This window comes from Bacillus sp. PS108, from assembly GCF_037963335.1.
Lineage (GTDB): Bacteria > Bacillota > Bacilli > Bacillales > Bacillaceae > Bacillus > Bacillus subtilis.
The window spans coordinates 3,028,336-3,070,000 of record NZ_CP150155.1; the positions used below are offsets into that span (position 1 = coordinate 3,028,336).

The 41,665-nt window shown below is 44.8% G+C and carries 43 protein-coding genes and 8 tRNA genes (2 of these 51 running past the window's edge); 15 read left to right on the plus strand and 36 right to left on the minus strand.

Going from position 1 to position 41,665, the window contains the following annotated elements:
• Positions 1-262: the 3' end of a phosphoenolpyruvate carboxykinase (ATP) gene (pckA, locus tag NSQ16_RS15735; RefSeq protein WP_014480627.1), read on the plus strand. Its footprint begins 1,322 nt before the window's first position; only the last 262 of its 1,584 coding nucleotides appear in the window; its start codon lies beyond the left edge, outside the window; the stop codon is at positions 260-262.
• A 38-nt stretch (positions 263-300) separates the two neighbouring features.
• Here the strand turns inward: pckA and NSQ16_RS15740 are convergent, their stop codons facing one another.
• Positions 301-543: a DUF2584 domain-containing protein gene (locus tag NSQ16_RS15740; RefSeq protein ID WP_339232291.1), complete on the minus strand. Its 243-nt coding sequence runs from the start codon at positions 541-543 to the stop codon at positions 301-303.
• Between the two features lie 51 nt (positions 544-594).
• Positions 595-1,368: a prolyl oligopeptidase family serine peptidase gene (locus NSQ16_RS15745; RefSeq protein WP_029318292.1), complete on the minus strand. Its 774-nt coding sequence runs from the start codon at positions 1,366-1,368 to the stop codon at positions 595-597.
• A gap of 152 nt (positions 1,369-1,520) precedes the next feature.
• Here NSQ16_RS15745 and NSQ16_RS15750 point away from each other — a divergent pair, with 152 nt between their 5' ends.
• From NSQ16_RS15750 to NSQ16_RS15760, 3 genes are read left to right on the plus strand one after another with little or no spacing between them, the layout of a single operon-like run.
• Entirely contained in the window at positions 1,521-2,525 is a 1,005-nt protein-coding gene (locus NSQ16_RS15750) for an ABC transporter substrate-binding protein (protein ID WP_061891030.1), read from the plus strand.
• 12 nt (positions 2,526-2,537) lie between these two features.
• Positions 2,538-3,320 carry an ABC transporter ATP-binding protein gene (locus NSQ16_RS15755; protein WP_003229092.1) on the plus strand — a complete coding sequence of 261 codons (783 nt, stop codon included), beginning with the start codon at positions 2,538-2,540 and terminating at the stop codon, positions 3,318-3,320.
• Entirely contained in the window at positions 3,295-4,107 is an 813-nt protein-coding gene (locus tag NSQ16_RS15760; protein ID WP_014477740.1) for an ABC transporter permease, read from the plus strand. Before NSQ16_RS15755 ends, NSQ16_RS15760 begins: the two co-directional genes overlap by 26 nt.
• A 27-nt stretch (positions 4,108-4,134) precedes the next feature.
• Here NSQ16_RS15760 and ytkD read toward each other — a convergent pair whose 3' ends face one another.
• The 3 genes from ytkD to NSQ16_RS15775 form a co-directional block, all read right to left on the minus strand.
• A complete protein-coding gene (gene ytkD / locus NSQ16_RS15765) occupies positions 4,135-4,611 on the minus strand; it encodes an RNA deprotection pyrophosphohydrolase (protein ID WP_003229087.1) in 477 nt (158 codons plus the stop codon).
• A 206-nt stretch (positions 4,612-4,817) separates the two neighbouring features.
• Complete coding sequence (locus tag NSQ16_RS15770; protein ID WP_076458298.1) at positions 4,818-5,222, minus strand: holin family protein; 405 nt, start codon at positions 5,220-5,222, stop codon at positions 4,818-4,820.
• Positions 5,223-5,387: 165 nt separating this feature from the next.
• The gene (locus NSQ16_RS15775) at positions 5,388-5,825 is read right to left on the minus strand and encodes a Dps family protein (RefSeq protein ID WP_003229083.1); all 438 of its coding nucleotides are present in this window, start codon (positions 5,823-5,825) and stop codon (positions 5,388-5,390) included.
• A gap of 128 nt (positions 5,826-5,953) precedes the next feature.
• On the opposite strand from NSQ16_RS15775, the gene ytzI reads away from it, so the two are divergent.
• Complete coding sequence (ytzI, locus tag NSQ16_RS15780) at positions 5,954-6,094, plus strand: YtzI protein (RefSeq protein ID WP_003229081.1); 141 nt, start codon at positions 5,954-5,956, stop codon at positions 6,092-6,094.
• On the opposite strand, the gene NSQ16_RS15785 is transcribed toward ytzI, so the two are convergent.
• Complete coding sequence (locus tag NSQ16_RS15785) at positions 6,088-6,525, minus strand: FixH family protein (RefSeq protein WP_014480629.1); 438 nt, start codon at positions 6,523-6,525, stop codon at positions 6,088-6,090. The two genes, ytzI and NSQ16_RS15785, sit on opposite strands and share 7 nt — an antisense overlap.
• A gap of 119 nt (positions 6,526-6,644) precedes the next feature.
• Positions 6,645-7,118: an S-ribosylhomocysteine lyase gene (locus tag NSQ16_RS15790; protein WP_003219361.1), complete on the minus strand. Its 474-nt coding sequence runs from the start codon at positions 7,116-7,118 to the stop codon at positions 6,645-6,647.
• 128 nt (positions 7,119-7,246) lie between these two features.
• Here NSQ16_RS15790 and yidD point away from each other — a divergent pair, with 128 nt between their 5' ends.
• Positions 7,247-7,474, plus strand: a complete 228-nt coding sequence (gene yidD, locus NSQ16_RS15795) for a membrane protein insertion efficiency factor YidD (RefSeq protein WP_003229076.1) — start codon at positions 7,247-7,249, stop codon at positions 7,472-7,474.
• Here the strand turns inward: yidD and NSQ16_RS15800 are convergent.
• Positions 7,471-8,034: a carbonic anhydrase gene (locus tag NSQ16_RS15800; RefSeq protein ID WP_014477744.1), complete on the minus strand. Its 564-nt coding sequence runs from the start codon at positions 8,032-8,034 to the stop codon at positions 7,471-7,473. The genes yidD and NSQ16_RS15800 overlap by 4 nt on opposite strands.
• A 93-nt stretch (positions 8,035-8,127) precedes the next feature.
• A complete protein-coding gene (locus NSQ16_RS15805; protein ID WP_014665094.1) occupies positions 8,128-8,376 on the minus strand; it encodes a type B 50S ribosomal protein L31 in 249 nt (82 codons plus the stop codon).
• A gap of 205 nt (positions 8,377-8,581) precedes the next feature.
• Between NSQ16_RS15805 and NSQ16_RS15810 the strand changes: the two genes are divergently transcribed.
• The 3 genes from NSQ16_RS15810 to NSQ16_RS15820 are packed head-to-tail and all read left to right on the plus strand — an operon-like array spanning position 8,582 to position 11,209.
• Positions 8,582-9,913 (plus strand): cytochrome ubiquinol oxidase subunit I, encoded by a 1,332-nt coding sequence (locus NSQ16_RS15810; protein WP_032726463.1) that lies wholly within the window; start codon positions 8,582-8,584, stop codon positions 9,911-9,913.
• Positions 9,914-9,956: 43 nt separating this feature from the next.
• Positions 9,957-10,997, plus strand: coding sequence for a cytochrome d ubiquinol oxidase subunit II (locus NSQ16_RS15815; protein WP_230488338.1), 1,041 nt, complete (start codon positions 9,957-9,959; stop codon positions 10,995-10,997).
• 53 nt (positions 10,998-11,050) lie between these two features.
• Positions 11,051-11,209: a DUF1540 domain-containing protein gene (locus NSQ16_RS15820; RefSeq protein WP_003229069.1), complete on the plus strand. Its 159-nt coding sequence runs from the start codon at positions 11,051-11,053 to the stop codon at positions 11,207-11,209.
• An 18-nt stretch (positions 11,210-11,227) separates the two neighbouring features.
• Here the strand turns inward: NSQ16_RS15820 and mntD are convergent, their stop codons facing one another.
• From mntD to NSQ16_RS15870, 10 genes are all read right to left on the minus strand, one after another.
• Positions 11,228-12,115, minus strand: a complete 888-nt coding sequence (gene mntD, locus NSQ16_RS15825) for a manganese ABC transporter permease MntD (protein ID WP_076458300.1) — start codon at positions 12,113-12,115, stop codon at positions 11,228-11,230.
• Positions 12,105-13,412, minus strand: a complete 1,308-nt coding sequence (gene mntC, locus NSQ16_RS15830; RefSeq protein WP_230488339.1) for a manganese ABC transporter permease MntC — start codon at positions 13,410-13,412, stop codon at positions 12,105-12,107. The genes mntD and mntC overlap by 11 nt, the downstream gene beginning before the upstream one ends.
• Before the next feature lie 5 nt (positions 13,413-13,417).
• Positions 13,418-14,170, minus strand: coding sequence for a manganese ABC transporter ATP-binding protein MntB (gene mntB / locus NSQ16_RS15835; protein WP_014480635.1), 753 nt, complete (start codon positions 14,168-14,170; stop codon positions 13,418-13,420).
• Positions 14,171-14,188: 18 nt separating this feature from the next.
• Complete coding sequence (gene mntA / locus NSQ16_RS15840) at positions 14,189-15,109, minus strand: manganese ABC transporter substrate-binding protein/adhesin MntA (protein ID WP_029318300.1); 921 nt, start codon at positions 15,107-15,109, stop codon at positions 14,189-14,191.
• A gap of 279 nt (positions 15,110-15,388) precedes the next feature.
• Entirely contained in the window at positions 15,389-16,504 is a 1,116-nt protein-coding gene (menC, locus tag NSQ16_RS15845; protein ID WP_106073706.1) for an o-succinylbenzoate synthase, read from the minus strand.
• Entirely contained in the window at positions 16,501-17,961 is a 1,461-nt protein-coding gene (locus tag NSQ16_RS15850; RefSeq protein WP_106073707.1) for an o-succinylbenzoate--CoA ligase, read from the minus strand. The genes menC and NSQ16_RS15850 overlap by 4 nt, the downstream gene beginning before the upstream one ends.
• 90 nt (positions 17,962-18,051) lie before the next feature.
• Positions 18,052-18,867 carry a 1,4-dihydroxy-2-naphthoyl-CoA synthase gene (gene menB, locus NSQ16_RS15855; RefSeq protein WP_003229054.1) on the minus strand — a complete coding sequence of 272 codons (816 nt, stop codon included), beginning with the start codon at positions 18,865-18,867 and terminating at the stop codon, positions 18,052-18,054.
• A gap of 34 nt (positions 18,868-18,901) precedes the next feature.
• A complete protein-coding gene (gene menH / locus NSQ16_RS15860; RefSeq protein WP_106073708.1) occupies positions 18,902-19,726 on the minus strand; it encodes a 2-succinyl-6-hydroxy-2,4-cyclohexadiene-1-carboxylate synthase in 825 nt (274 codons plus the stop codon).
• Positions 19,714-21,456: a 2-succinyl-5-enolpyruvyl-6-hydroxy-3-cyclohexene-1-carboxylic-acid synthase gene (gene menD / locus NSQ16_RS15865; RefSeq protein WP_327837442.1), complete on the minus strand. Its 1,743-nt coding sequence runs from the start codon at positions 21,454-21,456 to the stop codon at positions 19,714-19,716. Before menD ends, menH begins: the two co-directional genes overlap by 13 nt.
• Positions 21,453-22,868, minus strand: coding sequence for an isochorismate synthase MenF (locus NSQ16_RS15870; RefSeq protein ID WP_015251378.1), 1,416 nt, complete (start codon positions 22,866-22,868; stop codon positions 21,453-21,455). Before NSQ16_RS15870 ends, menD begins: the two co-directional genes overlap by 4 nt.
• A 289-nt stretch (positions 22,869-23,157) precedes the next feature.
• On the opposite strand from NSQ16_RS15870, the gene NSQ16_RS15875 reads away from it, so the two are divergent.
• Positions 23,158-23,877: a yteA family sporulation protein gene (locus NSQ16_RS15875; protein WP_041340313.1), complete on the plus strand. Its 720-nt coding sequence runs from the start codon at positions 23,158-23,160 to the stop codon at positions 23,875-23,877.
• 8 nt (positions 23,878-23,885) lie between these two features.
• Here the strand turns inward: NSQ16_RS15875 and NSQ16_RS15880 are convergent, their stop codons facing one another.
• A complete protein-coding gene (locus NSQ16_RS15880; RefSeq protein WP_173614258.1) occupies positions 23,886-24,704 on the minus strand; it encodes a UTP--glucose-1-phosphate uridylyltransferase in 819 nt (272 codons plus the stop codon).
• Between the two features lie 171 nt (positions 24,705-24,875).
• Here NSQ16_RS15880 and NSQ16_RS15885 point away from each other — a divergent pair, with 171 nt between their 5' ends.
• From NSQ16_RS15885 to NSQ16_RS15895, 3 genes are read left to right on the plus strand one after another with little or no spacing between them, the layout of a single operon-like run.
• Positions 24,876-26,162, plus strand: coding sequence for a UDP-glucose/GDP-mannose dehydrogenase family protein (locus NSQ16_RS15885; RefSeq protein WP_339232293.1), 1,287 nt, complete (start codon positions 24,876-24,878; stop codon positions 26,160-26,162).
• Positions 26,159-27,109, plus strand: a complete 951-nt coding sequence (locus tag NSQ16_RS15890) for an NAD-dependent epimerase/dehydratase family protein (RefSeq protein ID WP_038429503.1) — start codon at positions 26,159-26,161, stop codon at positions 27,107-27,109. The genes NSQ16_RS15885 and NSQ16_RS15890 overlap by 4 nt, the downstream gene beginning before the upstream one ends.
• 2 nt (positions 27,110-27,111) lie before the next feature.
• The gene (locus tag NSQ16_RS15895; protein WP_038429504.1) at positions 27,112-28,335 is read left to right on the plus strand and encodes a glycosyltransferase family 4 protein; all 1,224 of its coding nucleotides are present in this window, start codon (positions 27,112-27,114) and stop codon (positions 28,333-28,335) included.
• 73 nt (positions 28,336-28,408) lie between these two features.
• Here the strand turns inward: NSQ16_RS15895 and NSQ16_RS15900 are convergent, their stop codons facing one another.
• Genes NSQ16_RS15900 through cotSA form a run of 3 tightly spaced genes read right to left on the minus strand, consistent with a single transcriptional unit; the run spans position 28,409 to position 31,045 of the window.
• A complete protein-coding gene (locus NSQ16_RS15900; RefSeq protein WP_069964273.1) occupies positions 28,409-28,840 on the minus strand; it encodes a hypothetical protein in 432 nt (143 codons plus the stop codon).
• 1 nt (position 28,841) lies between these two features.
• Positions 28,842-29,897, minus strand: a complete 1,056-nt coding sequence (gene cotS / locus NSQ16_RS15905) for a spore coat putative kinase CotS (protein ID WP_339232298.1) — start codon at positions 29,895-29,897, stop codon at positions 28,842-28,844.
• Positions 29,898-29,911: 14 nt separating this feature from the next.
• Positions 29,912-31,045, minus strand: coding sequence for a spore coat protein CotSA (cotSA, locus tag NSQ16_RS15910; RefSeq protein WP_339232300.1), 1,134 nt, complete (start codon positions 31,043-31,045; stop codon positions 29,912-29,914).
• Between the two features lie 189 nt (positions 31,046-31,234).
• Between cotSA and cotI the strand changes: the two genes are divergently transcribed.
• Together cotI and NSQ16_RS15920 are read left to right on the plus strand one after the other, a co-directional pair.
• Positions 31,235-32,308, plus strand: a complete 1,074-nt coding sequence (gene cotI, locus NSQ16_RS15915) for a spore coat kinase CotI (protein WP_339232301.1) — start codon at positions 31,235-31,237, stop codon at positions 32,306-32,308.
• A 79-nt stretch (positions 32,309-32,387) separates the two neighbouring features.
• Complete coding sequence (locus NSQ16_RS15920; RefSeq protein WP_080529711.1) at positions 32,388-32,855, plus strand: TspO/MBR family protein; 468 nt, start codon at positions 32,388-32,390, stop codon at positions 32,853-32,855.
• Between the two features lie 30 nt (positions 32,856-32,885).
• Here NSQ16_RS15920 and glgP read toward each other — a convergent pair whose 3' ends face one another.
• The 13 genes from glgP to NSQ16_RS15985 form a co-directional block, all read right to left on the minus strand.
• Complete coding sequence (glgP, locus tag NSQ16_RS15925) at positions 32,886-35,282, minus strand: glycogen phosphorylase GlgP (RefSeq protein ID WP_339232303.1); 2,397 nt, start codon at positions 35,280-35,282, stop codon at positions 32,886-32,888.
• Positions 35,269-36,723: a glycogen synthase GlgA gene (glgA, locus tag NSQ16_RS15930; protein WP_339232304.1), complete on the minus strand. Its 1,455-nt coding sequence runs from the start codon at positions 36,721-36,723 to the stop codon at positions 35,269-35,271. The genes glgP and glgA overlap by 14 nt, the downstream gene beginning before the upstream one ends.
• Entirely contained in the window at positions 36,720-37,751 is a 1,032-nt protein-coding gene (gene glgD / locus NSQ16_RS15935; RefSeq protein ID WP_339232305.1) for a glucose-1-phosphate adenylyltransferase subunit GlgD, read from the minus strand. The genes glgA and glgD overlap by 4 nt, the downstream gene beginning before the upstream one ends.
• A gap of 23 nt (positions 37,752-37,774) precedes the next feature.
• Positions 37,775-38,917 (minus strand): glucose-1-phosphate adenylyltransferase, encoded by a 1,143-nt coding sequence (locus NSQ16_RS15940; protein WP_128993319.1) that lies wholly within the window; start codon positions 38,915-38,917, stop codon positions 37,775-37,777.
• Complete coding sequence (gene glgB / locus NSQ16_RS15945) at positions 38,914-40,797, minus strand: 1,4-alpha-glucan branching enzyme (protein ID WP_339232306.1); 1,884 nt, start codon at positions 40,795-40,797, stop codon at positions 38,914-38,916. The genes NSQ16_RS15940 and glgB overlap by 4 nt, the downstream gene beginning before the upstream one ends.
• Before the next feature lie 231 nt (positions 40,798-41,028).
• Positions 41,029-41,100, minus strand: a tRNA-Glu gene (locus tag NSQ16_RS15950).
• 25 nt (positions 41,101-41,125) lie between these two features.
• Positions 41,126-41,216 (minus strand) — tRNA-Ser (locus NSQ16_RS15955).
• A gap of 3 nt (positions 41,217-41,219) precedes the next feature.
• A tRNA-Asn gene (locus NSQ16_RS15960) sits at positions 41,220-41,294 on the minus strand.
• 12 nt (positions 41,295-41,306) lie between these two features.
• Positions 41,307-41,383 (minus strand) — tRNA-Ile (locus tag NSQ16_RS15965).
• A gap of 15 nt (positions 41,384-41,398) precedes the next feature.
• A tRNA-Gly gene (locus NSQ16_RS15970) sits at positions 41,399-41,472 on the minus strand.
• Between the two features lie 10 nt (positions 41,473-41,482).
• A tRNA-His gene (locus NSQ16_RS15975) sits at positions 41,483-41,558 on the minus strand.
• Between the two features lie 17 nt (positions 41,559-41,575).
• Positions 41,576-41,651, minus strand: a tRNA-Phe gene (locus NSQ16_RS15980).
• 12 nt (positions 41,652-41,663) lie between these two features.
• Positions 41,664-41,665, minus strand: a tRNA-Asp gene (locus tag NSQ16_RS15985) (it continues 75 nt past the right edge of the window).

The window sequence follows — 41,665 nt, forward strand, 5'->3', positions numbered from 1 at the left end:
TTCTTACACTAGAGCAATGGTCAAAGCAGCGATTGAAGGTAAATTAGAGGATGCTGAAATGATAACTGACGATATTTTCGGCCTGCACATTCCAGCACATGTTCCTGGCGTTCCTGATCATATCCTTCAGCCTGAAAATACGTGGACCAACAAGGAAGAATACAAAGAAAAAGCAGTCTACCTTGCAAATGAATTCAAAGAGAACTTTAAAAAGTTCGCACATACCGATGCCATCGCCCAGGCAGGCGGCCCTCTCGTATAAAAAACAAAAGCCAAGAGCAATTATGCTCTTGGCTTGTTTTAATTGACGGAATGCAAAGAAGTCAGCTTGTATGTAATGATGGTCCGGCCTTCTTCCCATTGAAGCTTCTGCACTTCAGCTGTGCCTGACTTTTCGCCAAACTTTGTTTTGCGTACATCCATTGGAATCTCCATCGCATATACTCGGTATCCGTCCTTCTCTAACGTGAATATATTTTCATCTATGCGAACTTCTTTTCCTTTTGTCACAATCAGTGTATTAAATTCAACAGGCATTCCCAAAGTGAAATCCCCTTTCGTTCTCTTTTTTCTTTATCATAACATATTTCACTGTCAGCGGTTTTTCATCCATTGTGTGAGCTGCCGCACGATACGCCGGTTTTCTTTTGGCGGGAAATAATGTGTGAATGTACTGTAGTACCATGTCTCCACCGGCTTATGCAGTTGTTTTAGCTTCTCTTCAAATAAATAGGAATGCTGAATCGAAACATTTTGGTCTTTTTCTCCATGGATTAACAGCACGGGTGCCTGAATTTTGTTTACTTGGTCAAACGGTGTCCTCCATTGATATTCCTCAGGCACCTTTTTCGGTGTTCCGCCGATGACTCTTTTCATCATTCGCCGCAAATCCTGCCGCTCCTCATATGTAAGAATCATATCACTGACGCCTCCCCAGGAAACAAATGAAGCTGCCTGCCCGCCCATTTCGATCGCAGTGAGCATTCCCATAATTCCGCCGCGGGAAAAGCCGAAGATATGAATTCTGTCCTTCTTGACATTTGGGTGCTGCTGAAGCAGGCGAAAAGCAGAAAATGCATCCTCCCTGTCTTCTCCGGCAAAATCCTCATTGCCTTCTCCTCCTTGATTTCCTCTGTAAAAAGGAGCAAACACCACAAACCCTTGGGATGCAAACTGGATAATCCGGCCCGGCCGAACCATGCCCACGCTTTTAATCCCGCCGCGCAAATATAAAAATCCGTCATATTGTCCCGGTTCCGCCGGCTCAGCCAGAAGCCCCTTAACCCGTAATCCATTTGACAGATAGCAGATCGTATACAAACGCACATGCTGGCTTGGCGACGGAAATCTTCTTTTCTCTACAATCAAAACAGCCGCCTCCTTTTTTTTCTATATGCTTTCCTTACTCCAAAATTACATCCGGAGAACCTGGTTAGGCATTCACACATTTTTATACCCATCATACGATATGTAAAGCAAAAAAGGATATTAACTTGATGTGAAATAAGGAGGTTGTCTATGTGAACAGATGGTTAAGGCTGGGCTTCGCCTGTGTCGGCAGTATCTTTCTGATGTTCGCCCTGGCGGCTTGCAAGCAGGAAGAAACGCTCACCAAAGTCAAAGTAGCTGAAGTGACCCATTCAATTTTTTACGCACCTTTATATGTTGCTGAGTCTAAAGGTTTTTTTAAGGAAGAAGGGCTTGATGTCGATGTGAATACGACCTGGGGCGGAGACAAAACGATGACATCGCTTCTTTCCAACGGCTCCGACATCGCGCTTGTCGGGTCAGAAACATCTATTTATGTCGAAGCGCAAGGGGCTAAAGATCCCGTCATTAATTTCGCCCAGCTGACTCAGACAGACGGAACGTTTCTTGTCGCGAGAGAAGATGTTGAACACTTCGACTGGGATCAGCTGAAAGGAAAAACGTTTCTCGGCCAGCGAAAAGGCGGCATGCCGCAAATGGTCGGCGAGTATGTGCTGAACAAACATAAGATTGACCCGCATAAGGATATAGACCTCATCCAGAACATAGACTTCGCCAATATTGCCAATGCGTTTGCTTCTGGAACCGGTGAGTATGTACAGCTCTTTGAACCGCAGGCTTCTCTCTTTGAGAAAAAAGGCATCGGCCATATCGTGGCTTCATTCGGAGAAGAATCAGGAGAGGTTCCTTATACGACTTTTATGGCGAAACAAAGCTATTTGAAGAAAAATGAAAGCACAGCCGTAAAGTTTACAAAAGCCATTTATAAGGCGCAGCAGTGGGTTGAAAATCATTCTGCGAAGGACATCACAGATGCCATTAAAGATGAATTTGATGATACCGACCCAGACGTCATCGAAACATCCATTGAACGCTATAAAAAACAGCATTCATATTCGCCAGACCCTCTGCTTAACGAAAAAGAATGGGAGCTTCTCCAAACCATTATGGATCAATCGGGAGAACTGCCGAAGCACATTCCATACAATCAGCTTGTAAATAAAGAAATTGCTGAAAAAGTCACCTCGGAGAAATAGGAGGCGCCATCTATGTCTTTCTTACATGTCGACCATGTAACCCATACTTATTTTTCTATTAAAGAAAAAACAACGGCTGTGCGGGATATTCATTTCGATGCCGAAAAAGGCGATTTCATCTCATTTCTCGGCCCAAGCGGCTGCGGAAAAACAACACTGCTTTCCATTATTGCCGGTTTGATTGAGCCATCAGAAGGCAGAGTTCTGATTGAAGGCCGTGAGCCGAATCAAAAAGAACATAATATTGGCTATATGCTTCAGCAGGATTACTTATTTCCCTGGAAATCTATCGAGGAAAATGTGCTTCTCGGTTTAAAAATCGCCGACACACTGACAGAAGAAAGCAAAGCCGCTGCACTCGGTCTATTGCCGGAGTTCGGCCTCATAGATGTGGAGAAAAAATATCCGAAAGAGCTGTCAGGCGGGATGCGCCAGCGGGCTGCGCTTGCAAGAACACTTGCGCCTAACCCTAGTCTGCTTTTGCTGGATGAGCCATTTTCCGCGCTTGATTTTCAGACAAAGCTGTCTTTAGAAAACCTGGTATTCCGCACATTAAAGGAATATCAAAAAACAGCAGTGCTTGTCACTCATGATATAGGGGAAGCGATAGCGATGAGCGATACGATCTTTTTATTTTCAAATCAGCCGGGTACCATCCATCAGATTTTTACCATTCCTAAGGAATTGGCCGCAATGTTGCCTTTTGACGCCCGTCAGGAACCTTCCTTCCAGACACTGTTTCAAACGATATGGAAGGAGCTGAATTCTCTTGAGAAACAGCAAAGAAACCATTGATCTGCTTCACGAGCAGTATCAATTCAAACAGAAAAAGGAAAAGTGGAAGGTCCATTCCTTTCAGCTTGCCATATTTATTCTCTTTTTCTCGGGCTGGGAAACCTCCAGCAGGCAGGGCTGGATCGATCCGCTGATCTTCAGCTCTCCCTCAGCTGTGTGGCGATTATTGCTGGAGAAACTTGGTGACGGTTCTTTACTGTCACACATCGGCGTCACTTTATTTGAAACGGTGCTTGGCTTTTTGCTTGGGACGTTTATGGGCACGTGCCTCGCCGCTTTGTTATGGTGGTCTAACCGACTTGCCAGAATTTTAGATCCGTATCTTGTGATTTTGAATGCAATGCCGAAAGTGGCCCTAGGCCCGATCCTGATTGTCGCGCTCGGTCCCAGTTTTATCAGCATCATTGCGATGGGAGCCATCATCAGCGTCATTATCACAACCATCGTTGTCTACACCGCCTTCCAAGAGGTCGACGAAAACTATACGAAAGTCATGAAAACATTCGGCGCAAAAAAGTGGGTTATTTTTAAAGAAGTCATACTGCCTGCATCTTCCCCCGCGATTATTTCAACACTAAAAGTGAACGTCGGTTTATCATGGGTTGGCGTCATTGTAGGGGAATTCCTCGTTTCGAAGGTCGGATTAGGATATATGATTATTTACGGATTCCAAGTCTTCAATTTTACACTCGTCTTCTTAAGCCTGCTGATCATCGCCATCTTCGCCACTCTGATGTATCAGGGCGTCGAGCTGCTGGAAAAGAAATGGACGAAGGGGAGGACATAAAAAAACCCGGCATATATGCCGGGTTTTTTATTCAATCCATCCAGATTCTTTCAGTTTTTTCAAGCTGATCGGAAGAACGGAATCCTTCATAATAAAGCTGAATTTTTTATTGCGGGATAGGTTCTCCGGTAGCTCGTGAAACAAAACCGGGCCTTTCGTTTCAAAGTAATCAGCCTGCTTTTCAAGCTTTTCTATATCTGCAAAATATATATTTTTTACAATCACTTTTTCTTTTCCGAGAACTTTATACTGTCCGAGATACTTGAGGCTTTTGACTCTCGCGCCCGTCTCTTCCTTTACTTCCCGGAGCGCAGCCTCTTCTGCGCACTCCATCGGCTCTACTTTCCCGCCTGGAAACTCATAGCCTCTGTCCTCATGTTCTGTTAAAAGCCATTTGCCGCCAAAACGGCAAATCACCCAGACATGCTTCGGGCTGTCCGAGAAAGGCTGATCGTCAAAGGAAAGCTGAACAGTATTCTGATAATAATCTTTAAACTCGTACATGTTTATCCCTCAAATCCGTTCCTAGCTATCTTCCATACATCATACCACAGTTACGTTTCTTCGGAAGCCTTTTATCAAAAAATAAGGGACCCAGCACGCCGTCAGGTTCTGCATGCAGACTAGCTCGTACAGTTTTTTTGCGATACTTTTGCCGGAAAGTGCGACCGGCGCTCTGGGCTTTATTATGACCCGCGAACAGGGAAAAGTTACGGTTTGCGCTTAAATTTATTTTTTAACGTTTCTAAAAGATCGACAAGCATCTGAGGAACCGGTATGCCAAGAGAACTGGCTGTCACAACAATTTGCACAGATTCATAAAGAATATAAAACATAATAGCCAAGTCACGAATTGATCCCTCTGTATTCAGCAGCTGATCAAAAAAGTGGCATACAGAGATCAGAGCCAGCGTGACTAATTTTTTGACAAGCCGGGCAAATACCTTTTTAAATGACAGTTTGTGAATAATGGTTTCCTTCAAAGTCGTACTGATAAATTCAATTGCCATAAGAGAGAGCAAAATCAGAAATGAATACTGAAAACCTCCAAAGAAAAAACCCGCTGCTGAAACGCTGACTGCTATTAACGAAAAGATGCCAAAGTCTCTATCCATTTATCCCAACATCCTTTCACAGAAACGGCCTTACGATATTCTATGGAAAACAAGCCGAACGGATTGGATTTTTCAGAAAAATGGACTGGTTGTCGCCTATTTTTCAGATACAAAAAGAAAAGCCGGACGTCTTTTTTAAGACATCCGGCCGTTCTTTTTTTGGACTTAACCTAGGTAAGCTTTTAGCATCCAGTTATGTTTTTCAATATTTTGATGGATCGCAAGAAGCATGTCCCCTGTTGTTTCGTCACCGACTTCATCAGCTAAATCCATGCCGTTTTTCAGCTCTTCCGCGATGACTGTGAAATCATCATATACGCTTTGAACCATTTGTTCAGCTGTTTCATTTCCAGCCGCTTCTTTGACAGAAGCCGTTTCTAAGGATTCCTTCATTGTTGCAATCGGTTTTCCGTTCAGCGCCAAAAGACGTTCTGCTAAGTCATCAATATAAGTTGCCGTTTCGTTGTACAGCTCCTCAAACTTTTCATGAAGAGTGAAGAAATCTTTTCCTTTCACATACCAGTGATAATTATGTAGTTTCACATACATGACCGTCCAGTTGGCTACTTGTTTGTTCACTGCTTGAATCAATTGTTCTGACATGGTATCTCCTCCTTGTTATATGACTATGTATACCCTTAATATCGTACGCTAAAACCTCTTTTTTACCCTTATCTGTCACGATTTCTTCTATTATGCTACAATTGTTAAAAAACGGGAGGTGGAATGTCATGACGCTTCTCATTACGATAAGTATTTTGATTGTGCTGGCTGTTTTGCTTGTAACCATTTGGACGACTGTAAAAGCCTATAATGTAAAGCATACCATTGATCCACCACAAGAAAATCACTCTGATTCACACAATCAATGATGATGTGAATGCTCCTCTTCTGACTGATTGCTGGCAGCATCGGCGTCTCCGACTTGGACTTTTAAGGTCGGCATGCTATGCTGTTTTTTTGCTGTGACATGGGATTGGACAGTGTATACACCATCTTCCTTAAACGTCGTTTCCAATCGGTATACGCCTTTTTCTTGTTTCGCCTTAAACATTTGGCTTGCGTCTTTTTCCCCTTCTTTCCATACTTCAAACTCTACTTCATCGGCATCCGTCACAGCTTCATCACCATATGATACGGCTGCTTCATAAGCAGCGCTTTCTCCGGGATTTACTTTTTCAGGCCCGGTCAGCTTGACATCCAAAACCTCGGGCGTCTCAGCTGTATTTGCTTTGCTTTCACCAGATCCGCATCCATTAAGCAAAAAAGCAGAAAAAAGCAGAACAACCAACATCTTTTTCATGCCATCACCCTTTCATCGTTTACTTAAATAGTAGCAAACGCTTACAGCAAATGGTACACAAAATATGAGACGTCACAAAAAAGACCTTTTTGCTTAAGCGCAAAAAGGTCCTTTCTATTTTAGCCAAATACTTTTAGCAATTCTTCTTTATCCTGTGAAAGCCAGAAACGCATTAAACGTTTAGCACCTTCCAGATCATGAAGCTTCGCTTGGCCGCACTGCTTTTCATTCGCAGCTGGTATTTCTGTAATCTCTACCGCTTCCTTCATTGTGTCTTCAAGCAGATCAACGATTTCCGCTGATGTCGGCTCTCCGCTCACAACTAGATAATAGCCTGTCTGGCAGCCCATTGGAGAAATATCAATGATATCAAAATGATCGTATTTCTCAGCGTGAGAACGAATCGTAAACGCGAGCAAATGCTCGAGTGTGTGAATGGTGTCAGGCTTCATCGCCTGTTTATTTGGCTGGCAAAAACGAATGTCAAATTTATTTACAACGCCGTCTGTTCCCACTTTATGCACGCCGCAATGTCTTACATATGGAGCAACAACCGCATTATGATCAAGCTCAAAACTTTCTACTGAAGGCATAATGGCACTCTCCCCTTTTTTAAAAATGTAATTTCATTATAACATACTTTTCCGATAAGAATTATTGATTAACTTTTCAATCTGTGTTTTTTTTCTTATACTTGCATCAGAAAGGTTGCTGAAGAAACATGAAAACCCTATTCATCGCTCTGATCAGAGGATATCAAAAATTCATCTCGCCCCTGACACCGCCAACGTGCCGCTTTTATCCGACCTGTTCCCAATATGGAATCGAAGCGATTAAAACACATGGCGCTTTAAAAGGCGGATGGCTGACAATCAAACGGATTTTGAAATGCCACCCGTTCCATCCGGGAGGAGTCGATCCCGTTCCTGAAAAGAAACAAAAACATTAATTGTTATAGCCGTTTACGATAAGATCCAGTTTTCCTGTTTTAGGATCAATGACTAAGCCATGGACCGGAACGTTTTCCGGGAACAGCGGGTGATGTTTAATAACGTCTACGCTGTCTTTCACACTCGCTTCCACTGAATCAAAGCTTTTAAACCATTGATCAAAGTCTACACCGGAGTACTTTATTGTTTCGATGCGTTCTTCCGGAATCCCTCTTGCTTTGATTTTTTCAAGCATGCTTTTGCTGCTGATTTTGCTCATGCCGCAATCGTGATGCCCGATCACACACACCTCATCTGCATTCAGCTCGTACACTGCGACGAGTAAACTTCTCATGATGCTTCCGAATGGGTGTGTCACAAGCGCACCGGCACTTTTAATGATTTTCACATCACCGTTTCGCAAATTCATCGCATGCGGCAGCAGTTCAACCAGACGAGTGTCCATGCAAGAAAGAATCGCCATTTTTTTATCTGGAAATTTTGATGTTTGATACTTTTCATACTCTCTTTGTTCAGTAAATGTCTTGTTAAATTCAAGAATATCATTTAGAAGACTCATGTTCGTTGTCCCTTTCTATTCTTTTTACTCTTCAATATATCACAACCCTTGTTTATTCGTCATAATAAAAAAAGACAAACCCTCTGGTCTGCCTTATTTCCCCATGTTATAGCGTTTTTTGAACTGCTCAACTCGTCCGCCTTTTTCATTGAATTTCTGGCGGCCTGTATAAAACGGATGCGTGTCAGAACTTACCTCTACTTTAATGACAGGATATGTGTTTCCGTCTTCCCACTCTGCTGTTTCATTAGATGTTTTCGTAGAGGTGCTGAGAAAACGGTAGCCGCTGTTGACATCCTGAAATATCACTTTGTGGTTCTTCGGATGAATTCCTTCTCTCATGTGTATCTCCTTTCAATAAATCGTAATAATTACGTTTTATTTTATAACCTTACAAACGTTTTGTCAATCTTCTTATATCCTTCCCTCTGTTTTCGCATCGTAAACCTCATGGCATTTAAGAATAGGAAGAATAATCTAACCGAGGAAGCAAATAATAAACCCAAAATACATACAGAACGTCTTTTTAGAAAGGTGGTTTACGATTGTGGATGATTTAGTTTTGGCCAGAAGCCTTTTTGGCACGACGATGGGCTTTCATATCATTTTCGCAACACTTGGAGTCGGTCTGCCGCTCATGATTTTAGTGGCGGAATTGATCTATCAAAAAACGAAAGATGACCATTATGCGATCATGGCGAAAAGATGGACGAAAGCACAAGCCGTTTTGCTGGGGGTCGCCATACCGACCGGAACGATCGCGGGCACTCAGCTCGCGCTTTTATGGCCGGGATTTATGGAAGTCATCGGCCGGGTGATGTCCCTGCCATTTCAAATTGAAATCTATGCTTTTTTTGTTGAAGCCCTATTCATGTCGATTTATGTATACGCTGCAGACCGTTTGTCACCTGCAATGAGGATTGTTGCTGTTTTCTTTGTGTTAGTCGGGGCAGCAGCATCCGCTGTTCTGATTACGAATGTTCACGCTTTTGAAGGAACGCCCGCCGGTTTTAAAATTTTAAACGGAAAAATTACAGATGTTGACCCGTGGGCTGCGTTTTTTAATCCTAGCTTTTTTATCACTGCCGGCCATGTCGTGCTGTCCGCGTTTATGACCGGTGCGTTTATCGTGGCTTCTGTTGCGGCGTATAAAATGATCCGGACGAGGAAAAAGGAAAAGGTCTATCGCTTTCACCGGAAAGCCCTTTTGCTCGCCCTGACGATCGGCGGTATTTTTTCATTGCTGACCGCTTTGAACGGACACGAATCTGCACAGATGCTGTACGAATACCAGCCCGAAAAATTAGCCGGTGCGGAAGGCCTGTTTGAAACAAGATCCCACGCCCCGCTCGCTATCGGCGGTTTTACCGACCCGAATGAAGAAAAAGTAAAATGGGCTATCGAGATTCCATGGGCTTTAAGCTTTTTGGCAGCGAACCGTTTTGACACTGTTGTAAAAGGATTAAATGCATTTCCGAGAGATGAATGGCCGCCGCTTTTCATTCACACGCTGTTTAATGCGATGGTCGGTGTAGGTATGCTGCTTATTCTTTATTCCATTATCGGAGTGATCTGGAGAAAGGTGCTCAAGAAAGACCGTTTCCCAACGTGGCTTTTGGTCATTTTCATGACAGCAGGCCCTTTTAGTCTCATCGGCATTGAATTCGGCTGGATTTTCGCATGTACGGGGAGGCAGCCTTGGGTCATCTATCATCTGCTGAAAACGTCAGATGTCGTAACAACGACTGGCTCGATCGGGGTGCTGTTCTTATTTTTCACATTTGTTTATGCCGTGTTAGGCGCAGCTGTTGTCTACGTGCTGCTGTATTATTTCCGCAAGCACCCGGTTGACGAAGATTTAAATACAGCGGAGTCGTAATGGCTCCGCAAACAGGAAACCAAATGGAAGGAAGATCGTACAAATGGAGATTTCAACTGACGCTCTGATCGCCATCTCAATTATCTGGGGCTTTGTGTTTATTTATGCCGTCATGGCCACGATGGATTTTGGAGCTGGATTTTGGTCTATGATCTATTTAAACAAGGAACACATGAAGGCCACCGATATTGCGAATCGCTTTTTGTCCCCGACTTGGGAGGTCACAAATGTCTTTATTGTAGCCATCGTCGTGGCGCTTTTCAGTTTTTTCCCCGGCGCTACATTTGTGCTCGGCACTGTTTTATTAATTCCCGGAAGCATGATTTTGCTGCTTTTAGCGATTCGAAGCGGATTTCTCGTTTTTTCAAATACAGCAAAGGAGCGGAAAACGCTAAGATATATTTCCGGCATCTCCGGCTTTATCATTCCTGCTATTTTAATTTTGGTGCTTCCTGTGACACACGGAGGGTTTATAGAAAAAGCAGATGGAATCTATAACTTAAATATGTCTAAAATCTTTTCAAGCCCCAACGCCTATTCATTTATCGGGTTTGCGATTTTAAGCACCTTATTTTTGTCCTCGCTGCTGCTTGCAGATGTTTCAAATGTGGCAGAGGAACAGGATGCGTACCGAGCCTACAGAAAAAGCGCCCTGATTACCGGCCCGATTTCACTGTTGTTTGCTGTATGCATCATGGTGACAATGCGGAATGAAGCAAACTGGCTGTACAGCGGAATGATGAATGATTTTACTTGGATTATTGCATCGTTCATTACATTTGTCATTGCTGGAATCGCCCTTTTTCTGCCTAATAAGAGCTTTGGACAAAACATCGGAAAACCGCGGCTTGCACTTGTCGCGATTGGGATACAGTATTTTCTCGCAAGCTACGCGTACGGGCGGGCGCATCTTCCGTATATGATTTATCCCGATGTGACAGTCATGTCAGGCTTCACAGAGCCAGCAACGTTCAGAGCGCTGTTTGCAACGTATATCGTTGCATTTATCATTCTATTTCCGGGCTTCTTTTTCTTCTGGAAAATGTTTATGCGAGATAAACGCTATATCCGCCAGGAGGAATAGAGGGCAAGCCAGCCGGCTATACTAATCCAGAACCTTTATAAGGAGGGGATGGCATGGAGCAGAAAATTCTATGTGAGGTCAACAACTGTTCTTATTGGGGCAAAGGTAACAAATGCACCGCTGATGCCATTTATGTTGTCAGCCATACTGGTGAAACGGCTGAAAACAGCCGGGAAACAGACTGCAAAACGTTTAAGCCGCATGATTTGTAATTAAAAGAAAGAGCTGCGTCAGCCAGCTCTTTCTTTTTGCATGTTGAGTGTTCTCAGCTTTTTAGTTATGACCCCGTTTGCAGGTGAAAACAAAAAGGCGCTTGCATAACATACACCTGTCATGGCCGCCATCGCTCCTGAAATCGAAACATTAAGCCACGTTGCGAAGAAATAGCCCATGACCGCCGACAGCCCGCCAATCAACGCGCTGAGAATCAGCATATAAAGAAGCCGGTCTGTCAGCAAATGTGCCGCAGCAGGCGGAACAATCAGCATGGCCACAACCAATACAGCACCCACCGAATCAAAGGAAGCAACAGTCGTCAGGGACAGCATGCCCATTTGCACATAATGAATGAGCAAAACCGGTATTCCCAAGGCTAAAGCCATTTGAGGATCAAACGAAGCGATTTTAAACTCCTTATAGCACACACTGATCAACACTACGTTTAAAACCAGAACAGATGCCAGCATCCAAAACGCTTTCGGCCCAATATCAACCCCGAATACCGTCATCGTATTCCACGGCACAAAAGCGATTTCTCCCATTAACGAGTGCTCAATATCGAGATGGACATTCGCTCCATACACAGAAAGCAATATAACCCCGATTGCAAATAAAGATGTAAACACAACTCCTATGGCAGCATCTGATTGAACCCCCTTGCTATGAAGAAGCTGAACCAAGAAAGCCGTTAACAGACCGGTTGCGGCTGCGCCGATAAACATAGAAATCCCGTCGAGACTTCCCGTCACTAGAAAAGCGCCGACAATGCCAAGCAACACTGTATGACTGATTGCGTCGGCCAGCATCGCCATGCTTCTCAGCACAAGAAATGTGCCGATCAATCCGCAGCTTACACCGACTAATACACCGGTAGCTATAATCCATGCTTCAAAACTCATTTGCGATCTGTCCCTTCTCGGCATCATGAGACGCTTTTCGACGCTCAGGCATCCGTCCATACAACTTTAAGAGTGAATAAAGCCGCTCTCTCGTTTCTCTCGGTAAACGGTCCGGGTCAAAGTAGTCCTGATCGGATTCTATATTGGCAAGTTCCATTTCATGCATGAGATACACTTCATACATCCGCTGCTTCAAAGCTGTGTGATAGCCTTTTTCTATCCCTTTGCTTGTGATTTGCCAAATCCCATTTTCGATACGCTCAATGCACCTCTCTTGTTCCAAGTCATTTAATGCCTTAAGGCATAATGAAGGGGATAGGCGTCTTTTCTTTCTTATACTTTCAACTGTTACACAAAGATTATTCTTTTCATACTGTTCATAAATCTCCAAAAGCACTTGCTCCCTGCTTGTTCTGCGCCGCAGCCTCATCAGCCTTATGGCTTTAGCAGCCAACCCCCGCTTAGGCGCGCAAATCATTGAAAAAAGAAAGAGCATCGTTGCAGATAAGATCATTAATGGCCCTGTCGCCATTCCCTTCATCGTGGTGCTAAGCAGGGTTCCGGCCGCGCCGCTGACCCCGCCTGTAATCCCGGCAATGACGATCATCCCGGTTAACCGTTCGGTCCAATATCTCGCGGTTATGGCAGGTGTAATCAGCATAGCCGCCATTAATATCACACCAACAGTCTGAAGCCCAATGACGACAGCACAGACAATCAGACAAGCCAAAAGCCCGTTTAAAAAACGCACCGGGATTCCTAATCCCTTTGCAAACGCGAGATCAAAAGTAATCAATGTAAATTCCTTAAAGAAAACAATACATAGGAGCAGCAGAGCAGCGGATATTCCTGCAATAAGGATGATATCCTGCCTGACCAATGAAGCAGCCTGGCCGAATAAAAAAGAATCAAGCCCGCTTTGGCTTCCCGCCCCCTGTTGCTGAATATATGTCAGCAGAATGATCCCGACGCCAAAAAACACAGAAAGAACAATCCCGATCGCCGAGTCCTCCTTTGTTTTTGAAAGCCGAGGAATCAGCTGAATACAAAACGTTCCGAGCAGCCCGGCGAGCGCCGCACCCAGCAAAAAGAAAGGCAGTGATTTTTGCCCGGTGAACAGAAAAGCGAGACACACTCCCGGCAGAGCTGAATGGGCCATCGCATCGCCGATTAAACTTTGCTTTCTCAGCAGCACAAAGCTGCCCAAAACACCGCTTGCCGTCCCGAGCAAAAGCGTACCGGCCAGCACCCACTGTGTATTCGGATGCTGGAGCTGCAGCCACAAACTTTCAAACATTGCGCTCACTCCTTATGTCCTTCTGCCAGCACTTTATCTTTTAAAAACGTAAGCCTTCCTCCATATGTTTTTTGCAGGTTTTCGATCGTAAAAACGTTTTCCGCCGGTCCGAAAGCGATTTTTCTTAAATGAAGCAGTAAGATCCAATCGAAATAATCCTCGGCGGTCTGCAGATCATGATGGACGACAAGCACGGTTTTTCCTTTTTCTTTGAGTTCTGCCAAAAGCGTCATAATCGCGCGCTCCGTCGCTGCATCGACACCTGCAAACGGTTCATCCATAAAATAAATGTCAGCGTTCTGGCAGAGTGCCCGGGCAAGAAACACCCGCTGTTGCTGTCCGCCTGACAGCTGGCTGATTTGCCTCTTTGCATAATCAAGCATCCCGACTTTTGCTAATGCGGCCTTCGCCATCTCCACATCCGCTTTCTTTGGCCTCTTTAATAAACCGATTCTCCCGTATCTTCCCATTAGGACGACATCGAGCGCGCTTGTGGGGAAATCCCAGTCAACCGAGCCGCGCTGCGGAACATATCCGATTCTGGTCCGCTGATCCTTATAGTCTTTGCCGTAAATAGAGATATCTCCGGAAGCTCGGGGCACGAGACCGAGAATCGTTTTGATCAAGGTTGATTTTCCCGCGCCGTTTGGGCCAATAATGCCAATGAGTTTTCCTTCCGGCACCTGCAGCGAAATGTCCTGCAGTACAGGCTTTTTATGATAAGCAACCGTCACATTATCAAGCTCAACAGGGAACATATCCTCCACCTCTTTTCTTTATTTAAGCGCTTTAGTAATCGTGTTGATATTGTGGCGGAACATTCCTTCGTATGTGCCTTCTTTTGTGCCCTTTTCACCCATGGCATCCGAATAAAGCTGACCGCCGATTGTGACTGTATGGCCTTTTTCTTTAGCGCCTTCCACCACTGCATTGATTGATTTTTCAGATACACTGCTTTCTACGAACACAGCTTTTATTTGTTTTTCTGTCAGAAGATCAACCAGCTCCTGAACATCCCTTAATCCATAGTCCGAATCTGTGCTGAGTCCCTGCAGTCCTTTTACCTTAAATCCATACTCATTCCCAAAGTACGCAAACGCATCATGAGCAGTCACAAGCACACGGCTTTTCTCCGGAATATGTGCGATCTCCTTACGCGACCACTTATCTAAATATTGCAAATCTTCTTTGTACTCTTTGGCATTTTTCCGAAAGGCATCTGCGTGCTGAGGCATTGCTTTGCTGAATTGCGCTTCAATTTCATCCACCGCATAGATCCATAACGGAATGCTGAACCAGACGTGGGGATCAAACGTCTTGCCTTCCCCCGCGGGAATAAGCTTATTTTTCGGAATGGCCTCAGCTACTGCCGCCGATTGTTTTTGTTCGCCGATTTTTTGGAGGACATCCTCCATTTTCCCTTCCAAATGCAACCCGCTGTACAGAACAACATCGGCAGACATTAATTTTTTCGTGTCACCTTGGGAAGCTTTGTAAAGGTGCGGATCAACCCCCGGTCCCATTAAAGAGGTGACTTTTACATGCTTACCTCCGATGTTTTCTGCTGCATCGGCAATTTGAGATGTTGTCGCTGTCACTTGTAATTGCTGATCAGCGCTTTTTCCGGCTGAATCCGTTCCGCATCCCGTTAAAGCAAAGGTCGCAAAAAGTACTGCTGCCATCAGCCCTCGTCTCATATTTCTCCTCCTCTTTGCCATCAATGTCCGATTGTTTTATCTTATGTTGTCAGTTCTTAGACATGTGACATTAAATTAGCCAAAAGCATGTTTTATTTACACAGGACAAAAAGTTTCCTTTGTGCAAAATTATCGCGTTTGGCCATTTTTGTCAAGCTGATTTACATAAAAAAACCGGCTGGGTCAGCAGCCGGTCCAAACGAGAAGGGATGTATTCAACGAACACTTTTACTGTAACAGCACAGTGTCATTTATTCAAAATAGCAAAATGCTTTTTTCTTAACCATGCTGTGTGAAAACATCCATTTTGGTCACATATTTTCGCATAATGTCTTGGTTTACCTCAACTCCTAAACCAGGCTGTTTTGACACAGAAATAAATCCATTATCAATACGAATATCAGGAGTTACAATATCTTCATCCCAATAGCGTGAGGATGAAGATATATCGCCAGGTATTGTGAATTGAGGCAGTGAAGCAAGCGCCACGTTCTGCGCTCTTGATATGCCTGTTTCCAGCATTCCGCCGCACCAAACCTGCATATGATGCTCTTTGCATAAATCATGAATTTTTAAAGCTTCTGTTAAGCCGCCGACACGAGAAGGTTTTATATTAATAATTTTGCAGCTTCCTAGCTCAATTGCCCGTCTCGCATCATCAACTGAACAAATGCTCTCATCAAGGCAAATGGCCGTTTTCAAATGTTTCTGCAGGTGGCGGTGGTCAACGATATCGTCGGATTGAAGGGGCTGCTCAATCATCATTAAATGGTAGTCATCAAGCTCCTTTAAGCGGCTGATATCCTTCAGTTCGTAAGAGGAATTGGCATCGGCCATAAGCGGGATGTTTGGGAATCGGCTGCGGATGGCCTTGACCAATTCCACATCCTGCCCAGGCTGAATTTTAATTTTTATTCTTTGATAACCTTCTTTTTGATAGCTCTCTATTTCCTTCAGCATATCGTCAAGAGGCGCCAGTCCGACTACCACGCCGGCAGGGACTTTATCTCTTGTTCCGCCCAATGCCTCAGCAAGGGATATGCCCTTCTTTTTGGCATAGATATCCCATACAGCCGATTCAAGTCCCGCTTTTGCCATCCGGTTTCCTTTATAACGCGCCAGGCTGTCCGGCACTTCTGAAGGATGATTGAATTCACGGCCGACGACATTTGGGATAAAAAAATCTTTTAGCATATGCAAACATGTTCCAATGGTTTCCTCGGTGTACCAAGGCGAAGAGAAAGCGGAAACTTCTCCCCAGCCTGTGACACCTGATGTATCAATGGCTTCCACGATCAGAAATTTACGCTCTTGAAGCGTTTCGATACTGTTTTTAAACGGTTTCTTTAAATTCATGCTCAAATGGTAAAGCGTGATTTTTTCTATTTCGATCATAGCAGTTCTCCTTTACGCGCATCCTTCAGCTGTTTTCGCAAGAGCTTATTAGACGCATTGCGCGGCAGGCGGTCAAGCACAAAGAATTTTGCCGGAATTTTATACTTCGCCAAGCGTTCTTTGCAGTAGGCAGTCAATTCTTCTGCGCTCACAGGCTTGTGAAGGACAAGATAGGCATGAGGCACTTTCCCCCATTTTTTGTCCTCAGCCCCTGAAACCCCGGCTTCGGCCACAGCGGGATGTGAAAGCAGCACTGACTCCACTTCGGCCGGATAAATGTTTTCTCCGCCGGATATGATCAGATCTGAACGTCTGTCTAATACATATAAAAAGCCTTCGCTGTCCAAATAACCAAGATCACCTGTTTTCAGCCAGCCATTTTGAAAAGAGGCTTCGTTTGCGCTCTCCCGGTTAAAATAGCTTTTCATGACATTCGGGCCTTTGACCATGATTTCACCGTGTTCAAACGGTTCACATACCTGTCCGTCCCGCTCTATTTTGATTTCACACGAAAACAGCGGTTTCCCCGCAGATCCGAGCTTTTCCATACTGAATTCCGGCGACAGGGTAACAATTTGCGAGCATGTTTCTGTCATTCCATATGACTGAAAGACAGGGAATCCTTTCTCACGGCATTCCTCAAGCAATGGCAGCGGTGCAGGGCCGCCGCCGAGAAGAATGCATCTGATGGATTCAGGGCAGCGGTTTGTTTCTTCCAAAAGACTGGCCAGCATAGTCTGCACCGCAGATATCATTGTCACTTCATGCCTGTTGATAGAATCCAGCACATCGCTTACGGAAAAACGCTGGTGAAGCACGACAGTCATTCCATAGATCACAGATTTAAATAATGCGGACAATCCGCTGATATGAAAGAGCGGCAATGCGATAAGCCAGCGGTCTTGTTCTGTTATACCCAAATTAAGAGCGGACGACACCGCACTGAAATAATGGTTTCCGAACGTTTGCTGAACTCCCTTGGGCTTTCCTGTCGTACCCGACGTATACATCAGCGTTGCCGTTGCATCCATTTGCATATAAGCCTGGATCTCAATTTCCTCTGCTGCTTCTTTCATCAGTTCATCCACATCAATCGTTTGAACGATGTGTTCATATTCTTTCTTCTCAAAGCTTGAATCTGTCAATAAAAAGCCGGATCCCGAATCCTCCAGCTGAAACAGCCTTTCATGTGTTGACAGCTTCGTATTCAAAAGCACCGCCTTAACACCAAGCAAAAAACAAGCGTGAACGGCGTATACCATTTCCGCACGGTTTTGGAGCAAAATAGCCGCAGTATCCCCTTTCCGAACCGAATGAGCGGCAAGCTGTTCCGCCATTCGCTTAGATGCGGCAAATAATTCTGCAAATGTCACGGTTTGGTCTCTATAAATGAGAGCGATTCTCTCAGGTGTCAGCTGTGCCCGCTGCATGAGCCAGTTGGGCTGTTCTGTCAGCATGTCATCATCTCCGAGGTAAAATGTCTGTATTGAAAAGAAAACAGCTTGGACCGCAAAGTCTCAAGCTGTTGGTTTACTAAGTATTGCTGATCACGGGAAACGAGGGAACTGTCCGAAATCAGGTTTGCGTTTTTCCTTAAAGGAATCACGGCCTTCTTTTGCTTCATCTGTTGTGTAGTAAAGAAGGGTAGCATCCCCTGCAAACTGCTGAATTCCAGCAAGTCCGTCTGTGTCCGCGTTAAACGCAGCTTTAAGAAAGCGCAGTGCGGTCGGGCTTTTTTCAAGCATTTCTTCACACCATTTAATCGTTTCTTCTTCAAGCTGTTCCAAAGGAACGACTGTGTTGACAAGACCCATGTCCAGTGCTTCCTGTGCGTTGTACTGACGGCATAGGTACCAGATTTCACGTGCTTTTTTATGTCCTACAATTCGAGCCAGGTAGCCAGAACCGTAACCTGCATCGAAGCTTCCCACTTTAGGGCCTGTTTGTCCGAAAATTGCGTTGTCCGCAGCAATTGTCAAGTCACATACGATGTGAAGCACATGGCCTCCGCCGATCGCATATCCGGACACCATCGCAACAACCGGTTTCGGGATGACGCGGATTAAACGCTGAAGATCCAATACGTTAAGACGAGGGATCTGGTCGTCTCCTACATATCCACCGTGGCCACGCACTTTTTGGTCTCCGCCAGAACAAAATGCTTTGTCCCCTGCACCGGCAAGCACGATAACCCCAACGTTTTGGTCGTCTCTTGCGTCAGCAAACGCATCAATCATTTCAGCAACCGTTTTAGGGGTAAACGCATTATGTACCTCAGGTCGGTTGATTGTTATTTTTGCAATGCCATTATACGTTTCATACAATATCTCATCGTATGTCCGTTTTGTTTTCCATTCAGCCATATGATGACCTCCTTTTATTCTCTATGTGAATGAGTCAGATGCTTGTCAAAAACTCACTCACTATTTTACCAAACAATCGCGGCTGTTCCACATGGACCGTATGTCCTGCTTTTGGAACAATCTCTATTCTACTAGAAGGAAGCATCTTATGCACCTCTTGATTGATGGCGCAAAATTTTTCGTCCCACTCCCCGCAGATCAGAAGCACAGGAACATCTATTTCCTCTACACGGCTCCACAAGGAAGGCTGTGAACCGGTGCCCATGCCGGTTAAACTGTTCGCAAGCCCAATCTTATTGTTCCGCAGACGACCCGATCGTATCCTGTACCGAATATCTTCAGCCAGCCTCTGCTGAGATGAAAACAAAGGGATATTCTCCCAATACGCAACAAACGCTTCGAGCCCGTCTCGTAAAATAAAATCAGCAAGCTTCCGGTCCCGCATGATTCGTTCCCGCCGTTCCCCAAGTGTTTTGAGTCCCGGCGTCGTGCTTTCAAGCACAAGTGCCGATACCCGCTCGGGATGTGTCATCGCAAAAGAGTAAGCAAGCCTTCCTCCCATAGAATACCCAATCAATTTCACTTTGTGAAGTTTTAATTGATCAAAAATCTCGGCAAGGTCAAAAACTTGCCGGCTTGTGCTGTATCTTTTCCCATTCAGCGGGGCATCGGTTTCCCCATGCCCTAAACAATCAATTTTGATCAAGCGGGAATCAGGCAGCATTTCATCAAGAAAAGTCCATGATTGTTTGCTGCCGGTAAACCCGTGCAGACAGACGACGGCTTCGGAAGCATTCGGTCCCCCGTCTGCCACTGCATATCGGACACCATCTGATACCGTTATGTTTACAGTTCCCATTGTTTTTTCACTTCCTGCACAGCCTCATTCAGCATATCGCGATGAAGCTGGACTCTTGATTGGCGATCCGTTTTGATTTCAATCAAATGGAGTCCGGGCTTGTCTGCCTGCGGCGCGTAAGCTGTTTTGAATTCATCCCAAGAAGCCGGGCATGAATACGTTCCGCCGTAAAGTGCAGCCGCATGCTTGAAATCGAGCCCTGTCGGTGTGCCGAACAAATCTTCAAAGTGTGTCTTCTCAGAAGCCTGCGGCAAAAAGGAGAAAATCCCTCCTCCGTCATTATTGACAAGAATCACAGTAAGAGGAATACCCAGCTTTTTGGCCGCCAGCAGGCCGTTTAAATCGTGATAAAAAGATAAATCTCCAATCACAAGGGTAACAGGCGCTTTTGTTCCTTCACATACCCCCATGGCAGAGGAGACGACACCGTCTATCCCGTTTGCTCCCCGGTTTGAATAAATCCGGAAAGGGCGGTCCTGCTTTTCAAAAAACGTATCAACATCCCTGATCGGCATGCTGTTTCCCACAAACAGCGAGCTGTTTTCAGGCACAAGATACTGAAGGATTCGATAGAGATTGCCTTCAAACGAAACATCTTCACTGCTGATTGTTTGCAGATGCTCGCGGAACCGCCTATTGACAAACTGCCACTTTTCCAGCCACTCTGAGGATCTGGTGGCAGCAGTAAGGCCTGCCATGATCTCCTCAGCAAAAACAAGCGCATTACAATGAATCATATGCGCGCTTGCCTGTGTCGGGTCTCTCCACCCTCCATCCTCGTCAATCACGATTTGCTGAATCGCCGGATCATCCTTAAGCCATAAGAAAACCGGTTTTGAAACAGGCATCGGCCCAAACCGAATGACAACATCAGGACGAAGTTTCCGCTTCAGCTCATCATCTTTTAAAAACGAATCATACGCATCAATTACAGTGCTTTTATCATGAACACCATTCCGCAGATTAGACAGCGGATCTGCTAAAATTGGATACTGAAGCGCTTTTGACAGCGCAATAATGTTTTCCTTGTCCGCATCACTATGGAGCTCTCCGCAGACGATCATTCCTTTTTCAGCCTCTGCGAGCATCTCAGCCACATCAGACAGGGACTCGCGGTCAACAGACTGCGTACCCGTTTTCACAGACACATGACGGCCTGTTCTCATTCTTCCAAACGGCTCATCTGAAAGATCCGGCATCAGCGGTTCGCGCAGCGGCACATTCACATGGACAGGCCCCATCGGGCGCTTTTGTGCTTCTCCGGCAGCGCGGCTTGCCAGCGTTCGGATGTATCTCAGCATTTGCGGAGACTCTTCAGGAAGAGCAGAGTCTGTGAAAAACTTAACAAAGTTACCGAATAAGAAGTGCTGATTAATAGCCTGCGGTGCGCCTACTTCGCGCAGCTCATGAGGCCGATCAGCAGTTAACACAATAATAGGCACCCTTGAATAATGGGCTTCAACCACAGCCGGATAAAAGTTGGCCGCGGCTGTTCCAGATGTACAGATCAATAGTACGGGACGCTGCTTCGCTTTTGCCAAACCTAAGGCAAAAAATCCGGCAGATCTTTCATCAATTTGGACATGGACGCTGATATCGGGATGCGCAGCACAAAGAACAGCCAGCGGTGTAGATCTTGAGCCCGGACAAACGACGGCGTCCGTAATTCCGGAAAGGGCGAATTCATCAATAAAACTTCCGATGTAATGAGTAATCGGGTTGACTGTCAACGCCTCTCACCTCCTAATGCAGAGATCATCGGCTTTAATTTAATCTGTGTTTCTTCATATTCAGAGATTGGTTCCGAGTCTTCCACAATACCGCACCCGGCAAACAGCCTTGCTGTGCTTCCTTCGATGAGCCCTGAACGAATGGCTACCGCGAATTCCCCGTTATCCTGGCTGTCAATCCAGCCGATAGGGGCCGCATACCAGCCGCGGGACATCGGTTCAATCTCCCTGATCACGTCAACAGCTTTTTCCTGAGGTGCTCCCCCAAGCGCCGGAGTGGGATGCAGCTTCTCAATTAAGTCAAAAATCGATGCAGACTCGCGCAGCTGTCCGACAATCGGCGTAAACAGGTGCTGAACGCTTTTTGTTTTGTACAAAACAGGTCCATCAGGCTTTTCAACCTCTGAACAGCTTGATACAAAAGCGTTATGAATCATACCTACCACAATATCATGCTCAAGCAGGTTTTTCTCATCGTTTAATAATTCAAGGCCTATCCGGCGGTCGTCTTCTTCATTCACGCCTCGTTTAATGGAGCCTGCCAGACAGGAAGACATAACAGTGCCGCCGTCTCTTTTGATCAGTCTTTCCGGAGACGCGCCGACAAAGGTTTTGCCTTCTTGTTCAATTGCAAAAACATAGCTTGTCTGCTGATCGTCCAGAAGCGTTTTAAGCACCGGTTCAATTTGGATTGGACCGTCAAACGTGAGCAACAGCTCTCGGGCAAGAACAACCTTATCATATTGTTTCTCTTTAATTTGGCTTGTGGCCGTTTCGATTGCTTTCAGCCAATCATCCTTATCCAGCTCTTCGGCTGCTGCAATCACAGCCTGATCTTCTTGCTTGAAATCGGGAACCATAAATTCCGCTGCAAAAGCTTTTAAGCCTTCTAAAACAGCTTCTGCATCTTCTCCTCCGCTTACCCATCTGTTAACTGTTAAGAACGGGCCTTCAGCAGTCATCGTCAGCATAAGCGCAGGCACAAAGAAATCCCCTTCCGAGAAATGGTCCCATTGTGAACCTCTTTCTTCGCAAGGGTCAAAAGAAAATCCTCCGAATAACACAGGTCCCACTGCAGAATGCTGCAGCTTTTCTTCTTCATAAATATGAAAAGCCGTCTTTTTAAAGCGCTCCCATTGTTCAAAAACCTCACGATACCGCTCGCTGTTTTTTTGATTTGTCTGGAAAACCGCTTCTTTGCCAAGACCGACTATTGTCAATTCACTTTCAGGATCTGACCAAAAAAATCGATTGCCTGTATATTTTTTTGCTCCGTAATTGAAAAATGATAGAGGGTCAAGAGACTCGATTTGTCTCGAATAGCTTATTAAGACAGCATGGTTGACTTCTTTGGCTTTATGTAATGCATGTAGAACTTCCTTTCGGAACGTACGCTGCACCGTTGTCACCATGAGACATTCCTCCATAATCCTTAAAATGCTTTTAATACCATACACCTGTGTCTCCTTTGTGTCAAACACAGATCATGCAGTCCAAATGGCCTGCCTTACCTATTATAAACCTAATTTCAGAAATGAAAAAGAAACAAAGCTTAAATTTCTTTCTCCACTGATAGCAAAGGTTGTATCCGCTTACCATAAAAGGAAAACCTCCTATATTCCTCCACCCGCCATTTATGAAAGTTCTCAGGCGATCTGTTCATACTAAAGGTATGCATCACAGAGAAACGAGGCGATCACATTGCTTACGAAAGAACAGCTTCAGCATTTAAAAAATGAACTGGAACAAACGAAAAAAGATATCTTAAACCGTTTCAAAGACAATGATCATTTTCAGCTTAACTCAGCATTTCCTTATGATTCGTGGGGTGAGCTTTCGGCATACGACAACCATCCCGGCGATCAGGCGACAGAACTTTACGAGCGTGAGAAAGACATCGCTCTAGACTTGCATGAGCGAGAGCACCTTCGGGACATTGAGCATTCATTGAAGGCGATAGAAAACGGTACGTATGGCATTTGTGAAGTCAGCGGAAAGGAAATCCCTTACGAACGACTTGAAGCGCTTCCGACTGCCACAACCCTCGCGGAGTATTCGTCACAGGACGTGGTTTCCAAAGACCGTCCGATTGAAGAAGAAACACCATTCGGGCAATTTGAATTTGATGATGATGAAGAAATCAGAGCGCCATATGACAGTGAGGATTCCTATCAGGATGTCGAAAAATATGGTAACTCACAAACGCCGCAGGATATGGAAAACCCTCCGCTCAGCTATGATGATATGACGATGAATGCCGAAGAGAATATCGGCAATACGGAGTCTTACGAAAATTTCATCGCTACAGATATCACTGGAAAAGAAATTACCGTTTATCAAAGCAGAGCCCATGAGCGCTATGAAGAAGAACTTGACGAAGAGGGAATCATGACCACATTCGGCGATCTCCACGCTGATTGAACCCCCGATTATTGGGGGTTCTTTTCAGTTTTCAGCATATCGTAAATCAGCTTCAGATAATCCTTTTGCAGGCCGATGTCATACCGCTCGCCCTCTAGCAATTTCCCGTATACGGTACATGCCCCAAGCGAAGCTTTTATCGCATCCGTTACCTGCACTTCTCCTCCGCTGTCAGCTTCTAATGCCTCCAGCTCATTAAAAATATCCGGTGTGAAAATATAACGCCCTGCTGCGGCAAAATGAGACGGAGGGTTTTGTTTAGGCTTTTCCACAATATCCTGTATGCGATAAAGCCCTTTTTCAACAGGCTCCCCTTTTATCACCCCGTAATGATGTAAATCCTCCGTTTTTGTTTCTTTTAAGCCGATCACACTGGACTGATATTTCGTATATGCTTCAATCAGCTGTCCCAAAGCCGGCTGATTGGCGGAAAAAATCAGATCATCTGGCAAAACGACGGCAAAAGGCTCTTTGCCTGCAAATTGCTTTCCAAAAGAAATGGCGTCGCCAAGACCCTTTGCATAAGGCTGGCGCACATAGTGAATCCGTATATTCGGAATGGGATGCTCACTAAGCAAATGCAGTTTATTCTTAGAGGCCAAAAAAGCCTCAAGTGCCAAAGAGGAATCAAAATAGTCGACAATCAGATTTTTATGGCTCGATACAACCATCAAAATGTCCTCAATGCCTGACTCCTTTAATTCTTCAACAAGATAATGAATCACAGGCTTAGATCCTACCGGAAACATTTCTTTCGGAATCACCTTCGTCACCGGCAGATTTCTCGTGCCGAATCCGCCTGCAGGAATGATCGCTTTTTTTATCATGTTATTTTCCCCTCAGCTCATGTTTATTACATGATATTCCAAGAGCGTATCCTGATGTTTGTACATCTAAAATTAGGCGGAAGCAACTGGGCAGAAAGCGGAATCACGAACCAGCCCTTTTTTAATAGGATATTGATATATGACCAGTAATCTTGTAAAGGAGCTCAGGTGATGAAAATTTGTGTGGTTGGCGCCGGGTATGTCGGTTTAACCCTATCAGCGGCACTGGCATCCATCGGACATGACATGATATGCACAGACAAAGACGTCAAAAAAATCGGGCAGCTGAAAAAAGGAGTCATTCCCTTTTACGAGCCTGGGCTTTCAGATGCAATACTTCGTTGCGGCAATCTCTCGTTTTCTTCTGAAGTGAAATCGAGCATGGAGGAATGTCCCGTTATTTTTATCGCAGTCGGAACCCCGCCGCGTTCGGACGGATCAGCTGATACGAAAGCCCTGCAGTCCGTCATCGGTGATTTAAGCGAGGCGATCCGATCGTATAAAACCATCATTACGAAAAGCACTGTTCCGCCCGGGACTAATGAAACCATAGCAAAACAACTGATTGCCTCCGGAGTGTCTAAAAACCTCTTTAATATCGTATCCAATCCGGAGTTTCTGCGGGAAGGCAATGCCTTATATGACATGCTGCATCCTGACAAAACAGTCATCGGTGTTCAGGAAGAAGATCACGTATCGGCAGCCATCGTCAAATCCATTTACAAACACATTGATACCCCTTTTATCGTTACAAGCTTAGCGGGAGCAGAGCTGATCAAATATGCCAACAATTTCTTTTTAGCAGCCAAAATTTCGTTCATTAACGAAATGGCCCGCATATGTGAAGCCTATCAATCAGATATCTCAGATATTTCCCGCGCTATCGGTCTAGACCCAAGGATCGGGGAGCACTTTTTGCAGGCAGGCATCGGATACGGAGGCTCTTGTTTTCCAAAGGATCTGCAGGCGCTGCAATTTGCTGCCCAGAAAAAAAACACGGAGACCTTCCTGCTCCAAGCCGTGCAGCACATTAATGACACCCAGCTCGGCCTGTATATCAAAAAAATACAGTCATTCTTCGAAACACTTCAAGGCAAGAAAGCGGCTGTACTCGGCATTTCCTTCAAACCGAATACCGATGACATTAGGAATTCTCAGGCTGTCAGACTGATGGAAAGGCTGGCGGAGCTGGGATGTGATGTTCATGCATATGATCCTGAAGCTGTACTTCCAGAACATTTGCGGCAGCATGTAACTCAGCATTCTCAAGCTTTTGATGCGATCGAAGAAAGCGACTTTTTATTTTTGGCGACAGAATGGCCCGAGTTTTTAGCGTTTGATTGGAAAAAGGCTGCAGATATCATGAAAGGGCGTCTTGTGATAGACGGGCGCAACGTACTGAAAAAAGAACTGATCGAGGCTTGCGGCCTGATCTGTACGGGAGTTGGCCGTCCATGAAAATACTCGTCACAGGAGCAGCGGGCTTTATCGGCTCCCACCTCTGCGAAGAATTACTAAAAGATAAGAAACATAACATTATCGGAATCGATGACTTTATCGGTCCTACTCCATTTTCCATGAAACTAAAAAACCTTAAAACCCTGCTGCAAGAAAAGCGATTTACGTTCATAAAGGAAAATCTGCTGACAGCGGATCTTGCTCCCTTACTGGAAGGAGTGGACGTCATCTTTCATTTGGCGGCCATACCGGGTGTCCGCTCAAGCTGGGGCAATCATTTTCACCCATATGCCGCACATAATATCCAAGCGCTCCAAAGGCTCCTCGAGGCGTGCCGGGAACATTCTATTCAAACGTTCGTCTTTGCATCCACCTCTTCCGTGTATGGCGAAAAACAAGGAAAAGTCAGCGAAAACACGTCGCTTTCTCCTTTATCTCCGTACGGGGTAACTAAGCTTACGGGAGAAAAGCTTTGCCATGTGTATCAACAGAGCTTTAGCATTCCAATTGTGATTCTCCGTTTTTTTACCGTATACGGGCCAAGACAGCGGCCGGATATGGCTTTTCACCGGCTCATTAAGCAGCACCTTCAGCAAAAGCCGCTTACCATCTTCGGTGATGGGCAGCAGTCAAGAGATTTCACTTATATCAGCGACTGTGTCAAAGGCATCACCGCTGTTCTTGGGAAACCCCACCTTATTGGTGAAACAGTAAATATCGGCGGCGCAGAGCGTGCCTCAGTCTTAAAGGTTGTCTCCCTCATTGAGGATATTTCCGGTAGAAAAGCAACACTGCACTTTTCGGACAAAATAGCAGGGGAACCGCGCAACACGTGGGCGGATATTTCAAAAGCAAAACAGCTCTTGCATTATAATCCCGCCACATCCTTAAAGGATGGCTTGACCAACGAAATCACCTATTTATCGTCGCTGTATCAGGGGGAATAAAAATGAAGCTTGCCTTTATCTGTACAGAAAAGCTGCCGGCGCCCGCAGTACGCGGCGGCGCTATTCAAATGATGATTGACGGTGTCACGCCCTATTTCAGCAGCAGGTACGACCTGACCATTTTTTCAATAGAAGATCCATCGCTCCCAAAAAGAGAAACAAAAGACGGCGTACATTATATCCATCTGCCAAAAGAACATTACCGCGAGGCAGTAGCCGAAGAGCTGCGAGCCTCTTCCTTTGATCTCATTCATGTGTTCAACAGGCCTTTAAATGTCTCTTTATATAAAAAAGCCTCACCAAACAGCAAGATCGTTCTGAGCCTGCATAACGAAATGTTTTCTGAAAAAAAGATGACCTTCGCGCAAGGAAAAGAAGTACTCGACAATGTCTCCATGATCACAACTGTGAGCGAATTTATTAAACAAACCGTCATTGAACGTTTCCCTGAAGCCGAGGACATCACAAAAGTTGTGTATTCCGGCGTTGATTTAAACTCTTATCCGCCCGTATGGACGATGAAAGGCTCGGCTGTCAGAAAAACATACCGGAAAAAATACGGTATTGAAGATAAAAAAGTTATTTTATTCGCCGGCCGCTTAAGCCCGACAAAAGGACCTCACCTTCTCATTCACAGCATGAGACGGATTTTGCAGCAGCACCATGATGCTGTACTGGTCATAGCGGGCGGGAAATGGTTCAGCGATGACAGCGAAAACCAATATGTCACCTATCTGCGCACGCTGGCGCTGCCATACAGAGACCACATAATTTTTACAAAATTCATTCCCGCTGACGACATTCCAAACCTTTTTCTGATGGCAGATGTATTTGTGTGCAGCTCTCAGTGGAACGAACCCCTCGCCCGTGTGAATTATGAAGCAATGGCGGCCGGCACGCCCTTAATTACCACAAACCGGGGCGGAAACGGTGAAGTCGTAAAACACGAAGTCACCGGCCTTGTCATCGACAGCTACAACAAACCTTCTTCATTTGCAAAAGCAATTGACAGAGCCTTTACAGATCAAGAATTAATGAGCAAAATGACAAAAAACGCCCGAAAGCATGTAGAAGCTTTATTTACCTTTACCCATGCTGCCAAAAGGCTCAATACTGTTTACCAATCCATTCTGACCCCGAAAAACAAACAATTTCCGCCGCCTTTTCTGACGCAAAATTTTGATTTATCATCTATCAATCAGCTTTTTGTGAAAGCAAAAACATAAAACCTACAGCTCGTGTTGCAAAACGGGCTGTTTTTTTGCTGCAGAAAACATAAAAAAAGGCATAAATGTGACTTTATGCCTTGCGCTTTACGGTTTGAGAAAACCATGGAGCTGGTTTAGATTCACTTGGAAGAATGATGATTTCCACTTTAGCTTCTTCCGCTAAGTCTGGTTCTTCATCTTCATCCTCTTCTTCATATGGAGGCACTGAGCGTTTCGAATCACGCTCCTCCTCAGGCTCTAGAATGGTTTCGAATTTCGTTTCTTCTTCATCATCGACGATTTTGTGATCTGTTTCCTTTTCCTTCGTTTCTTCTTGATATTCTTTCGGTGCATTGATGTGAGGGAGCTCTCGAATGCTGCCCACATCTAAATGCTTCTCCTCTTCTTCCTTCTCAGCTGACATTGAGTCATGAGCCTGCCACCCCATCGGCCCAGGCGGTGTAAATACGAATTGGTCGAGATCCAGTTTAGAAATAGAGGCTTTTTGTCTCGATGACCTCATGTCAATTCGCCTCCCGATACGCTTTTATCTTTTTATACAGTTCCGGCAGTTTATCCAAAAACGAATCTTTAGATTCTTCAACAGAAATCATGTTTTGCAGCGCCCAGTTATATTTCTCATCTGACCACGTTTTCTTTTGCTTCAAATAATATTTGTGCCCGATTGCACAGAACAAATGCGGAAACGCGAGATCAATCCAAAGTACCTCGTACTGTTTTTCTGTGAGCGGATACACTGCGTCGTAGGCCGCAAGCAGTGCGACCATGAAATCAGTATCCCATACAGAAAGCTTAACCATCACTTTATTCAGCAGAATACGAAGGTCTCTTGACGGCAAATCGTAGGTAATCGAGTGAAGCTCCTTTAAAAAAGGCTCCCCTTCGATCTCTGTCAAACGTGCCAATGTAAAATCCTGAAAACAGAATCCGCCATGCTCGAGCGTTTCTTTTGTCCAGGTTTCGTATTCTGAGTCATCAAGCGCCTGAAGAGCTTCTTTTCCTCTTGCCAGCATTTTATCAGCATGTTTTAAGAAAGTTTGCGAAAATACGTCATCAGGATAGGATGCCGCGATGTGCATATTCCCTTCAAGTTCCTGCAGCTTCCATCGGTACAATTTATGCCATTTCCCCAGCCTGCTTCTCTTCTTGCTTTCATCTGTGCAAACATATCCTTTTGAGGCATGATGAAATTGGCCGGTAAATGACATGACTTTTTTCATTTGCTCTGCATCATAGTAAATCATTTCTTTTCCTGTCACTTTGTCATATAAGCTGTAAGAAACCTGATCCGTGCCCAAGCAGCTCCCGCCATTTTTTGTTTGATGAATCGGCGCTATCGGCAGCCCTTGCTCTTGTAAATGGGCGTGTGCCTGAGTGATAAAAAGCATCCGCTCCGGTTTCATTTGCGCTTCTTTTAGCAGCTTTGGGCCATGATCAGTTTCGACTTCCCAGATTTTGCGTCCGCTTTTGTTCGATTTCAGCGCCACATTGTCAATATGAAAAGGATAATAGCTGAGAATTTCGGACACAATCTGTTCTTCATGCTCTTTTTGGTACACTCTGTTCACCCCTTCTATCTGTTCTTTTCATAGACGCTGAGCAGATTTTCAGCCACCCTCTGCCAGCCGAATTTGTTTTCTGCCTCGCGGCGGCTGTATTTCCCAAGCCGTTCCCGCTTTTCCGAGCTGCTCAGCAAATCATTGATGCGTTCGGCATATTGTTTAGGATTTTCAAAGTCATGAATGATGTAGCCGTTTTTCCCTTCCTCTATGACCTCTGGATTGCCTCCCCGATTGCTTGTAATAATAGGAAGTCCCGCAGCCATCGCTTCATAATGCACCCTTGCTAAAGGCTCCTGCCATTGCGAAGAGCATACAAATACATCTGACATGGTATAAAGGCGCGGAATGTCCTTTGGCTTCACAAATTGAATAAATATGACATGATCCTTTTGCATCGCACCAAGGGTATGAAGATGTTTGACATAGTTATTTAATTCATTATCTCCGAACCATTTTGACCCGATAAACACCATCATGACATCGGGGTGCTCCTCAATGATGTCCGGCAAAGCCTGCAATAATATGTGCGGGCCTTTGACTTTGCTAAGCCGGCCGACAAACAAGACGATTTTTTTGCCGTGAAGCCCCAGCTCGCTTCGCATCTCTTCGCGACCTCGCTGCCCTTCATTCGTCCAGCGAGGGTGGTACGTTTTTAAATCCACACCGGAATACACCGTTTTTGTTTTTGATCGTGCTGACGGAAAACGGCTTGTGATCGTCTGTCCGATATAATCGCTGACCGTAACAATCTGCGCTACGGAGTCGATGCAAATCTCGCCTTCCGCCTGGCTGATTTTATCGTAAGCGAACATTTCATTGTGAACGCTTAAAATAAAAACAGCATCCGGCGCCTGTTTCTTCAATTTCGGAACCCAGCTTGGGCGATTACAAACATGCACAAGATCAAAACGGCTCTTTTTCAGCTCTGCTCCAACGGCTTCTTCATAACGGTCTTCATCCAAATGCACATAATGGACACCGTCTACCTTCTCTCTATCAGCGAGATTCGGATCTTTAATAGAAAACACAGTCACCTCATGTTTTTTGGCAATTAAAGGGGCAACCGCTTCGAGGTAGATTTGAATGGCGCCTCCTCGAACCGATGGGACAGGAAGCTTCTCTGTGGCGATCAGTGCTATTTTCATACATAGCCTCCATTCCTGCATGATTTTTAACTAGTTAGAATCATGATACGGCTGAACAACCAACTTGTGCGGAATGGGACTGCCCTAAAAACAAAACGGGTAAACAACCAGATTCATCTATTAAATATAGTCAAATAACTCAATCATTTTTTCCTTTTGATTCATAAGGTAGGAGTAAAACAGGTAAGGATGTGTCCTTTAATGGCAGAAAACCATGAAGTCATTGAGGAGGGGAATTCATCAGAGCTTCCTTTATCAGCAGAAGATGCAAAAAAATTAACGGAGCTGGCTGAAAATGTGCTTCAAGGATGGGATGTGCAGGCTGAAAAAATAGACGTCATTCAGGGAAACCAGATGGCGCTTGTCTGGAAGGTCCACACAGGCTCCGGCGCGGTTTGTCTAAAACGAATACACAGGCCAGAAAAGAAAGCGTTGTTTTCCATTTTCGCGCAGGACTATTTAGCAAAAAAAGGCATGAATGTTCCTGGCATACTCCCAAACAAAAAAGGCAGCCTATATTCCAAGCACGGCTCATTTCTATTTGTCGTATATGACTGGATCGAAGGAAGGCCGTTTGAGCTGACTGTAAAGCAGGACTTGGAGTTTATCATGAAAGGCCTTGCTGATTTTCATACAGCTTCCGTCGGATATCAGCCGCCAAATGGCGTTCCCGTATTTACCAAATTAGGTCGCTGGCCGAATCACTACACGAAACGATGCAAACAGATGGAAACGTGGAAGCTGATGGCGGAGGCGGAAAATGAAGATCCTTTCTCACAGCTTTATCTTCAGGAGATAGATGGCTTTATTGAAGACGGGCTGCGCATCAAAGACCAGCTTTTGCAGTCGACCTATGTTCCATGGACTGAACAGCTGAAAAAAAGCCCTAACCTTTGCCACCAGGATTACGGAACCGGAAATACACTCTTAGGGGAAAATGAACAGATTTGGGTCATTGACTTAGATACCGTTTCATTTGATCTGCCTATTCGCGATTTGCGCAAAATGATTATTCCGCTTTTGGATACGACGGGCGTTTGGGATGAAGAAACATTTCATGTCATGCTGAACGCATACGAATCCAGAGCCCCATTAACTGAAGAACAAAAACAAGTCATGTTTATTGATATGCTGTTTCCTTACGAGCTTTATGATGTCATTCGCGAAAAATACGTCCGCAAGTCTGCTTTACCGAAGGAAGAATTAGAATCAGCTTTTGAATATGAACGCATTAAAGCAAACGCATTGCAGCAGCTTATTTAAGACCATCATTTCCCCCGCATATCGGGGGTTTGATCTTTATAAGATAAAGGGTAAATAAATACATGCGGAGGTTGCAAATATGAAAAAGATTGTCGGCGCTTTAGCCGTTTTTGTGATTACATATGCGCTGTTTTCAGCCGCAGGCTACCTGTTTCCTGTGGACCAAGAATGGTACAATTCATTGAAAAAACCGGACTGGACGCCAAGCGGAACTGCGATCGGCATCATTTGGGCCATCCTGTTTGCCCTGATCTCCCTTTCAGCAGCCATAGTATATGCTGCGTTTTCATTTAAAGGTGCGAAAAGCTTTTGGTTTACACTTTTGATAAATTACGTGCTGAATCAAGCCTTCAGCTATTTTCAGTTTACGCAAAAAAATCTGCTGGCTGCATCGCTTGACTGCCTGCTTGTCGCCATCACAGCAATCATATTACTGATCATTGCCAAAAAATACAGCAGAACCGCAAGCTATCTTCTTTTGCCTTATTTTTTATGGAGTGCATTTGCGACGTTCTTATCCTTTACAATCAATTCAATGAATCTGTGAACAAAAAAAGCCGCTTATACAGCGGCTTTTTCACATCATCGGCTTGATGCCCCAAATGTCCTTCGCATATTCCCGGATCGTGCGGTCGCTGGAGAAATATCCTGAATGAGCAATGTTTACAATCGAACGCTCAGACCATTTCCTTCGCTCTCGATAATCAGCTTGAATTCGCTCCTGCGCATCTGCATATGAGCTGAAATCCTTCAGCACAAAATACTCATCATTATGCGGAAGCAGCGAGTCAAAGATCGATTCAAATTCATCTGCTTCTCCTTCAAAAAAACCATTGATCAGCTGATCCGCTACCTGCCTGATTCTTCTGTCATGCTGATAATATTCCCTCGATCTATAGCCGCCGTTTTCCTGATACGATAGAACCTCATCCGCCTTTAAGCCGAACGTGTAAATACAGTCAGGGCCCACCCGCTCAAGGATCTCGATATTTGCGCCGTCATGCGTGCCGATCGTCAAAGCCCCGTTCATCATAAACTTCATATTCCCTGTACCAGACGCTTCCTTGCTTGCAGTTGAAATTTGCTCACTTACGTCTGATGCCGGAAAAATTCGCTCAGCCATAGAAACTCTATAATTTTCTAAAAAAACAACTTTGATCAGCTGTTTGACCGCCGGATCATAATTGACTTTTTCTGCGACAGAATGGATCAGCTTAATGATTTTCTTAGCATAATAATAGCTTGGTGAAGCCTTTGCCCCGAAAATAAAGGTTTGCGGGTAGATTGAAAACCCCGAATCCTCCTTGAGGCGGTTATACAGATACATAATGTGAAGAACATTCAACAGCTGCCGTTTATATGCATGAAGCCGTTTCACCTGTACGTCGAATATGCTCTCAGGGTTCACAACCACCCCGGCCGTGCAAAAAATCAAATCGGCAAGCTCTTGTTTTTTCTTGCTTTTGTTGTTTTGAAACTGTTCAATAAATGCAGGATCAGAGGCGTACGGTTCTAAACGGATCAGCGATTCCGGCTGCTTGACCCATTCATCACCGATCGCCTCTGTAATGATGGCAGACAAGCCTGGATTCGCTTTTAACAGCCAGCGCCTGTGGGCAATTCCATTCGTCTTATTGTTAAAACGATTCGGAAACAGCAAGTGAAAGTCGCGCATCTCCCTTTCCTTTAATATATCGGAATGTATTTTTGCAACGCCATTTACACTGTAGCTGCCTACTATGGCCAGATGAGCCATTTTGACAACACCATGCGCTGTAATCGCCATGTTCTCTATCCTTTTCCAGTCTCCCGGATACTTTTCCCAAACTGCGCGGCAAAACCTCTCATTGATCTCTTCAATAATCATGTACATTCGCGGGAGCAGCGGCTTAAACAAATGAATCGGCCATTTCTCGAGCGCTTCTGACAATGTTGTATGATTTGTATAAGAAATCGTATGTACAGTGATATGCCAAGCTTCTTCCCAGCTCATGTTCTCTTCATCGAGCAAAATCCGCATCAGCTCAGGCACCGCAAGCGCAGGGTGAGTGTCATTAATATGAATGCTCACTTTTTTATGCAGGCCGGATAAAGATTTATGTGTTTTTCGGTAATTGTTCACAATGCTTTTTAAGCTTGCGCATACTAAAAAATACTGCTGCTTCAGCCGTAAAATTTTCCCCTCATCATGGGTGTCATCGGGATATAAGAATTCAGAAACCGCTTCTGTTTCCCGCTTATAAGACAAAATATTATCGCCGTGATAATGCGCATAGGGCTCGGCGTTCCAGAGCCTTAACGTGTTGACAGTGCCCGTTTCATAGCCGATGACCGGGATATCATAAGGAACAGCGGTAACAATTGTCGCTTGCTCGTGGCGAAAATGCAGGCGCCCGCTTTTTTCTGTCATATGGACTTCGCCCCAAAACGGCACGTCCACTGCCTGATCTGCATTCCTTACTTCCCATACGTTCCCGTTTTTCAGCCATTGCTCAGGCAGTTCCACCTGATGTCCGTCTACAATTTTTTGCTCAAACAAGCCATGCTTATAACGTATGCCCATCCCGTGCCCCGGCAGGTTCAACGAAGCAAGAGAATCTAAAAAGCAAGCGGCCAAGCGGCCAAGCCCGCCGTTGCCGAGACCTGCATCGTTCTCTATCTGAAGAATTTCCTCTAAATTGATGCCGATTTCCTTTAAACCAGCTTCTACAACATCACGAACACCAAGATTCATTAAGTTTTGCTCAAGGAGCTGACCGAGCAGAAATTCGATTGATAAATAATATGTCTGCTTCCCGGAATTTGATCTGCTTTTTTCATTCGTTTCGATCCAATCAGCGCTGATATACTCTCTGACCATATTGCCCAACGTTTTATATTGATCCAGCTTGGCAGAATCTTTAAAGCTTTTTCCGCACGTCATTTCCAGACGCTTTAAAAATAAGTCTGCAAAGCGTTCTTTACTCGAGAACATCCCGTCCACTCCTTGTCACCTGCTCGAAAATACGCTGATACTCTTTAGCCGACTTCCCCCAGCTGTAATCTGCATTCATAGCGGTCTTCACGATGCTCTTCCATACATCCTGTTGGCAATAAAACGACAGCGCCCTTTCTATCGTAAATTTCAGATCATGCGCATTAAAGGCGGAAAACGTAAAGCCATTGCCCGTTCCCTCTTCCTCCTGATAGGCACGGACAGTGTCGTAAAGACCGCCCGTTTCCCTGACAATCGGAATGGCGCCATATTGAAGAGCAATGAGCTGCCCCAAACCGCACGGCTCAAATTTCGACGGCATCAAAAACATATCAGAGCCCGCATAAATTTGATGAGCTAGCGGCTCATCAAACCCGATATAAGCCCGGCACTTCTCATGAAAAGCAAATTCTGCATACCGGAAATAATCTTCAAATTCACGTTCTCCTGTGCCTAGCACAACCAGCTGTATGTCTTGCTCCTCAAGAAGTTCGTGCATAATTCTGCGGACAAGATCAAGCCCCTTTTGTTTAGTAAGCCTTGTCACCATACTGATCAGCGGAATATCGTTTTTCTCTGGAAGCCCCATCCGCTGCTGAAGCTTCGTTTTGTTTTCCAGCTTGCATGCAAGATCCCCTGAATCGTATTGCGCCTCTATATAAGGGTCGCTTTTCGGCTGATAGAACGTATCATCAATGCCATTTAATATGCCGGTTACATCATCTTCCCTATATTGCAAAACCTGTTCCAACTGCTCACCATAATACGGAGTCAATATTTCATTTCTGTAAGTGGGGCTCACAGTTGTCACATGATCAGCCGCAATGATGCCCGCCTTCATAAAATTAACAAATCCGTTGCATTCTAACCTTTCATAATGAAAATGATCCATCTCAAGACCCAGCAAGTCATGTGTGACATCAGGAGGGAATATGCCTTGAAACTGCAGGTTGTGGATCGTGAGCACGCTTTTCATCCGTTCATAAAAAGGATGTTTTCTGTACTCCTCTTTCAGCAAATAATTGACCATCGCTGTATGCCAATCGTGAGTATGAACAATATCGGCTTGAACATTCACAACTTTGGCAGCCTCCAGTACAGCTCTTGAAAAAAAGGCAAACCGCTCACCGTCATCATAATGCCCGTACAACGAATCCCTGTTGAAATAGTACTCATTGTCGATGAAGTAATAATTCACATCATCTTCGGCCATATGTTCAATTCCGCAATATTGCTGCCGCCAGCCGACAGCTACCGTACACTCAGCCTGTTTTTTCATACGCTTTTTCCACGGTTCAGGTATTTGGCTGTACTTCGGCAGCATCACAGCTACTTCATTGCCTAATCGTGCAAGTGCCTTTGGCAGAGCACCTGCTACATCGGCAAGACCTCCTGATTTAACAAATGGGGTGCATTCTGACACAGCAAATAATATCTTCAAGAATTCATCAGCTCTCCTTGCACCAAACCTTTTCTTAATACAAGCGGCTGGTCAGCTGTTCCAGCAGCTTCCGTCGCCTTGCCGATTTTAACGTCCTTATCCGAAATGACCTGCTCAAGAAGACAATCCTCGCCAATCTGCGTTTTTTGCATAATAATACAGTTTTTCAGCTTCGTACCCTTTCCGACATGAACCGCCCTGAACAAAATGCAGTTTTCAACCTCTCCTTCAAGCACACAGCCGTTTGCCACCAAAGAATTTTTGACAGTGTTGTGCTTTCCGTATTTCGTAGGCGGCTCATCCTTCACTTTTGTATAGATCGGCTGCTGCGGCAAAAACACCTGCTGCCAAAAACGAGGCTGAATGAGCTCCATACTGTGGGTATAATATTTTTCCACCGAATCAATGACAGCGGCATAACCTGAATATTCATAAGGGCAAATGGTCAGGGCGGAAGATTCCTTTTCAACAGCCTCCTGAATGGTTTTATAGCCTTTTTCGCTATGTCCGTAGATCAGATCCTTTAAAAGCGTTGTTGACATGATATAGATTTGCAGCGACTGGCCGTCCTGAAATACCTCGGTGACGTCGCAGCCAACCTCCTGATGGCGTTTCAGCACATATTGAAATTGAATGTTGCATACGGTATGGCTGTTGGAGATTACAGCATATTGCTGAGTGCTTCTGTGGAAGTAATCTAGATGGTCCGAAAACTGGCGAAAGGAACCGAATTCATCGTACTCGTGATGAAGATGGGGAGACGGGAAAAAAAAGAGGCCGTCCTTTTTCCGGTGCAAATCCCATTCCTTACCCGCCCCAAGGTGATCCATGAGCGAACGGTAACGATACTTCGGAAAAATTGCAACACTCCTAATATCCGCATTCACCATGTTGGAAAGCATAAAATCAATCAGTCGGTACCTGCCGGCAAAAGGGATCGCCCCGAGCGACCGCTGTGCTGTTAAATCCTGAAGAGAATGCTTATATGTGGTTTCATCTATAACACCTAACATTTGATTATTGAACACTGACTCTGCCCCCTCTTCAGTAATTAAATCAATTCTTTTTCTACAAATTCCTCTGAAACGAGCAGCACCTCTTCAATGTCTTTTTCGGAGCGAATCACTGCGCCATCCGGCAGCACCATCCCATTAGGAACAATGGCATTTTCAATGACTACATGCTCCCCAATCGTCACATCCGGCATTATGACGGATGATGTAACAGTCGTATGCTTACCAACAGTCACACCTTGAAAAAGAACGGAGTGAGACACATTTCCATATACAACACAACCTTCGTTCACAAGCGAATCTTGAACCTGCGCATCAGATGAAATAAATTGCGGAGGCTGATTTGGATTGACGGAGTAAATTTTCCATTTGCGTTCAAACAGCTTCAGCTCCGAGTCCTCTTTTAACAAATCCATATTGGCTTCCCACAAGCTCTGCACCGTTCCGACATCCTTCCAATATCCCTTGAACGGATAAGCAGAAAGCTTCTTTTTCTCCTCCAAAAGCAGAGGAATAATGTCTTTGCCGAAGTCGTGGCTAGAATAAGGGTTTTGATCGTCCATCTCAAGATACTGTTTCAAAAGCGGCCAATTGAATATATAAATCCCCATTGAGGCAAGATTGCTCTTAGGGAATTTGGGCTTTTCATCAAAATGTGTGATCGTCCCATCTGGATTGGCCTTCATGATGCCGAACCGGCTTGCTTCCTCCAAGCCCACTTCGATGACAGAGATGGTCACATCTGCTTTCTTTTCAATGTGATAATCAAGCATTTTGCCGTAGTCCATTTTGTATATGTGATCTCCTGATAAAATCAGTACATACTCAGGATCATACTGATTCAAATAATTGAGATTTTCATAAATGGCGCTTGCCGTCCCTTTATACCACTTGACTTCTGATGACTCGGCATAAGGGGGTAAAACCGTCACGCCACCATTATATCTATCCAGGTCCCATGCACTGCCGATCCCAATATAGGAATTCAGCTCAAGCGGCTGATATTGCGTTAAAATCCCGACTGTGTCTATGCCTGAATTTGAACAGTTGCTTAGGGTAAAATCAATAATCCTGTATTTTCCCCCGAAAGATACAGCCGGTTTAGCCATATTTTTTGTTAATCCGCTGAGACGGCTGCCCTTCCCGCCGGCAAGGAGCATGGCTACACATTGTTTTTTCATCTTTTTATCTCTCCTCTTTTTTTAACCGCCCGTAAAATCGAGATGCCGTAAGGGGGGATGGTCATCGTGATATAACACGGTTTATGATGAAGTGCTCCCTTTTTGGCCGATAACGGCTTTTTGTTGATTTGCCCTGAGCCTCCATATGTTTCACTGTCACTGTTAAGCACTTCAATGTATTGAGTAAAAAAAGGAACTCCAACATCATATTGATGATAGACCACGGGTGTAAAATTACAAATGATGACAAGCGCCTCACCGTGCTTTTTGCCATAACGAATAAAAGAAAAGATTGATTGTTCGTCATTATGGACATCAATCCATTCAAACGATTGTGCACGATGGTCATGCTCGTAAAGGATTTTGCTTTTTTGGTAAAAGCGGAGAAGATCTTGCGTAAAAACGCTGGCTTTCTGATGCATGGGGAAGGAGTCCAAAAACCAATCAAGCTGTTCTGTATCTTTCCATTCATCAAATTGGGCAAACTCTGATCCCATAAAGATCAATTTCTTTCCTGGATGCACTGTCATATAGCCCAGCAAAAGCCGATACTGGGCAAATTTCTGCCAGTAGTCGCCAGGCATTTTATTAAGAAGTGATTTTTTTCCGTATACGACTTCATCATGAGAAAACGGCAATACAAAATGCTCACTAAACGCATATAGTAATGAAAAAGAGATAAGCTGATGACAATGCCGCCTTTCTTCGGGTGGCGTCTCCATGTATTTCAGTACGTCATTCATCCATCCCATATTCCATTTATAATGAAAACCAAGCCCCCCTTCCTCAACGGCACCTGTCACTTGAGGCCATTCTGTAGAATCTTCCGCAATCATCATCACATGGGGATATGCCTCTCTCATGGTTTGATTGAGTTTTTTTAAAAACTCAACAGCATATGGATTCGTGTGGCGTTCATCCTGATTTGGCCAATACAAGATATTAGCCACTGCATCAACCCTAAATCCATCTATATGATAGAATTCCGCCCAGTACAACGCATTCGAAATTAAAAAACTATGAACTTCCGGTTTCCCCAGGTCAAAGTTTGCCGTGCCCCATAACCAGTTCTCCCGATCACGTTCTTCTTTGTATTCATAAAGCGGTTCTCCATCAAACATATAAAGGCCATGTGCATCTTTACAAAAATGTCCGGGGACCCAATCCAAAATGACTCCGATATTTTGTTGATGACATTCATCAACAAACTTCATCAGATCATGCGGCGGGCCAAACCTGCTTGTCGGGCTGTAATACCCCGTTCCTTGGTACCCCCATGAACGATCATATGGATGCTCATACACCGGAAGCAGTTCAATATGGGTAAACCCATGCTCCTTGATATAAGGGATAAGCGTCTGACTTAATTCTTTATAGGAATAATGCCTGCCATCAGAATGCTTCTTCCAAGACCCAAGATGCAGTTCATAAATGAAAACAGGTTTTTCATACAGCGTCTTAGCCTTCTGTTTCTTTTGCCATTTTTGATCTTGCCAGCTGTACCCTTCCAAATCGTAAGTAAGTGACGCTGTGTTTGGTCTGACTTCTGAATAATTAGCGTATGGATCTGCCTTCAGCCTGATCTCACCGTTATTCGTCACGATTTCATATTTATATCGTTCCTTTTCTCCTAAACCTGGAATAAATAACGTCCAAATACCACTATCATTCACTCTGTGCATCACATGCTCTTCTCCAGACCAGCTGTTAAAATCTCCAGCCACTCGTACTTCCGACGCATGAGGCGCCCACACACAGAATTCATATCCGCTTTTGCCATTCAGCTCGCGGTAATGCGAGCCAAACAGCTGATAGCTTTTAAACAGACTGCCTTCGTGAAAAAGATAAACATCCTGTGCTGTCGGGCTGGCAGCGGCCATGTAATCATCCTTTCTGACATCATAGTTTTCATTTATAGTATTTATTCGAAGAAATAAAAAAAAGCCCTTTCCTGAAAGCGCTTATACTTATAGACAATTAACTTCATTTTCTGAAGAAAAACGAAATATATGGAGATTTTTGTAGTCTGTTTTTAAAATAAAGAACAAAATCTAAGACATATCATGATTTAGAAAACAAAAAAACCTTGCAGGATATGCAAGGCTTCTGGATGACCCGTACGGGATTCGAACCCGTGTTACCGCCGTGAAAGGGCGGTGTCTTAACCGCTTGACCAACGGGCCGAAAATTATTATATCTGTAATCATATGGCGGAGAAGGAGGGATTTGAACCCTCGCGCCGCTTACACGACCTACACCCTTAGCAGGGGCGCCTCTTCAGCCACTTGAGTACTTCTCCATTTGGCTCCACAGGCAGGATTCGAACCTGCGACCGATCGGTTAACAGCCGATAGCTCTACCACTGAGCTACTGTGGAATACAAAAGTCATGGTGGGCCTGAATGGACTCGAACCATCGACCTCACGCTTATCAGGCGTGCGCTCTAACCAGCTGAGCTACAGGCCCATGACGATATAGAAATGGAGCGGGTGATGGGAATCGAACCCACGACATCAGCTTGGAAGGCTGAGGTTTTACCACTAAACTACACCCGCAATTTTTATTTGGGGCGATTGATGGGAATCGAACCCACGAATGCCAGAGCCACAATCTGGTGCGTTAACCACTTCGCCACAACCGCCAAAATATATTGATAAATGGTGGCTCGGGACGGAATCGAACCGCCGACACACGGATTTTCAGTCCGTTGCTCTACCAACTGAGCTACCGAGCCTAAGTATTTAAATG

Excerpts from the sequence above, each read along its gene's own strand:
- NSQ16_RS15755 (WP_003229092.1), top strand. The coding sequence starts at position 2,538 with ATGTCTTTCTTACATGTCGACCATGTAACCCATACTTATTTTTCTATT.
- ytkD (WP_003229087.1), bottom strand. The coding sequence starts at position 4,611 with ATGTACGAGTTTAAAGATTATTATCAGAATACTGTTCAGCTTTCCTTT.
- NSQ16_RS15770 (WP_076458298.1), bottom strand. The coding sequence starts at position 5,222 with ATGGATAGAGACTTTGGCATCTTTTCGTTAATAGCAGTCAGCGTTTCA.
- NSQ16_RS15775 (WP_003229083.1), bottom strand. The coding sequence starts at position 5,825 with ATGTCAGAACAATTGATTCAAGCAGTGAACAAACAAGTAGCCAACTGG.
- ytzI (WP_003229081.1), top strand. The coding sequence starts at position 5,954 with ATGACGCTTCTCATTACGATAAGTATTTTGATTGTGCTGGCTGTTTTG.
- NSQ16_RS15785 (WP_014480629.1), bottom strand. The coding sequence starts at position 6,525 with ATGAAAAAGATGTTGGTTGTTCTGCTTTTTTCTGCTTTTTTGCTTAAT.
- NSQ16_RS15790 (WP_003219361.1), bottom strand. The coding sequence starts at position 7,118 with ATGCCTTCAGTAGAAAGTTTTGAGCTTGATCATAATGCGGTTGTTGCT.
- yidD (WP_003229076.1), top strand. The coding sequence starts at position 7,247 with ATGAAAACCCTATTCATCGCTCTGATCAGAGGATATCAAAAATTCATC.
- NSQ16_RS15800 (WP_014477744.1), bottom strand. The coding sequence starts at position 8,034 with ATGAGTCTTCTAAATGATATTCTTGAATTTAACAAGACATTTACTGAA.
- NSQ16_RS15805 (WP_014665094.1), bottom strand. The coding sequence starts at position 8,376 with ATGAGAGAAGGAATTCATCCGAAGAACCACAAAGTGATATTTCAGGAT.
- NSQ16_RS15815 (WP_230488338.1), top strand. The coding sequence starts at position 9,957 with ATGGAGATTTCAACTGACGCTCTGATCGCCATCTCAATTATCTGGGGC.
- NSQ16_RS15820 (WP_003229069.1), top strand. The coding sequence starts at position 11,051 with ATGGAGCAGAAAATTCTATGTGAGGTCAACAACTGTTCTTATTGGGGC.
- mntD (WP_076458300.1), bottom strand. The coding sequence starts at position 12,115 with ATGAGTTTTGAAGCATGGATTATAGCTACCGGTGTATTAGTCGGTGTA.
- mntC (WP_230488339.1), bottom strand. The coding sequence starts at position 13,412 with ATGTTTGAAAGTTTGTGGCTGCAGCTCCAGCATCCGAATACACAGTGG.
- mntB (WP_014480635.1), bottom strand. The coding sequence starts at position 14,170 with ATGTTCCCTGTTGAGCTTGATAATGTGACGGTTGCTTATCATAAAAAG.
- mntA (WP_029318300.1), bottom strand. The coding sequence starts at position 15,109 with ATGAGACGAGGGCTGATGGCAGCAGTACTTTTTGCGACCTTTGCTTTA.
- menC (WP_106073706.1), bottom strand. The coding sequence starts at position 16,504 with ATGATCGAAATAGAAAAAATCACGCTTTACCATTTGAGCATGAATTTA.
- NSQ16_RS15850 (WP_106073707.1), bottom strand. The coding sequence starts at position 17,961 with ATGCTGACAGAACAGCCCAACTGGCTCATGCAGCGGGCACAGCTGACA.
- menB (WP_003229054.1), bottom strand. The coding sequence starts at position 18,867 with ATGGCTGAATGGAAAACAAAACGGACATACGATGAGATATTGTATGAA.
- menH (WP_106073708.1), bottom strand. The coding sequence starts at position 19,726 with ATGGGAACTGTAAACATAACGGTATCAGATGGTGTCCGATATGCAGTG.
- NSQ16_RS15870 (WP_015251378.1), bottom strand. The coding sequence starts at position 22,868 with ATGGTGACAACGGTGCAGCGTACGTTCCGAAAGGAAGTTCTACATGCA.
- NSQ16_RS15880 (WP_173614258.1), bottom strand. The coding sequence starts at position 24,704 with ATGATAAAAAAAGCGATCATTCCTGCAGGCGGATTCGGCACGAGAAAT.
- NSQ16_RS15885 (WP_339232293.1), top strand. The coding sequence starts at position 24,876 with ATGAAAATTTGTGTGGTTGGCGCCGGGTATGTCGGTTTAACCCTATCA.
- NSQ16_RS15890 (WP_038429503.1), top strand. The coding sequence starts at position 26,159 with ATGAAAATACTCGTCACAGGAGCAGCGGGCTTTATCGGCTCCCACCTC.
- NSQ16_RS15895 (WP_038429504.1), top strand. The coding sequence starts at position 27,112 with ATGAAGCTTGCCTTTATCTGTACAGAAAAGCTGCCGGCGCCCGCAGTA.
- NSQ16_RS15900 (WP_069964273.1), bottom strand. The coding sequence starts at position 28,840 with ATGAGGTCATCGAGACAAAAAGCCTCTATTTCTAAACTGGATCTCGAC.
- cotSA (WP_339232300.1), bottom strand. The coding sequence starts at position 31,045 with ATGAAAATAGCACTGATCGCCACAGAGAAGCTTCCTGTCCCATCGGTT.
- cotI (WP_339232301.1), top strand. The coding sequence starts at position 31,235 with ATGTGTCCTTTAATGGCAGAAAACCATGAAGTCATTGAGGAGGGGAAT.
- NSQ16_RS15920 (WP_080529711.1), top strand. The coding sequence starts at position 32,388 with ATGAAAAAGATTGTCGGCGCTTTAGCCGTTTTTGTGATTACATATGCG.
- glgP (WP_339232303.1), bottom strand. The coding sequence starts at position 35,282 with ATGTTCTCGAGTAAAGAACGCTTTGCAGACTTATTTTTAAAGCGTCTG.
- NSQ16_RS15940 (WP_128993319.1), bottom strand. The coding sequence starts at position 38,917 with ATGAAAAAACAATGTGTAGCCATGCTCCTTGCCGGCGGGAAGGGCAGC.
- glgB (WP_339232306.1), bottom strand. The coding sequence starts at position 40,797 with ATGGCCGCTGCCAGCCCGACAGCACAGGATGTTTATCTTTTTCACGAA.